This window comes from Salinarimonas rosea DSM 21201, from assembly GCF_000429045.1.
Lineage (GTDB): Bacteria > Pseudomonadota > Alphaproteobacteria > Rhizobiales > Beijerinckiaceae > Salinarimonas > Salinarimonas rosea.
Genome location: NZ_AUBC01000006.1, coordinates 221,308 through 277,663, shown reverse-complemented (window position 1 = coordinate 277,663; position 56,356 = coordinate 221,308). Strand labels below are relative to the sequence as shown.

General features: G+C 71.7%; 49 protein-coding genes, 1 tRNA gene and 1 pseudogene (2 of these 51 running past the window's edge). 22 read left to right on the top strand and 29 right to left on the bottom strand.

Annotated features, from left to right (window positions below; genetic code table 11):
* A protein-coding gene (xseA, locus tag G407_RS0106490) for an exodeoxyribonuclease VII large subunit (protein WP_029030156.1) crosses the window boundary here: on the top strand, positions 1-1,026 show its 3' portion. 609 nt of this gene lie to the left of the window's left edge; only the last 1,026 of its 1,635 coding nucleotides appear in the window; its start codon lies beyond the left edge, outside the window; it ends in the stop codon at positions 1,024-1,026.
* Positions 1,027-1,146: 120 nt separating this feature from the next.
* Here the strand turns inward: xseA and G407_RS0106485 are convergent.
* Together G407_RS0106485 and G407_RS26150 are read right to left on the bottom strand one after the other, a co-directional pair.
* Positions 1,147-1,233, bottom strand: a tRNA-Leu gene (locus G407_RS0106485).
* Positions 1,234-1,351: 118 nt separating this feature from the next.
* Entirely contained in the window at positions 1,352-1,690 is a 339-nt protein-coding gene (locus G407_RS26150; protein WP_425337485.1) for a FliM/FliN family flagellar motor switch protein, read from the bottom strand.
* A gap of 79 nt (positions 1,691-1,769) precedes the next feature.
* On the opposite strand from G407_RS26150, the gene lipB reads away from it, so the two are divergent.
* A complete protein-coding gene (gene lipB, locus G407_RS26145; RefSeq protein ID WP_052341041.1) occupies positions 1,770-2,501 on the top strand; it encodes a lipoyl(octanoyl) transferase LipB in 732 nt (243 codons plus the stop codon).
* Positions 2,502-2,510: 9 nt separating this feature from the next.
* Here the strand turns inward: lipB and G407_RS0106470 are convergent, their stop codons facing one another.
* The 3 genes from G407_RS0106470 to G407_RS32460 are packed head-to-tail and all read right to left on the bottom strand — an operon-like array spanning position 2,511 to position 5,993.
* Entirely contained in the window at positions 2,511-3,659 is a 1,149-nt protein-coding gene (locus G407_RS0106470) for a CaiB/BaiF CoA transferase family protein (protein ID WP_029030155.1), read from the bottom strand.
* On the bottom strand, positions 3,656-4,204 hold the full coding sequence (locus tag G407_RS0106465; protein ID WP_043539046.1) for a DUF1499 domain-containing protein: 549 nt from the start codon (positions 4,202-4,204) through the stop codon (positions 3,656-3,658). Before G407_RS0106465 ends, G407_RS0106470 begins: the two co-directional genes overlap by 4 nt.
* Before the next feature lie 28 nt (positions 4,205-4,232).
* Positions 4,233-5,993 carry a LysM peptidoglycan-binding domain-containing protein gene (locus G407_RS32460; RefSeq protein WP_052341024.1) on the bottom strand — a complete coding sequence of 587 codons (1,761 nt, stop codon included), beginning with the start codon at positions 5,991-5,993 and terminating at the stop codon, positions 4,233-4,235.
* A 142-nt stretch (positions 5,994-6,135) separates the two neighbouring features.
* On the opposite strand from G407_RS32460, the gene G407_RS26135 reads away from it, so the two are divergent.
* The gene (locus tag G407_RS26135; RefSeq protein ID WP_052341023.1) at positions 6,136-6,753 is read left to right on the top strand and encodes an LOG family protein; all 618 of its coding nucleotides are present in this window, start codon (positions 6,136-6,138) and stop codon (positions 6,751-6,753) included.
* Between the two features lie 95 nt (positions 6,754-6,848).
* Positions 6,849-7,046, top strand: coding sequence for a hypothetical protein (locus G407_RS30940; protein ID WP_084327351.1), 198 nt, complete (start codon positions 6,849-6,851; stop codon positions 7,044-7,046).
* A gap of 10 nt (positions 7,047-7,056) precedes the next feature.
* On the opposite strand, the gene G407_RS26130 is transcribed toward G407_RS30940, so the two are convergent.
* Positions 7,057-9,102 (bottom strand): protein meaA, encoded by a 2,046-nt coding sequence (locus G407_RS26130; protein ID WP_052341022.1) that lies wholly within the window; start codon positions 9,100-9,102, stop codon positions 7,057-7,059.
* 206 nt (positions 9,103-9,308) lie between these two features.
* Between G407_RS26130 and ccrA the strand changes: the two genes are divergently transcribed.
* Complete coding sequence (ccrA, locus tag G407_RS0106440; RefSeq protein WP_029030153.1) at positions 9,309-10,565, top strand: crotonyl-CoA carboxylase/reductase; 1,257 nt, start codon at positions 9,309-9,311, stop codon at positions 10,563-10,565.
* 62 nt (positions 10,566-10,627) lie between these two features.
* Here ccrA and G407_RS0106435 read toward each other — a convergent pair whose 3' ends face one another.
* Both G407_RS0106435 and fliG read right to left on the bottom strand, forming a co-directional pair.
* Positions 10,628-11,626 (bottom strand): hypothetical protein, encoded by a 999-nt coding sequence (locus G407_RS0106435; protein ID WP_029030152.1) that lies wholly within the window; start codon positions 11,624-11,626, stop codon positions 10,628-10,630.
* Between the two features lie 226 nt (positions 11,627-11,852).
* A complete protein-coding gene (fliG, locus tag G407_RS0106430) occupies positions 11,853-12,893 on the bottom strand; it encodes a flagellar motor switch protein FliG (RefSeq protein WP_029030151.1) in 1,041 nt (346 codons plus the stop codon).
* A 278-nt stretch (positions 12,894-13,171) separates the two neighbouring features.
* Here fliG and G407_RS0106425 point away from each other — a divergent pair, with 278 nt between their 5' ends.
* Entirely contained in the window at positions 13,172-14,521 is a 1,350-nt protein-coding gene (locus G407_RS0106425; protein WP_029030150.1) for a flagellar hook protein FlgE, read from the top strand.
* Here the strand turns inward: G407_RS0106425 and G407_RS26125 are convergent.
* The gene (locus tag G407_RS26125) at positions 14,505-15,689 is read right to left on the bottom strand and encodes a patatin-like phospholipase family protein (RefSeq protein WP_043539044.1); all 1,185 of its coding nucleotides are present in this window, start codon (positions 15,687-15,689) and stop codon (positions 14,505-14,507) included. The two genes, G407_RS0106425 and G407_RS26125, sit on opposite strands and share 17 nt — an antisense overlap.
* Positions 15,690-15,747: 58 nt before the next feature.
* Entirely contained in the window at positions 15,748-16,725 is a 978-nt protein-coding gene (locus G407_RS26120) for a glycerophosphodiester phosphodiesterase (RefSeq protein WP_043539043.1), read from the bottom strand.
* A gap of 200 nt (positions 16,726-16,925) precedes the next feature.
* Here G407_RS26120 and G407_RS0106410 point away from each other — a divergent pair, with 200 nt between their 5' ends.
* From G407_RS0106410 to G407_RS0106400, 3 genes are all read left to right on the top strand, one after another.
* Complete coding sequence (locus G407_RS0106410; protein ID WP_029030149.1) at positions 16,926-18,845, top strand: propionyl-CoA synthetase; 1,920 nt, start codon at positions 16,926-16,928, stop codon at positions 18,843-18,845.
* Between the two features lie 83 nt (positions 18,846-18,928).
* Positions 18,929-19,261, top strand: a complete 333-nt coding sequence (locus G407_RS26115) for a hypothetical protein (RefSeq protein WP_156917487.1) — start codon at positions 18,929-18,931, stop codon at positions 19,259-19,261.
* Positions 19,258-20,721 carry a methyl-accepting chemotaxis protein gene (locus tag G407_RS0106400; protein WP_169728764.1) on the top strand — a complete coding sequence of 488 codons (1,464 nt, stop codon included), beginning with the start codon at positions 19,258-19,260 and terminating at the stop codon, positions 20,719-20,721. The genes G407_RS26115 and G407_RS0106400 overlap by 4 nt, the downstream gene beginning before the upstream one ends.
* A 47-nt stretch (positions 20,722-20,768) precedes the next feature.
* On the opposite strand, the gene G407_RS0106395 is transcribed toward G407_RS0106400, so the two are convergent.
* The 3 genes from G407_RS0106395 to G407_RS0106385 form a co-directional block, all read right to left on the bottom strand.
* Positions 20,769-22,397 carry a CTP synthase gene (locus G407_RS0106395; RefSeq protein ID WP_029030147.1) on the bottom strand — a complete coding sequence of 543 codons (1,629 nt, stop codon included), beginning with the start codon at positions 22,395-22,397 and terminating at the stop codon, positions 20,769-20,771.
* A 116-nt stretch (positions 22,398-22,513) separates the two neighbouring features.
* Positions 22,514-22,903, bottom strand: a complete 390-nt coding sequence (gene secG, locus G407_RS0106390) for a preprotein translocase subunit SecG (protein ID WP_029030146.1) — start codon at positions 22,901-22,903, stop codon at positions 22,514-22,516.
* Positions 22,904-23,082: 179 nt separating this feature from the next.
* Positions 23,083-23,703, bottom strand: coding sequence for a peroxidase-related enzyme (locus tag G407_RS0106385; RefSeq protein WP_084327350.1), 621 nt, complete (start codon positions 23,701-23,703; stop codon positions 23,083-23,085).
* A gap of 127 nt (positions 23,704-23,830) precedes the next feature.
* Between G407_RS0106385 and G407_RS0106380 the strand changes: the two genes are divergently transcribed.
* A complete protein-coding gene (locus G407_RS0106380) occupies positions 23,831-28,681 on the top strand; it encodes an NAD-glutamate dehydrogenase (protein WP_052341019.1) in 4,851 nt (1,616 codons plus the stop codon).
* A gap of 56 nt (positions 28,682-28,737) precedes the next feature.
* On the top strand, positions 28,738-29,268 hold the full coding sequence (locus tag G407_RS0106375) for a hypothetical protein (RefSeq protein ID WP_029030143.1): 531 nt from the start codon (positions 28,738-28,740) through the stop codon (positions 29,266-29,268).
* Here the strand turns inward: G407_RS0106375 and G407_RS0106370 are convergent, their stop codons facing one another.
* On the bottom strand, positions 29,269-29,901 hold the full coding sequence (locus G407_RS0106370) for a MarC family protein (protein WP_029030142.1): 633 nt from the start codon (positions 29,899-29,901) through the stop codon (positions 29,269-29,271).
* Between the two features lie 140 nt (positions 29,902-30,041).
* Between G407_RS0106370 and G407_RS30255 the strand changes: the two genes are divergently transcribed.
* Positions 30,042-30,908, top strand: a complete 867-nt coding sequence (locus G407_RS30255; RefSeq protein WP_029030141.1) for a protein phosphatase 2C domain-containing protein — start codon at positions 30,042-30,044, stop codon at positions 30,906-30,908.
* Here the strand turns inward: G407_RS30255 and G407_RS26105 are convergent.
* The 3 genes from G407_RS26105 to G407_RS26100 all read right to left on the bottom strand — a co-directional run bounded on the left by G407_RS26105 (position 30,848) and on the right by G407_RS26100 (position 34,468).
* Positions 30,848-32,302 (bottom strand): sensor histidine kinase, encoded by a 1,455-nt coding sequence (locus G407_RS26105; RefSeq protein ID WP_084327349.1) that lies wholly within the window; start codon positions 32,300-32,302, stop codon positions 30,848-30,850. The two genes, G407_RS30255 and G407_RS26105, sit on opposite strands and share 61 nt — an antisense overlap.
* Complete coding sequence (locus tag G407_RS0106355; protein ID WP_029030140.1) at positions 32,299-32,985, bottom strand: response regulator transcription factor; 687 nt, start codon at positions 32,983-32,985, stop codon at positions 32,299-32,301. Before G407_RS0106355 ends, G407_RS26105 begins: the two co-directional genes overlap by 4 nt.
* A 286-nt stretch (positions 32,986-33,271) precedes the next feature.
* On the bottom strand, positions 33,272-34,468 hold the full coding sequence (locus tag G407_RS26100; protein ID WP_052341039.1) for a trypsin-like peptidase domain-containing protein: 1,197 nt from the start codon (positions 34,466-34,468) through the stop codon (positions 33,272-33,274).
* A gap of 208 nt (positions 34,469-34,676) precedes the next feature.
* Between G407_RS26100 and G407_RS0106345 the strand changes: the two genes are divergently transcribed.
* The 5 genes from G407_RS0106345 to G407_RS0106325 all read left to right on the top strand — a co-directional run bounded on the left by G407_RS0106345 (position 34,677) and on the right by G407_RS0106325 (position 39,574).
* Complete coding sequence (locus G407_RS0106345; RefSeq protein WP_029030139.1) at positions 34,677-35,144, top strand: glycine zipper 2TM domain-containing protein; 468 nt, start codon at positions 34,677-34,679, stop codon at positions 35,142-35,144.
* A gap of 142 nt (positions 35,145-35,286) precedes the next feature.
* On the top strand, positions 35,287-36,450 hold the full coding sequence (ccmI, locus tag G407_RS0106340) for a c-type cytochrome biogenesis protein CcmI (RefSeq protein ID WP_029030138.1): 1,164 nt from the start codon (positions 35,287-35,289) through the stop codon (positions 36,448-36,450).
* A 29-nt stretch (positions 36,451-36,479) separates the two neighbouring features.
* The gene (ccmE, locus tag G407_RS0106335; protein ID WP_029030137.1) at positions 36,480-36,971 is read left to right on the top strand and encodes a cytochrome c maturation protein CcmE; all 492 of its coding nucleotides are present in this window, start codon (positions 36,480-36,482) and stop codon (positions 36,969-36,971) included.
* A gap of 54 nt (positions 36,972-37,025) precedes the next feature.
* On the top strand, positions 37,026-39,047 hold the full coding sequence (locus G407_RS0106330) for a heme lyase CcmF/NrfE family subunit (protein WP_029030136.1): 2,022 nt from the start codon (positions 37,026-37,028) through the stop codon (positions 39,045-39,047).
* 5 nt (positions 39,048-39,052) lie between these two features.
* Positions 39,053-39,574: a cytochrome c-type biogenesis protein gene (locus G407_RS0106325; RefSeq protein WP_052341018.1), complete on the top strand. Its 522-nt coding sequence runs from the start codon at positions 39,053-39,055 to the stop codon at positions 39,572-39,574.
* Here G407_RS0106325 and G407_RS0106320 read toward each other — a convergent pair.
* The 5 genes from G407_RS0106320 to G407_RS0106300 form a co-directional block, all read right to left on the bottom strand.
* The gene (locus G407_RS0106320; RefSeq protein WP_169728763.1) at positions 39,571-41,769 is read right to left on the bottom strand and encodes a PAS domain S-box protein; all 2,199 of its coding nucleotides are present in this window, start codon (positions 41,767-41,769) and stop codon (positions 39,571-39,573) included. The genes G407_RS0106325 and G407_RS0106320 overlap by 4 nt on opposite strands.
* Before the next feature lie 73 nt (positions 41,770-41,842).
* A complete protein-coding gene (locus G407_RS0106315) occupies positions 41,843-43,219 on the bottom strand; it encodes an ATP-binding protein (protein ID WP_029030133.1) in 1,377 nt (458 codons plus the stop codon).
* Positions 43,220-43,233: 14 nt separating this feature from the next.
* Positions 43,234-43,896, bottom strand: coding sequence for a response regulator transcription factor (locus G407_RS0106310; protein ID WP_029030132.1), 663 nt, complete (start codon positions 43,894-43,896; stop codon positions 43,234-43,236).
* Between the two features lie 12 nt (positions 43,897-43,908).
* Positions 43,909-44,220, bottom strand: coding sequence for a PepSY domain-containing protein (locus G407_RS0106305; protein WP_029030131.1), 312 nt, complete (start codon positions 44,218-44,220; stop codon positions 43,909-43,911).
* A 51-nt stretch (positions 44,221-44,271) separates the two neighbouring features.
* Positions 44,272-45,201 (bottom strand): glycine--tRNA ligase subunit alpha, encoded by a 930-nt coding sequence (locus G407_RS0106300; RefSeq protein WP_029030130.1) that lies wholly within the window; start codon positions 45,199-45,201, stop codon positions 44,272-44,274.
* A 226-nt stretch (positions 45,202-45,427) separates the two neighbouring features.
* On the opposite strand from G407_RS0106300, the gene G407_RS31590 reads away from it, so the two are divergent.
* A complete protein-coding gene (locus G407_RS31590) occupies positions 45,428-46,420 on the top strand; it encodes an ACT domain-containing protein (RefSeq protein ID WP_156917486.1) in 993 nt (330 codons plus the stop codon).
* 9 nt (positions 46,421-46,429) lie between these two features.
* A complete protein-coding gene (locus G407_RS31585) occupies positions 46,430-47,089 on the top strand; it encodes a hypothetical protein (RefSeq protein ID WP_156917485.1) in 660 nt (219 codons plus the stop codon).
* Positions 47,090-47,122: 33 nt separating this feature from the next.
* Here the strand turns inward: G407_RS31585 and G407_RS31580 are convergent.
* Positions 47,123-47,233: pseudogene (locus tag G407_RS31580) on the bottom strand (glycine--tRNA ligase subunit alpha); the annotation flags it as partial.
* Between the two features lie 73 nt (positions 47,234-47,306).
* Entirely contained in the window at positions 47,307-48,815 is a 1,509-nt protein-coding gene (locus G407_RS0106290; RefSeq protein ID WP_245259026.1) for a ferredoxin reductase family protein, read from the bottom strand.
* 137 nt (positions 48,816-48,952) lie between these two features.
* On the opposite strand from G407_RS0106290, the gene G407_RS0106285 reads away from it, so the two are divergent.
* Positions 48,953-50,065 carry a polyheme membrane-associated cytochrome C gene (locus G407_RS0106285; RefSeq protein ID WP_084327347.1) on the top strand — a complete coding sequence of 371 codons (1,113 nt, stop codon included), beginning with the start codon at positions 48,953-48,955 and terminating at the stop codon, positions 50,063-50,065.
* Positions 50,066-50,072: 7 nt separating this feature from the next.
* Here G407_RS0106285 and G407_RS0106280 read toward each other — a convergent pair whose 3' ends face one another.
* Positions 50,073-51,290, bottom strand: coding sequence for a glycosyltransferase family 4 protein (locus tag G407_RS0106280; RefSeq protein WP_029030127.1), 1,218 nt, complete (start codon positions 51,288-51,290; stop codon positions 50,073-50,075).
* 172 nt (positions 51,291-51,462) lie between these two features.
* On the opposite strand from G407_RS0106280, the gene G407_RS0106275 reads away from it, so the two are divergent.
* Positions 51,463-52,233, top strand: coding sequence for an alpha/beta hydrolase (locus G407_RS0106275; RefSeq protein ID WP_029030126.1), 771 nt, complete (start codon positions 51,463-51,465; stop codon positions 52,231-52,233).
* Between the two features lie 225 nt (positions 52,234-52,458).
* Here G407_RS0106275 and G407_RS0106270 read toward each other — a convergent pair whose 3' ends face one another.
* From G407_RS0106270 to pgsA, 4 genes are read right to left on the bottom strand one after another with little or no spacing between them, the layout of a single operon-like run.
* A complete protein-coding gene (locus G407_RS0106270) occupies positions 52,459-52,947 on the bottom strand; it encodes a GNAT family N-acetyltransferase (protein WP_029030125.1) in 489 nt (162 codons plus the stop codon).
* Positions 52,948-52,976: 29 nt separating this feature from the next.
* The gene (locus G407_RS0106265) at positions 52,977-53,483 is read right to left on the bottom strand and encodes a molybdenum cofactor biosynthesis protein MoaE (protein ID WP_052341017.1); all 507 of its coding nucleotides are present in this window, start codon (positions 53,481-53,483) and stop codon (positions 52,977-52,979) included.
* Between the two features lie 4 nt (positions 53,484-53,487).
* The gene (moaD, locus tag G407_RS0106260; protein WP_029030123.1) at positions 53,488-53,739 is read right to left on the bottom strand and encodes a molybdopterin converting factor subunit 1; all 252 of its coding nucleotides are present in this window, start codon (positions 53,737-53,739) and stop codon (positions 53,488-53,490) included.
* A 36-nt stretch (positions 53,740-53,775) separates the two neighbouring features.
* The gene (gene pgsA / locus G407_RS0106255) at positions 53,776-54,351 is read right to left on the bottom strand and encodes a CDP-diacylglycerol--glycerol-3-phosphate 3-phosphatidyltransferase (protein WP_029030122.1); all 576 of its coding nucleotides are present in this window, start codon (positions 54,349-54,351) and stop codon (positions 53,776-53,778) included.
* A 136-nt stretch (positions 54,352-54,487) separates the two neighbouring features.
* Between pgsA and G407_RS0106250 the strand changes: the two genes are divergently transcribed.
* Positions 54,488-56,356 carry the 5' portion of a bifunctional [glutamine synthetase] adenylyltransferase/[glutamine synthetase]-adenylyl-L-tyrosine phosphorylase gene (locus G407_RS0106250; protein ID WP_029030121.1) on the top strand. It continues 1,089 nt past the right edge of the window, so 1,869 of the gene's 2,958 nt are visible here — the first part of the coding sequence; it begins with the start codon at positions 54,488-54,490; the stop codon falls past the right edge of the window.

The window sequence follows — 56,356 nt, the reverse complement described above, 5'->3', positions numbered from 1 at the left end:
ATCCCGCGGCCGGACGTGATCATCGTCGCGCGCGGCGGCGGCTCGATCGAGGACCTGTGGGGCTTCAACGACGAGGACCTGGTGCGCGCGGTGGCCGAGAGCGTGATCCCGGTCGTCTCGGCGGTGGGCCACGAGACCGACTGGACGCTCATCGATCTCGCCGCCGACGTGCGCGCGCCGACGCCGACGGGCGCCGCCGAGATGGTGGTGCCGGTACGCTCGGAGCTCCTCGCCGTCGTGCACGACCGCGCGCGCCGCCACGAGGACGCGTGGCTCCGCCGGCTCGAGCGCCTGCGCGCCGACCTGCGCTCCGCCGGCCGCGCCCTGCCGCGGCCGGAGGATCTCACGGCGACGCAGCGCCAGCGGCTCGATCTCGCCGCCGCACGCCTCGCCCCGGCGCTCGCCGCCAATGCTCAGGCGTACGAGCGTCGCCTCGCCGAGGCCGCCCGACGGCTGGAGCGCGGCTCGCCGCGGGTGCGGCTGACACGCGCACGCGGCCGGCTGGAGGCGATCGCCGAGCGGCCGGAGCGGGCGCTCGCGGGGGCGATCGCGCGGCGGCGCGACCGGCTGGACGGCCTCGCCGCGCGGCTCGTCGCGGGGCGGGGAAGATCCGTAGAGACACCGATTACCCACGGCCGCAAGCAGGTCGACGCGTGCGGAGGCCGGTTGCGCGGCCTCGCGCTCGCCGGCGTGCGCGAGCGGGCACGCACCCTCGCCGGCGTCTGGCAGCTCGCCGAGAGCCTGAGCTGGCGCTCGGTCCTCGCCCGCGGCTACGCGCTCGTGCGCGACGCCGACGGCAGGCCCGTGCGCAGCGCCCGCGCGGTAGAGGCCGGCGCGGCGCTGAGCCTCGAGCTCGCCGACGGCACGATCGCGGCGCGGGCGGAAGGCGGCGGGACGCGTCCACCGTCGGAGCCGTCGCCGGCCGAAGGGCCGCGCGAGCCCGCCCGTAGGCCGAAGCCCGCGCGCGCCGCGAAGGCGGCCGCCCCGTCCCCGGCGCGGTCGCAGGGAAGCCTGTTCGACCTGTGAGCCGCGATGGCTGCGGGTCTCTCGCAAGTGTCGGCCTGCAAAACACGAAGGCCGCCGGGTCGCCCCGACGGCCTTTCGTGTAGTCACCCAGTATAGGCTCCGACGCCCCGCACCATATTCTGGTGCGGCCGAGAGGATTTGAACCTCCACCCCGTTTCCGGGACTAGCACCTCAAGCTAGCGCGTCTACCAATTCCGCCACGGCCGCGGAGCCTCTTCGGGGGCGCCGCCCCCGGGGTGCGCAGCGTGTATCAGATCGAATCGGGGGGGACAAGCGGCATTTCCGGACGCCGGCGAAAAATCGCGAAAGCGCCCCCGAACCCCCGTCAGTCGCCCTCGACCGGCGCCGCGCCGACCTGCGCGGCCATGATCGCGGCCGCTTCCTCCAGCGCTTCCGACACCGAGAGCGCGTCGCCGATCGACACGCCCGGGTCGGAGGTCCGGGTGGGCTTGGGGATGATCTCGGTGATCTCGACCTGGATCCGCGTGCCGGTGACGACCACCTGTCCGCGGGCGATGGGGTGGTCGTTGGCGAGGATCTCGACCATGTCCGTGTCCGAGCTCTCGAGCTCGATCACGGCGCCGCGGCCCATGCGCAGCAGCATGTGCACCGGCATGCGGGTGCGCCCGAGAACGATGGTCAGATCGACGTGGAGGCCTTCCATGCTGGACACGCGCCGCGAACTCCTCGACATGAGACGAATGAACCCGAACGACCGCGACCGCACGAGAGGGACCGCGCCGATGCTTGCCGATCATGGTGAACGCTCGGTTAACGACCGCGCCGCGCCGGCCGGCGGCTTCCGTCCCGCGCCCGGCTCGCCCCCGGTCGAATGGGCGATCGCGGAGGGGCTCGTCGCCTACGAGGACGCGCTCGCGCAGATGGAGGCGCGCGCGGCGGCGATCGCCGCGGGGGAGGCGGCCGAGCGCGTCTGGCTCGTCGAGCACCCGCCGCTCTACACCGCCGGCACGTCCGCCCGGGAGGCCGACCTCGTCGCGCCGGGGCGCTTCCCCGTCCATGTCGCCGGGCGGGGCGGCCAGTACACCTATCACGGCCCGGGCCAGCGCGTGGCCTACGTGATGCTCGACCTGACGCGCCGCCGCCAGGACCTGCGCGCCTACGTGGCCGCGCTGGAGGAATGGCTGATCGCCACCCTGGCGGAGTTCAACGTGCGCGGCGAGCGTCGCGAGGACCGCGTCGGCGTCTGGGTGCGCCGGCCGGAGAAGGGGGCGGGCGTCGAGGACAAGATCGCCGCCATCGGCATCCGCGTGCGGCGCTGGGCGACGTTCCACGGCATCGCGCTCAACGTCGAGCCGGACCTCGCGCATTTCGACGGGATCGTGCCCTGCGGCGTGCGCGAGCACGGGGTGACGAGCCTCGTCGACCTCGGCCTGCCGGTGACGATGCCGGAGGTCGACGCAATCATGCGCGCGACCTTCGAGGAGATCTTCGGGCCGACCGTCGCGTCCGCCTGAGGAGCCGGATCAGGCCGGCGCCGCGAACTCGGCGCGCAGCGCGGCGCCGTGCGCGTCTCGGGCCGGGACCGGGCCGAGGCGTGGGGTCTCCCCGTCGAGGAGGGCGCCGGGCGCGAGCAGGGTCGCGGGGCCGGCGGGCGTGTCGACGGCGACCGTGCGCAGCTGCGGATGGCGGGCGAGGTCCTCGAGCGTGCTCACGCGGCCGTAGGCGATCCGCGCCGCCTCCAGCCTGGCGATCACGGTGTCGCGCTCGAGCGCCCCGAACACCGACGCGATGACGGCGTCCAGTGCGCCGCGGTTCTCGACCCGCGCCGGGTTGGTGGCGAAGCGCGGGTCGTGCGCGACCTCCGGGCGCTCCAGCACACGCGCGCAGAAGGCCTCCCACTCCGCCTCGTTCTGGATCGAGAAGAGCACCGCCTTGCCGTCGGCGCAGGCATAGTCGCCGTAGGGCGCGATGGAGGGATGGGCGAGCCCCATCCGCTGCGGCGTGCGCCCGCCGTAGGCGAACTGCAGGTAGGGCACGTTCATCCAGTCCGCGAGCGCGTGGAACAGCGAGACCGAGACGTGCCGGCCGCGCCCCGTCGCGCCGCGCCCGATCAGCGCCTGCAGGATGCCCTGGAAGGCGGTCATCCCGGCGGCGATGTCGCACACGGAGACGCCGACGCGGGCCATGCCGTCGGGCGTGCCGGTGATCGAGGACAGCCCGCTCTCCGCCTGGACGAGGAGGTCGTAGGCCTTCAGGTCGCGAAAGGGCCCCTCCTCGCCGTAGCCGGAGATCGAGCAGGTGACGAGCCGCGGGTGGTCCGCGCGCAGGCGCTCGGGATCGAGGCCGAGCCCCGCCGCCTTTCCGGGCGCGAGGTTCTGGATGAAGACGTCGGCCTTCTCGATCATGCGCCGCACCAGCGCCCGGTCGGCGTCCTCGTGCAGGTCGACGCAGATCGACTCCTTGCCGCGGTTGAGCCAGACGAAGTAGGCACTCTCGCCGTTCACGTCCGCGTCGTAGCGCCGGGCGAAGTCGCCCTCGGGCCGCTCGAGCTTGATCACGCGCGCGCCTGCGTCCGCGAGCCGGCCGGAGGCGTAGGGGGCGGCGACGGCCTGCTCGAGCGAGACGACGAGGAGCCCCGCGAGGTCGCCCCCGCCCTTCGCGACGTCGCTCACGACGCGGCGCCCGCCTCGGCGGCGACGCGCGCCGCGATGGCGTCGAGCCAGCGCTCGAGCCGCGCGCGGTTCGCGCCCATGTCGGAATAGCCGATCTGCGAGCGCGAGTAGAGCGCGAGCCGCGAGCGGCCCGGTCCCGCGCCGTAGATGCGCGCGCTCACCGTGTCGGGGAAGCGCATGGTGCGGCTGCGCACGAGGAAGCGGTCCGCCTCCTCGCGCAGCCCGGCATAGACCTGCTCGGTGCCCGGCTCGGCGGTCGCCACCTCGGCGACGATCTCGCGCAGGCGCGCGCCCGGCACGTCGTATACCGGCGTGACGAAATCGGGCTCGGCGGCGCAGACGTCCTCGGGGCAGGCGAGCGCGTCGTTGGGCGAGGCGCGCCGGGCGAGGGTCTCGAAGCTCACGGGGCCGAGGTCGGCGGGGCCGAAGGCCGCAGTGTAGACGTCGTCGATGCCCCCCGGCTCGGGGCCGCGCCAGAGGAGGAAGGCGAAGCCCGCGCCGGCGAGGACGGCCGCCGTCAGGGCGATGCGGGGTGCACGACGCATGGCGATGGCTCCGTTCGGGACCGGCGGCTCAGCCGCCGCGCGCGTCCGCCGAGCCGGGCTCGGGCTCCTGCGCGGGCAGGACGAAGATCTGGCCGGGGAAGATCAGGTCCGGGTTGCGGATCTGGTCCTGGTTGGCGTCGAAGATCACCGTGTAGCGGATGCCGTCGCCGTAGATGCGCCGCGAGATCCGCCAGAGGCTGTCGCCGCGCACGACGAGGGCGGTGTCGACCGCGGGGATCGTCAGCGTCGCCGTGCGCGCCTCGCCGGTGCCTTCGGCGGAGATGGCGGGCGCGGTCGTGGTGACGGCGGCGACCTCCCGCGCGGGGGCCACCGGCCGCGCCGGCTCCGTGGCGACGATCCGCGGCGCGGCCTCGGCCGGCTCGTCGGCCGCCACAACCGGCTCCACCGGCTCCGCCGGGCCGGGCTCCGCAGCCGGTTGCTCCGGTTCCGGCGCCGCTGCGACGGCGGGGGCGGACGGCAGCGCCGGCATCTCGAAGGTCACCTCGGCGCGCGAGAGCACGCGGCCGTCCCCGCCGCCGACCTCGTCGAGGCGCACGCGGTAGAGGCCCGGGCGCACGCCGGTGCCGATGGCGAAGGAGACGGCGCCCGCACCGTCCGCGGCGGCGCCGCCGACGAAGGTCTCGTTGAGGTAGAGCCGCACGTCCGCTGCCGGCCCGGCCTCGCCGGAGACGTAGAGACCGCCGCCGCTCTCCGCCTCCACGCTGGCGATGCGCACGCCCGCGCGCGCCGGCGGCAGCGGCGCGACTGCGTCGGCGCCCGCGACCTCGACCGCGGGCCCGGCCTCGTCGGCGGCGACGTCCTCCTCGGGGGCGGCGTCCTCCGTCGCGGCGATCGCCTCGGCGGCGGGTGCGGGTGGCTCGGGCTGCGAGAGCACACGCGTCGGCGCGCCCGGCTCGGCGAGCGCGACGACCGGCTCGCTGTCCAGCGTGTCGGCGACGACGACGGTGATGCTCTGGCGCCCGCGCCGCGCGGTCCCGTCCGCCTCCTGGACCTGCAGCGCGATCTCGTGCGTGCCCGGCGGCAGCGGCGGCGGGATGAAGGCGAAGGCGCCGGTGGCGTCGGCGACGATGATGTCGTGCCGCTCGCCGTTGCGCAGGAGCTCCACGGTCGCGCCCGCTCGGGTGCGCCCGGCGATGACCGCATCGCCCGTCGGCTCGACCCGCACGAGGTCGAAGACCGCGGCATCCGCCTCGGTGTCCCTCTCGTTGTCCCTCTCGGAGTCCCTCTCGGTGTCCTGCACGGCCTCGGCGGCCGTCGGGGCGGGCTCCGGCGTCACCCGCGCCGCCGGAGCGGCGGGCTCGACCGCGGCAACGATGGTCTCCCGCGTCGGGTCCCGTTCGAGGCTGTCGGCCACCTCCTCCTGCGCGGGGGGCTGCGTCTCGACGCTCTCCACGGACTCCGTGGGCTCGGACGCTGGGGGCTCGGACACGACGGGCTCGGCCGGCACCGGCTCGGCCGGGACGGGTTCGGCCAGGACCGGCTCCGGCTCGGCCGCATCGGCGACCGGCGGCTCCGCGACGGGCGCCTCGACGGTGACCTCGGGCGCGGGCGCGACCGTGGGCCGCACCGCGGCGGCGATCTCGGCGCGCTCCGGCGTCGTTTCCCCCACCGCGGTCGCGGCGCCGTTCCCGCCGCGCTCGTTCACCGGGCTCTCGTTCACCCGGTTCCCGTTCACGCGGTTCTCGTTCACGACGTAGGCGCCGATCCCCCCCGCGGCGAGCAGGAGCGTGACGATGATCGCGATGGTGCGACGCCGTTCGACTGGCACGGCCTGTGGTCCTCTCGTCTCGGGCGGCGCGCACTGGCGTCCCCGCCTCGGAACGGTTTACTTTCCCTGCGCGTCGTCGGAAACCAAAATCGTTGGGGCGGCAAGCGCGAATCGCAACATATTTCAGAGAGGTGGCGCGACAATGCGTCGTATCCGGTCGATCTGCGTCTATTGCGGCTCCGCCGAGGGCCGAGACCCCGCCTATCGCACGGCCGCCGAGGAGCTGGGCCGGGCCATGGCGGCGGCCGGGGTGCGGCTCGTCTACGGCGGCGGCGCGCTCGGGTTGATGGGGATCGTGGCGCGCGCCACGCTGGAGGCGGGCGGCGAGGTCACCGGCATCATCCCCGACTTCCTCACCCGCAAGGAGAAGCTCCTCGACGACGTGCAGGAGACGATCGTCGTGCCCGACATGCACACGCGCAAGCGCCTGATGTTCGAGCGCGCGGACGCCTTCGTGGCGCTGCCGGGCGGCATCGGCACGCTGGAGGAGCTCGTCGAGCAGCTGACCTGGGCGCAGCTCGGCCGCCACAGGAAGCCCATCCTGCTGCTCTCGCTGAAGGATTTCTGGAAGCCGCTCCTCGTTCTCGTCGCCCACATGCGCGAGCAGGGCTTCATCCGTCCGGGCCTCGAGCTGAGCCACCTCGTCGCGGAACGGGCGAGCGAGGTCCTCCCCATGCTCGAGGCCGCCGCCGCCCACGCCCCGCCGCCCGAGGACGGCGAGCGGGCGGCGACGGAGCGCTTCGTCGAGCGCAAGTTCTGAGACGTCGCGGGAGACGGCGCGCGCGGCCCGGCGAACCCGCTGGGCCGCGCGTTCGTTGGGCGGGGCGATCCCCCGAGAAGCCGCGGAGACCCGCCATGGCGCAGCCCCCACCGTCCGAAGACCCTCGTCCCGCGGGACCGGAGACGCGACCCGAGCACTCCGCGGAGCGTGTGCGTCAGGGCGAGATCGTCCTGCGCAGCCGCCGGCGCAAGGCGATCTTCTTCGGCGGGCTCGTCGCGCTCGTTCTGTTCGCGATGATCTGGACGCTCGTGGTCGGTGCCGTCGCCGGGTGAGCGCCCGGCCTCAGTAGCTCCCCCGCGCCGCCCGGCGATCGCGCTTCGACGCCTGCGGCGCCGGCGGCGTCTCGGGGGCCGGGGGCTTGTCGAGGGAGCGGGAGATCACGCCGACGATCTCGCCCATGATCGCATCGATCTCGTAGTCCTTCGGCGTGTAAACCTTCGAGACGCCCATGTTGGAGAGGACGAGCGCGTCCTCGTTCGAGATGATGCCCCCGACCACGACCGGGATGTGGTCGAGGCCCTCGAGCCGCAGCCGCGCCATCACCTCGCGCACCAGCGGCACGTGCGAGCCCGAGAGGATCGAGAGCCCGATGACGTGCGCCTTCGTCTGTGCCGCGCGGGCCACGATCTCGGCCGGCGTCTGGCGGATGCCGTCGTAGGCGACCTCCATGCCGACGTCGCGGGCGCGCAGCGCGATCTGCTCGGCGCCGTTGGAATGCCCGTCGAGGCCGGGCTTGCCGACGACGATGGTCGGCGCACGGCCGAGCGTCTCGGACAGCTCGGTCACCAGCAGCCGCACCTCGCGCTCGCGCGGGGTGACCTTCGTCTCCAGCGTGACGCCCGTCGGCGCGCGGTACTGGCCGAACACCGCGCGCAGACGCTCGCCCCATTCGCCGGTGGTGACGCCGGCCTTCGCGCAGGCGATGGACGGCTCCATGACGTTCGCGTCCGAGCGCGCGGCGGCCTCGAGCGCGTCGAGCGCGGCGCTCGCCGCCGCCTCGTCGCGGGTGGCGCGCCACTCCTTCAGGGCGGCGATGGCGCCGAGCTCGACGTCCTCGGACACCGTGAGGATGGCGCGGTCGCCCGTCACCAACGGCGAGGGCTCGCCCTCGCGGTAGCGGTTGACGCCGACGACGACGCGCTCGCCCTCCTCGATCTCGGAGACCCGCGCGGCGTTCGACTCGACCAGCGCCCGCTTCATGTAGCCGCTCTCGACGCAGGCCACCGCGCCGCCCATCGCGTCGATCGCGGCGAGCTCGGCGCGGGCCTGCTCCCGGATCGCTGCGACCTCGCGCTCGATCACGGCCGAGCCGTCGAAGATGTCCTCGTACTCGAGGAGATCGGTCTCGAGCGCCAGGATCTGCTGCATCCGGAGAGACCATTGCTGGTCCCACGGCCGCGGCAGGCCCATGGCCTCGTTCCAGGCCGGCAGCTGCACCGCGCGGGCGCGCGCCTTCTTGGAGAGGGTGACGGCGAGCATCTCGATGAGGATGCGGTGGACGTTGTTCTCCGGCTGCTGCTCGGTCAGCCCGAGGGAGTTCACCTGCACGCCGTAGCGGAAGCGGCGGCTCTTCTCGTCGGCGATGCCGTAGCGCTCGCGGCAGACCTCGTCCCACAGGTCGGCGAAGGCGCGCAGCTTGCAGATCTCGGTGACGAAGCGCATGCCGGCGTTCACGAAGAAGGAGATCCGCCCCACCATCTGGGCGAAGTCCGCCTCCGGCACGCCCACGGCCTTCACCCGGTCGAGGACCGCGCAGGCGGTGGCGAGCGCAAAGGCGACCTCCTGCACCGGCGTCGCCCCCGCCTCCTGCAGGTGGTAGGAGCAGACGTTCATCGGGTTCCACTTGGGCATCGCCTCGCGCCCGAAGAGGATCGTGTCGCGGGTGAGCCGCAACGAGGGCTCGGGCGGGAAGATGTAGGTGCCCCTCGAGAGGTATTCCTTGACGATGTCGTTCTGCGTCGTGCCGGTGAGCGCGTCGCGCGGTGCGCCCTGCTCGTCGGCCACGGCGACGTAGAGCGCGAGCAGCCAGGGCGCCGTCGCGTTGATCGTCATCGAGGTGTTCATGGTGGCGAGCGGGATCTGGTCGAGCAGCGTGCGCATGTCGCCGAGATGCGCGATCGAGACGCCGACCTTGCCGACCTCGCCGCGGGCGAGCTCGTGATCCGGGTCGTAGCCGGTCTGCGTCGGCAGGTCGAAGGCGATGGACAGGCCGGTCTGGCCCTTGGCGAGGTTGCCGCGATAGAGCCTGTTCGACTCCACCGCCGTGGAATGGCCCGCATAGGTGCGGAAGATCCACGGCTTGTCGCGGGTGCGTCCGGTCTCGCTCATCGCGCCTCTCCCGATCGTCGCCCCGGTTCGTGCGAGGCGGAGCATGGTGCACTGCATATAGAGCGCGGTCCAGCGCCGCGCCCTCATCCCTTTTGCCGAGAGGCGAACCGGGAACGGAGCCGGCGCCTCCCCCTTTGGTCGTGTTGCGATGCACCCCTCCCGCGCTACTCTCGCGCCACGGGATGCGAGACGACGAGGACGAGACCATGTCGAGCCAGCCGGTGAAGGACGCCTACGAGATCGGGGAGATCCCCCCGCTCGGCCACGTGCCGGCGACGATGCTCGCCTACACGATCCGCAAGGATCGCCACGGCCCGCCGATGGAGAGCCTGGTCGTCGAGCGCGTGCCCACCTGGGAGATCGGCGACGACGAGGTGCTGCTCTACATGATGGCCGGCGGCGTCAACTACAACGGCGTCTGGGCCGCGCTCGGCCAGCCGGTTTCGGTGCTCGACTTCCACAAGAACCCCTTCCACGTCGCCGGCTCGGACGCGGCGGGCGTGGTCTGGAAGGTCGGCGCCAAGGTCAAGCGCTGGAAGGTCGGCGACGAGGTCATCGTCCACTGCAACCAGGACGACGGCGACGACGAGGAGTGCAACGGCGGCGATCCCATGCTCTCCGCCTCGCAGCGGATCTGGGGCTTCGAGACGCCCGACGGCGGGCATGCACAGTTCGCGCGGGTGCAGTCGCGCCAGCTGATGGAGAAGCCGCGCCACCTCACCTGGGAGGAGAGCGCCTGCTACACGCTCACCCTCGCCACCGCCTACCGCATGCTCTTCGGCCACCAGCCGCACACCCTGAAGCCCTCCGACAACGTGCTGGTCTGGGGCGCCTCCGGCGGGCTCGGGGTCTTCGGCGTGCAGCTCTGCGCGGCGGCGGGCGCCAACGCCATCGGCATCATCTCCGACGAGACCAAGCGCGACTACGTGCTCTCGCTCGGCGCCAAGGGCGTCATCAACCGCAAGGACTTCTCCTGCTGGGGGCAGATGCCGCAGGTCGGGACCGACGAGTACAATGCCTGGGCCAAGGAGGCGCGGCGCTTCGGCAAGGCGATCTGGGAGCTCACCGGAAAGAAGGACGTCGACATCGTCTTCGAGCACCCGGGCGAGGCGACCTTCCCGGTCTCCTGCCTCGTGGCCAAGCGCGGCGGCATGGTGGTGTTCTGCGCCGGCACGACCGGGTTCAACCTGAGCTTCGACGCGCGCTACGTCTGGATGCGCCAGAAGCGCATCCAGGGCTCCCACTTCGCCCACCTGAAGCAGGCCTCGGCGGCGAACCAGTTCGTGCTCGACCGGCGCATCGACCCGTGCATGTCCGAGGTGTTCTCCTGGGACAAGATCCCGCTCGCCCACCACAAGATGTGGAAGAACGAGCACGCGCCCGGGAACATGGCGGTGCTGGTGAACGCGCCGCGCACGGGGCTGCGGACGTTCGAGGACGCGGTGGAGGCGGCTGGGGGGTAGTGCCTCCGGAGCATGAGCCTCCGGTCCGCCCAAAGGCGTATCGCAACGGCCGTTTCCGAAGTCTATGCGCCCGTTGCTGCGTCGAGCTGCCGGAAGAAGGGCGCCGGATCGTCCAACCTGAACGCGACCGCATCGACAGTCCGCCGCCCCCCGAAGACGGTGCGGACCTGGATGGGGCTGCCGAGCTCGAGGAACACGTTGGGCCAGGCGAGGACGGCCGCATTGAGCGTTCGCTTCGACTTCAGGCGCTCGGAGTCGAAATTGGCCGTCCTCCTCGCGATGGCATCGAGAGGTATCGTCTCGTCGACGAGGCTGCCGGCTCGCACCACGACCGCGTTCCGATGCACGAGAACAGGATAGATCCGGAACGACTTGAGCAAGGCGACGAGCCAGATCACGCCCCAGACGCTCAGTGCGAGCAGCACCAGCGCCGCCGTTTCGCTCCATAGGCCGACCAGCAGGTGAACCACGGCCAGCTCGATCAGCTGGAGAACGAGGAAAGCCGCCACCATCGGTGTGAGATGGCGGTGGTATGCAAAAGCCTGGGCTCCGGCAGGGATGTCCGCCGGCACATTCCAGCGAAACAGCGCAAGCGCGGCCATCGACAGTTCGGCGTGAACCAGATCGACCAGTCGCCTCGGCAGGATCTCGCCGACTGCCGCAGCAAGCGAGCCCGACTGCCGCAGACGGATCGCCGCCTCGGTCACGCTCCAGAACGCGTATAGGGCGAGGGTCAGCGCCATGGCCGCCGAGACCGCCGGCATGCCGAACAGGGCCTCCCGGACCGGCGCTGCGGCGGCGATCGGGACGATCAGGCAGGCCGCCGCAAAGGCTCCGAGGATGGCGCGCAGGCCCGGACGCCTGTCCGGCGCCTTGGCGATCGTCGCGAGAGCCAGCGCGTCCGCCGCGATCCAGAGGAACAACAGGGCCGCCGCCCGAGGGTATTCGCCGGCGAGCGCGGTCTTCGTCAGCACTCTCGCCGCCAGGATGGCGAGAACGGGAGCCCCCAGGAGCAGGGCAGCCCGGAGCCAGCTCGGTACAGGTCGCAGAAAGCCGTGCATCGCATATCCTCGTGCGCCGGGCATTCGGCGCATCAGACCGTGCGGGCGGTGCCTCGACAACCCGCCCGACGACGTTCCGGTTTCGAGAGAAGCCCGATGCGGCGCCGTGTGCAGCCTCGACGCCGGCGGCCATGCGGCGCGCGCTCGGTGCCGGCGTCACCCGAGAGAGCGACCCGCGGGTCGCGACGTCCGTGACCGGAATCGCCCCGCTCGGGATGCCGGGGCCTCAGTAGATCAGCTCTTCCTCGGCGCGGTTCTTGGAGATCATGATGTCGCCCTTGTCGGCGAGCTCCTTGGCCAGGTTGACCATCGCGAGCTGGGCCTCGTCGACGTCCTTGATGCGGATCGGCCCGAGCGACTCCATCTCCTCGTTGAGGTTCTTGGCGGCGCGGCTCGACATGTTGCCCATGAAGAAGGCTCGCACCGGCTCGGGCGAGCCCTTGAGCGCCTTGCACAGCACCGCCTTGTCGACCTGGCGGATCAGCGTCTGGGCCGAGGCCGGATCGAGCTTGGTGAGGTCCTCGAAGGTGAACATCAGCTGGCGGATGCGCTTGGCCGCGTCGCGGTTGAGGTCGTCGAGCGCCGAGAGGAAGCGGGTCTCCGTCTGGCGGTCGAAGGCGTTGAACACTTCCGCCATCGCCTCGTGCGCGTCGCGCTTGGCGGTCTGGGCGACGGCGCCGACGAACTCGAGGCGCAGCGTCTCCTCGATGTGGTGGAGCGCCTCCTTCTGAACCGTCTCGAGCTTGAGCATGCGGTTGACGACGTCGAGCGCGAAGTCGTCGGGCAGCATCGTGAGCACCCGCGCGGCGTGGTCGGGGCGCACGCGGGAGAGGATCACCGCGACCGTCTGCGGGTATTCCGAGCGCAGGTAGTTCGCCAGGATCTCGGCGTCGATCTGCGAGAGGCGCGTCCAGATGCGCTTGCCCGAGGTGTTGTAGATCTCGGCCATGATGATGGCCACCTGGTCGGGCGGGAAGACCTTCATCAGGAGCTGCTCGGTGCGCTCCACCGAGCCCGAGACGCTCGAGTTCGACAGCCGCTGGATGAAGTCGACGATCAGCCGCTCGACCGTCGAGGCATCGACGGTGCCGAGCTGCACCATCGCGTGGGAAACCGAGCGCACCTCCTCCTCGTCGAGCATCGCCCAGATCGGCTTGCCGTGCTGCTCGCCGAGAAGCAGCAGGAACAGCGCCGCGCGCTGGGGCCCGGGGAGGCTGTCGAACTCGTCGGTGGCGGCGAGCGCGGCGGTGACGGCGGAGGCGGCCATGGCGAGATGGTCCCGGAACTGTGTGTCTGGTGCGGGATTCGCCATCGCGCACCCGCGCGCCCAGCACACACGCGTGAGCGTTAACGGAGGGTTAAGCCCACGGCCGAACCCGGCAGATCCTGCCGGGCGGAGCGCGTCCCTTGCCGGGCGCCGGCCTCGACCGATCCGCGCGAACCCTTGTGCCGCAAGGATCGCACCCGTGGCACGCTGCTTGCGCCGCCGTCGGCGAGTGGCGCTGCGTTCCGGCGTCGACGGGAAGCGAAGAGGGTAGATCGGTCATGGGCAGCTTCGGATCCTTGCTGACCGCGGTGGCGGGCCTCAGGTCCCAGTCCTTCAGCATGCAGAACATCTCGGGCAACATCGCGAACTCCTCGACCCCCGGCTTCAAGCGGGTGGACACGAGCTTCGCGGACCTCGTCCCCGAGCAGCCGATCTCGCGGCAAGTCTCGGGCTCGGTGAACGCGTTCTCGCGCGCGACGAACACGCTCACGGGCTCGTACCTGCCGACGAACATCGACACCAACGTCGCGCTCAACGGGCAAGGCTTCTTCGTCGTCGGCCAGCCCCCGGTGACGACGACGACGGTCGTGCGCCAGAGCCCGGAGCTCTACACACGGCGCGGCGACTTCGAGCTCGACCGGCAGGGCTACATGGTCAACGGCGCCGGCTACGCGCTGCGCGGCACGATGCTCGATCGCACGACGGGCGCGCCGCTGCCCAACCAGCAGGGCGGCTTCATCCAGATCACGCAGGAGCTGCTCGGGCGGCTCGACCCGAACCCGACCTCGACGGTGACCTACCAGGCCTCGCTGCCGACGAACCCGGGCACGGTGACCGCCCAGGGCGGCGGCACCGCCGAGATGGTCCCGGCCGGCGGGCCGGCGGCGGTCACGGAGGCGCAGGAGACCGACTTCCTGAACTCCACCCTGCCCGGTGGCAGCGTCACCGTCTACAACGCGGTGGGCGCCATCGGCAGCATGAACCTGCGCTGGGGACGGCTGACCAACGATCCGGCGGCGGGCAGCACCTGGGCGCTCTACTACGAATCCCGCTCGGGCACCCCCACCGACACCTGGCGGCGCCTCGACACCGACGCCGTGTCCTTCAACACCGCCGGCGCGATGACCGGCCCGCCGGACGGGGCGCTCTCGTCGGGCACGGACGTCACCATCAACAACGTCGTGTTCCAGCCGGTCGACATCAACATCCAGGGCGGCATGACGGTGAACGACACCGGCGGCTCGGTGATCCCGAGCTTCATCGAGCAGAACGGCTTCGGTGTCGGCCGCTACGAGAGCGTGGCGATCTCCGAGGAGGGCGTGGTCTCGATCTCCTACAGCAACGGTCAGGTCCGCCCGGTGGCGGAGCTGTCGCTCGTCGGCTTCTTCGCGCCCAACGCCCTGCGCCGGGTCGACGGCGGCGCCTTCGAGGCCACTCGCGAATCCGGCGATCCCTCCGTCGCCTTCGCCCGCGGCACGGTGCTCGCCGGCGGCGTGGAGAGCTCGAACGTCGACATCTCCGAGGAGTTCGCCAAGATGATCGTCACCCAGCAGGCCTACACCGCCAACACGCGGGTGATCTCGGCCTCACAGGAGATGATCCGAGACGTGCTCAACGTCGTGCGGTAACGGCGCGCGCGGGGCTCGCGCCGTCGTCGAACGCGGTGCCCGCCAGCGCGCGGGCATAGCCGTGCGCGAATGCGTCGCGCATGTCCTCGCGATCGAAGGCGAGCGGGTCCGCGTCCGGCAGGTCCGCGCCGATCGACGCCACGGAGAAGGACAGCCCGCGCCGGCGCGCGAAGGCGCGGGTGTCCTCGAGGATGCGCTGCGTGTTCGCCTTCACCGCCGTCTCGAACGACCGCACGACGACGGGAAGCGTCGAATCCGCGACGACCTCGAAATCGGGGCCGACGCGGCCGTTGACGATGACCCTGACATCTCCGTCCCGCGTCGGCAGGTCCGCCCCGATCCGGCCGTCCAGCAGCGCCTCGGGGACGACCAGCACGTTGGCCGTCACCCCGCCGTCGACGTGCAGCTCCTCGAACGCCCGGCCGGCCGCCGCCACCTCGATCCGTACCGGCTCGTAGGCGCCCGGGAGCGCGGCCGACGCGCGCAGCACCCGCCGGAACAGGGCCGGCGCCTCGGGATGCCCCGATGCGGCGATCGCACCCAGGTCCCAGATCACGCCCCGCTGCGAATCGAGATTGGTGGTGACGACCAGGAGCCGACGCCCGGCGCGGTGCTCGCCCGCGATCCGTGCGAGCACCCGCGCATCGACGACCTCGGCGATCAGCCGCTCGAGCGGCCGCGGGTCGAGTGCGCCGCTCGCCAGGATCGAGAGCGGGTTGCGCAGCCGCACGACGCCGGCGGCGGAGCCGTCGGCGAACATGGCCTCGATCACCGGATCGTAGGCCTCGCCCAGGAAGACGAGCGGCGCGATCAGCGCACCGATCGAGACGCCGCTCACGATGTCGAAGACGGGACGATCGCCCCGTGCGCTCCAGCCGGTGACGACACCGGCACCGAAGGCACCCGTGGCGCCGCCCCCGGAGATCGCGAGCACCTGCATCCGTCCTCCCGCGTAGCCGCGGGTGGCGCGCGCGAGCGCACGGACCCGTGCCCGGACGGTCTCGGGTGGCGCGTCGAGATACAGGCGCGCGTCGGCGATCCCGGGGATCTCCGCCGCCTCGGCGAGCGCGGCGTCGTACGGCTCGCGCGGCGTGCTCGCGCAGGCGCTCGCGCCGAGCGCCAGCAGGACCACCGAGACCGTCCGCGCTCGCCGAAGCCATTCCGTCATGGTCGCCCGCCTCGCCCCGTTGGGCGGGCAACGCCGGGCCTGCGGCTGCGGTTCGACGTCAGCGCCTCGGTAGGCGGACCTGCGGCGCCACCGCGTCGCCGCGCTCGACGAGGAGCGCCCGCAGGCGGTTGGGGTAGTCGGTGACGATGCCGTCGACGCCCATCTCCACGAGCCGGCGCATGGCGGCGATCTCGTTGACCGTCCAGGGGATCACGGCGAGGCCGAGCCCCTTCGCCTCCGCCAGGCTCTCGGGGTCGACGTCCTCGTGGTGCGGCGACCAGACCCTGCAGCCGGCAGCCGCCGCGAGCCGCGGCGCGGAGCCCTCCGCGTCGTCCGCGTCACGGCCGCCGAGCCACGGCGAGGCGCCGGGCCGGCCCACCTCCAGCGTATCGAAACGCCCCTGCGCCGTCAGGCAGACCCGCGCGATCTCGGGCGCACTCTCGGCCATCGCGTCGAGGGTGCGCCAGTCGAAGCTCTGCACGCTCACCCGCTCCGCGAGGCCGTGCGCGCGCACGAGCTCGGCGAGGAGGGCGGCGAAGGCCTCCGGCGTGGGCGAGAGGTCGGCGCGGTCGGGGCGGATCTTGGTCTCGAGATTGTAGCGCACGTGCCCGGCGCCGAGCGCCTCGACGCGGGCGAACACCTCCTCCAGCGTCGGGATACGCGCGCCGTCGCGGGTGATCTGGTCGGCGAAGCGGCGGGCGTAGTCGGAGCCCGGGCGGATCCGGCCGACGTCGTAGGTCTTCACCGCCTCCAGCGTCAGGCCCCGCAGGGGCAGCGGCTCGCTCACCCAGCTCCCGTCCGGCCCCCGCGCGATGTCCGGCGAGAGCGCGAGGTCGTGATGGACGACGAGGACGTCGTCGGCGGTGACGACGAGATCGAGCTCGAGCGTGTCGACGCCGATGGCGAGCGCCTGGTCGACGGCCGCGAGCGTGTTCTCCGGCGCGAGCCCGCGCGCGCCGCGGTGGCCCTGAAGGTCGAAGGCGTGGGCAGGCGCGGCGGCGAGGAACGCCGCCGCGAGGATGAGAATGAGCCGCATCGTCCACCTCGCGCATCGGATCGGTCCATCCTAGGGCCTAAACCGGCGCGAATGAAGCGCACCGGGCGCGGATCCGCCCGCGCGGCACGCATCCGCGCTCTCCCCGATGGCCGAAAGTCTGGCTTGGCGCGATCCTGCGCGCCGTGCATGCGCGACGCATCGTACGGCCGAACGAGACGACGCTACGGGAGGACGAAGCCATGACGACGCCGGGCGCCAGCCGCTACCACGAGGTTTACGCCGCCTGGAAGGCCGACCCACGGGCCTTCTGGGGCGAGGCGGCGAAGGCGATCGACTGGTTCACCCCACCCGAGACGGTGCTCGACGAGAAGGCCGGGGTCTACGGCCGCTGGTTCGAGGGCGGCGTGTGCAACGTCTGCCACAACGCGCTCGACCGCCACGTCGCCGAGCGCGGCGACCAGAAGGCGATGATCTGGGACAGCGCCATGACCGGCGAGACGGCGGCGTGGACCTATGCCGAGATGCGCGACGAGGTCGCCGCTCTGGCGGGCGTGCTGCGCGAGATGGGTGTCGAGAAGGGCGACCGGGTCGTCGTCTACATGCCGATGATCCCGCAGGCGGTCTTCGCCATGCTCGCCTGCGCGCGCATCGGCGCGATCCATTCCGTCGTCTTCGGCGGCTTCGCGGCGAAGGAGCTGGCGACCCGCATCGAGGACGCGACCCCCAAGGCCATCCTCTCGGCCTCGTGCGGCCTCGAGCCGGGGCGGACCGTCGCCTACAAGCCGCTGCTCGACAAGGCGATCGACCTGTCGATCCACAAGCCCGACGCGTGCCTGGTCTTCCAGCGGCCGCAGGCGCAGGCGACGCTCGTCGAAGGGCGCGACCGCGACTGGGCGCAGGCCGTCGCGGGCGCGAAGGCGCAGGGGCGCCTGGCCGATTGCGTGCCGGTGGCGGCGACCGATCCGCTCTACGTGCTCTACACGTCCGGCACGACCGGCAAGCCCAAGGGCGTCGTGCGCGACACCGGCGGATACATGGTGGCGCTGGCCTGGTCGATGCACGCGCTCTACGGCGTGCGGCCCGGCGAGGTGTACTGGTGCGCCTCCGACGTCGGCTGGGTCGTCGGGCATTCCTACATCGTCTACGGCCCGCTGATCGCCGGGTGCACCACCATCCTCTACGAGGGCAAGCCGGTGGGCACGCCCGACGCCGGCGCCTTCTGGCGCGTGATCGCCGAGCACGGCGTCACCACGCTGTTCACGGCGCCCACCGCCCTGCGGGCGATCAAGAAGGAGGATCCGCGCGCCGAGCACCTCGCGCGGTACGACCTCTCGCGCTTCCGCGCGCTGTTCCTCGCCGGCGAGCGCGCCGATCCCGCCACCGTGCAATGGGCGGAGGAGACGCTGAAGGTCCCGGTCATCGATCACTGGTGGCAGACGGAAACCGGCTGGGCCATCGCCGGCAATCCCGTCGGGCTCGGCGCGCTGCCGGTCAAGCACGGCTCGCCGACCGTGCCGATGCCGGGCTACGACGTGCGCATCGTCGACGAGGCCGGGCAGGACGTCGGCCTCAATACGATGGGCTCCATCGTCATCCGCCTGCCGCTGCCGCCGGGCTGCCTGCCGACGCTCTGGCACGCGGACGACCGCTTCCGCGAGAGCTACCTCGAGGCCTTCCCCGGCACCTACAGCACGTCGGACGCCGGGTTCGTCGACGAGGACGGCTATCTCTTCATCATGGGCCGCACGGACGACATCATCAACGTCGCCGGCCATCGCCTCTCCACGGGCGGCATGGAGGAGGTGCTCGCCTCGCATCCGGCGGTGGCGGAGTGCGCGGTCGTCGGCGTCAAGGACGCGCTGAAGGGCGAGGTGCCCTGCGGGTTCGTGGTGCTCAAGGCCGGCGTCGAGGCGACGCCGCTCGAGGTCGAGAAGGAGCTCGTGGGGCTGGTGCGCGAGCGGATCGGCCCGGTCGCCGCGTTCAAGCTGGCGATCACCGTCGGGCGCCTGCCGAAGACGCGCTCGGGCAAGATCCTGCGCGGCACGATGAAGAAGATCGCCGACGGCGACGACTGGGCGATGCCCGCCACGATCGACGACCCGTCCATCCTCGACGAGATCTCCTCGGAGCTGTCGCGACGTGGGTTCGGGCGGATCTAGAGCGCGTTACTTTAACCTGCATTTAAACCGAGAGGCGCAGTCTTATTCCGGCATGCGACATGTTCGTCGCTCCGGAATCCGCAATGACCCGGCTGCTCCTCGCGCTCTTCGTGCTCGCTTCGCTCGCGCTCCCGCTCGCCGCGGGTGCGCCGGCGGACGTGCGCACGGGCGCGGCGGTCGTCTTCCCGCCCTGGACGAGCCAGGCCGACGCCTTCGCCCGGATCGGGCAGAGCGGCGGCGCGCTCGTCAGCGCGGGCTCGGTCCCCTTCGTCGCCGTGGCGACCGCGAGCGAGCCTGCCGCCTTCGCGCGTGCGGTGCGGACGGCCGGCGCCTGGCTCCTCCTCGATCCCGGCGCGCTCGGCGGCTGCCTCGTCCCGGATTCGGGTGCCTATACCACATCATCCTCGAGGACATGACAGAGATGGTCGACGTCTCCACCCTCCGCATCACCACGGCGAAGGCGCTCTCTGCACTGCTCGCCGCGCACGTCGCCGTCGCCGCCGCCATCGCGCTGGCGATCGGCGGCTCCCTCGTCGCGAACGTCGCCATCGCCGCGCTCCTCGCGGCGCCCGGCATCGCTCTGACGCTGACACGGCCCGACAGCCCCGAGACGCGCTTCGCCATCGCCATCGGGCTCATCGCCCAGGTCTCGCTCTTCGTCTGGGAGCTCGCGGGTCACCCGTGGCAGATCGACGTGCACATGTACTACTTCGCGACGCTCGCGATGCTGGCGGGCTTCTGCGACTGGCGCACGATCATCGTGGGCGCGGCGGTCACCGCCCTGCACCACCTGTCGTTCAACTTCCTGATCCCGCTCGCGGTCTTCCCCGAGGGCGCGAGCTTCCTGCGCGTCGTCCTGCACGCGGTGATCGTCGTGCTGGAGACCGCGGTGCTCACCTGGGTCGTGCTGACCCTCGAGACGATGATCGCCGCCTCCCGCGAGGGGCTCCTCGCGGCCGAGGCCGCCGCGGCCAAGGAGCGCGAGCTCGCCGAGGTGCGCGCCGCCGAGGGCCGCAAGGTCGCCGAGCGCGCCGCGACCGTGGACAGGCTCGCCGCCGAGTTCGAGAGCGGCATCCGCTCGGCGCTCGCGAGCCTCGACGGCGCCTTCAAGGCCATGCGCGAGCAGGCGGACGGCCTGACCGACATCGCGAGCCGCACCCGCGGCTCGGTGTCGGACGCGATGGGTCGGTCGGAGGCCACCGCGGCCAACATCCAGCACGTCGCCGCCTCGGGCGAGGAGCTCGCGGCGTCGATCGGCGAGATCGGCCGCTCGGCCCAGTCCTCCTCCGAGATCGCGGCGCGCGCCGTCGCCGGCGCCCGCGCGACCGACGCCCACGTCCAGGATCTCTCGGCCGCCGCCCGCTCGATCGGCGAGGTCGTCGACCTGATCCGGACCATCGCCGAGCAGACGAACCTGCTCGCGCTCAACGCCACGATCGAGGCGGCGCGCGCGGGCGAGGCCGGCAAGGGCTTCGCCGTCGTCGCCGCGGAGGTGAAGACGCTCGCCAACCAGACCGCCAAGGCCACCGAGGAGATCGCCGCCAAGGTCTCCGAGATGCAGGCGGCGACCGACGGGTCGGTGACCTCGATCCGCGACATCGCCTCGACCATCGACGAGATGAACCAGCTCGCCGCCGCCATCGCCTCCGCCGTCAGCCAGCAGAGCGCGGCGACATCGGAAATCTCCCGCAACGTGCAGGAGGCGGCGAACGGGGCGCGGGCGGTGAACGGGGCCGTCGACGTCGTCGGCGGGCTCGCCGACGAGACCGGCTCGGCCTCCGAGGCGATCATCGCCGCGTCGAAGGCGCTCGCCGGCGAGGCCGCGGAGATCCGCGCCCGGGTCGAGGGCTTCGTCTCCAAGGTGCGCGCGGCCTGAACGGCCGCGGGCGTCCCCTCTCCCGCCCGGGAGAGGGGCCCTGGGGCTCACACCAGGCGGGACTGGACCAGCGCCGCCTCGATGAAGCTGCGGAACAGCGGGTGGGGCTCGAAGGGGCGGGACTTCAGCTCGGGGTGGAACTGCACGCCGACGAACCACGGGTGGTCGGCGCGCTCCACGATCTCGGGCAGGAGCCCGTCCGGCGAGACGCCGCAGACCAGGAGCCCCGCCTCCTCCAGCCGATCGCGGTAGGCCATGTTGACCTCGTAGCGGTGGCGGTGGCGCTCGCTGATCTCGGTCGCGCCGTAGATGTCGGACACGCGGCAGCCGGCGGCGAGGGTCGCCGCGTAGGCGCCGAGCCGCATCGTGCCGCCGAGATCGCCCGCCGCGGCGCGGCGCTCGAGCTCGTTGCCGCGCATCCACTCGGTCATCAGGCCCACCACGGGCTCGTCGGTCTTGCCGAACTCGGTGGAGCCGGCGCCGTCGATCCCCGCGAGCGAGCGCGCGGTCTCGATACAGGCCATCTGCATGCCGAAGCAGATGCCGAAATAGGGGATGTTGCGCTCGCGCGCGAAGCGCACCGCCTGGATCTTGCCCTCCGAGCCGCGCTGGCCGAAGCCGCCGGGCACCAGGATGCCGTTGACGTTCTCGAGGTAGGGCGCCGGGTCGGACTGCTCGAAGATCTCGCTCTCGATCCACTCGAGGTTGACCCTCACCCGATTGGCGATGCCGCCGTGGTTGAGCGCCTCGATCAGGGACTTGTAGGCGTCCTTCAGGCCGGTGTACTTGCCGACGATGGCGATCGTCACCTCGCCCTCGGGGTTCTTCACCCGCTCGACGATGTCCTCCCAGGTGGAGAGATCGGGCTCGGGCGCGTCGGCGATGCCGAAGGCGGCGAGCACCTCGGTGTCGAGTCCCTCGGCGTGGTAGGAGAGCGGCACCTCGTAGATCGAGGGCACGTCGCGCGCCTCGATCACCGCCGTCTCGCGGACGTTGCAGAAGAGCGCGAGCTTGCGCCGCTCCTCGCGCGGGATCGGCCGGTCGCAGCGGCACAGCAGGATGTCGGGCTGGATGCCGATGGAGCGCAGCTCGGCGACCGAGTGCTGTGTGGGCTTCGTCTTGAGCTCGCCGGCGGACGGGATGAACGGCAGCAGCGTCAGGTGGATGTAGATCGCGTGCCCGCGCGGCAGCTCGTTGCCGAGCTGGCGGATCGCCTCGAAGAAGGGCAGGCCCTCGATGTCGCCGACCGTGCCGCCGATCTCGACGAGGACGAAGTCGTAGCCCTCGTTCCCGGTGAGAACGAAATCCTTGATCGCGTTGGTGACGTGGGGGATCACCTGGATCGTCGCGCCGAGGTAGTCCCCGCGCCGCTCCTTGGCGATGATGTCCTGGTAGATGCGGCCCGTGGTGATGTTGTCCTGCTTCGTCGCCGGCACGCCGGTGAAGCGCTCGTAGTGCCCGAGGTCGAGGTCCGTCTCGGCGCCGTCGTCGGTGACGAAGACCTCGCCGTGCTGGTAGGGGCTCATCGTCCCCGGGTCGACGTTGAGGTAGGGGTCGAGCTTGCGCAGGCGGACCTTGTAGCCGCGCGCCTGCAGCACCGCCCCGAGGGCCGCCGAGGCGAGGCCCTTGCCGAGCGATGACACCACGCCGCCGGTGATGAATACGTACCGCGTCATGGACCTTCACCTTCATGACGGCACCCTCGATTCGCAAGCGGCGAATCGAGTCCTGCCGTGATCATCCACATGCGAGCAGAGCCGCGGCCGAGATCAGCCCCGGTCACGGCGCCGCGTCAGCGCGACTGCGGGACCTCGGGCCCCGCCGGGGCGCCGCCCTGCATCCGGTCGAGCTCCTCGAGCACGCCGGGACCCGGCAGCGGCGCGCCGGGCGCGGACGGCTGTTCGGGCGCGGAGGAGAGCGGCAGGGTGTCGATCACCGAGGTCGGGGCGCGGTCGATGCCCGCGAGGATCGCGAGCGCGAGGCTGGTTGCGAAGAACAGCCCGGCGAGCACCGCGGTGGCGCGGGTCAGCACGCTCGCCTGGCCGCGGCCGGTCATGAAGCCCCCGCCGCCCGACGAGCCGCCGCCCATGCCGAGGCCACCGCCCTCGGAGCGCTGCAGCAGCACGACGCCGACGAGCGCCAGCACGATGATGAGGTGGACGATGATCAGAACGGTTTGCATTGAAACAGCCTCGAGCGGCCCCGCGCCCGGCGGGCCGCTCGTCACGTCTTGCGATGAGCGCCGCGTCTAGCACGGTCGCGGCGGCCGTTCCAGGGTGAAAAGCCGCAGCCCGCGCATCTCGCCCATGTGGGTGCCGGCAGAGCATGCCGCAAGGACGCCCGCGGGCGTCCGCGGCGCCCTCAGCGGGCCATCGCGTGGTACTCAGGGTTGGGGCGCATGTCGGTCGCCGAGGCGAGGCGGTTCGACATGGCGAAGAACGACGCCACCGCCGCCACGTCCCAGATGTCGACGTCGGCGAAGCCGGCGTCGCGCAGCGCCTGCCGGTCGGCCTCGCCGATGGCGGCGGAGGCGACGGCGACCTTCTCGGCGAAGGCGAGCATGGCGACGTGGCGCGGCGCGAGCCGGGCGGCGCGCCAGTTCACGCAGAGCGTGTCCCCGAGCACCGGATCGCCCGAGAGCTGCCGCACCGCCGCGCCGTGCGCGGTGACGCAATAGAAGCAGCGGTTCGCCGCCGAGACCACGACCGCGATCATCTCGCGCTCGAGCTTGGACAGGCCGGACGGCGCCAGCATCAGGCCGTTGTAGAAGGCGGCGAAAGCCGAGAGCTTGGCGTCGTCGTGGGCGTAGGCCGCGAGCACGTTCGGCACGAAGCCGATCTTCTCCGCGCACCTGGCGAGATAGGCGCGCATCCCCGGCGAGAGCTCTCCCTCGGGCAGGTCTAGCGCCGTGGGCTTCGCCTCCTCCGGCTCCCGGCGCGACGCGATCTGGGGCGGATTCGATCCCGAACTCGGCTCGCTCATGACACTCTCCTCCCGGTCGCGCGTTGGTGCGCGGCGAATTGTTGCAGCGGGAGGCGGGCTATGCCAAGCCTTGCCGCGAGCGTCGACGCCGTCCGCCGGGACGGCGAGCGACCCGAGGAGGGGCGTCATGGACCGGATCGAGGACGGGGACACGGGCGGCACGATCGCGGCGGCGATGGCCGCGCTCGAGGAGGAGCGCAGCCGCCAGGCGCCCCCGCGCGTGGTCGACGACCTCTTCGGCCGCACGCCCCGCGAGGACCTCGACCGCTACGCCCCCGCCGAGCTCGCGGAGCTCGCCAACGCCGCCTACGATCACCTGCGCAAGCCCCGCGCCTTCGCGCCCGGCGCCGACCGCCACGACCTCCTGGTCGTCGACCGCGAGCTCGCCGGCGACGGCACCGCCCCCGGGCGCGAGCTGACGCTCGTCGAGGTCGTCAACGACGACATGCCCTTCCTGCTCGACTCGACACTCGCCGAGATCGTCGACCAGGGCTACGAGCCGCGCCTCGTCGCGCACCCGATCCTCACCCTCCGCCGCGACGAGGCGGGGCGCCTCGTCGAGCTGATCGGCCCCGCCCGCGGGGCGCCCCCCGCGGGCGCGATGCGCGAGAGCCTCATCCACATCCACCTCGACCGGCTCGACGAGGAGGCCCGCGAGCGCCTGCGCGCGGGCCTGGAGCGCGTCTACGCGGACGTCGCCGTGGCGGTGGCGGACTGGGGCGCCATGCGCGAGCGGCTCGCCGGCGCGATTCGCCGCTACCGCGAGACGCCCCCTCCCCTGCCCGCCCAGGAGACCGAGGAGGCGCTCGCCTTCCTCGACTGGATCGCCGCGGACAATTTCACGCTGCTCGGCGTGCGCGAGTACAGCTTCCCGCACGGCGACGTCGCGGCGGCGCCGATCGAGGGCTCGGGGCTCGGCATCCTGCGCGATCCCGCCGTCAAGGTGCTGCGTCGCGGCCGCGAGCTCGTCGCCATGACGCCCGAGGTCCGCGCCTTCCTGGAGAAGCCGTCCGCGCTGATCACCACCAAGGCCAACGTGAAGTCCCGCGTCCATCGCCGGGCGCATCTCGACTATGTCGGCATCAAGCTGTTCTCGGACGTCGGCGAGGTCGCCGGCGAGCTGCGCGTGGTCGGCCTGTTCACGGCGAGCGCCTACACCGAATCGACAGACGACGTGCCGGTGTTGCGCCTGAAGCGGGACAAGGTCCTGGAGCGGGCCGAGTTCGACCCGCAGAGCCACGCCGGGCGCGCGCTCATCAACGTGCTGGAGAACTACCCGCGCGACGAGCTCTTCCAGATCGACGAGGAGACGCTCTACGACTTCGCGCTGGAGATCATGAACCTCGCCGATCGCCCGCGCGTGCGCGTGCTGGCCCGGCCCGACGAGTTCGACCGCTTCGTCTCCGTGCTCGTGTTCATCCCCAAGGATCGCTACGACACGCAGGTGCGCCGCAAGGTCGGCGAGTTCCTCGCCGGCGTCTACCAGGGCCGCGTCTCGGCCGCCTACCCGGCCTATCCGGAAGGGCCGCTCGCACGCACGCACTACATCATCGGCCGCGAGGAGGGCGAGACGCCCGACATCTCCCGCGCGCAGCTGGAGGACGGCGTCGGAGCGATCGTGCGCACCTGGGGCGACGCCCTGCGCGACGCGCTGCGCGAGGAAATCGGCGGCCCGCGGGCGCGCACGCTCGCCGCGCGCTACGCCGACGCCTTCAGCGCCGCCTATCGCGAGGCCTTCTCCGCCCACGAGGCGATCCGCGACATCCTCATCGTCGAGCGCATCTCGGCCGACCGGCCGCGCGCGGTGGATCTCTACCGCCGCGAGGGCGATCCCGAGACGCGGGTGAACCTGAAGGTCTTCTCCCGCGGCGCCGGCCTGCCGCTCTCCGAGCGCGTGCCGCTGCTCGAGAACCTCGGCTTCCACGTCGTCAACGAGCGGACCTACCGCGTCCTCCCCGCCGGCGCCGCCGACGGCGATCGCGTCTGGCTGCACGACATGACGCTGACCCGCGCCGCCGGCGGCGCGATCACGATCGAGCGCATCGAGAAGACCATCGAGGCGGCGCTGCTCGCCTTGTTCCGCGGCTTCGCCGAATCGGACGGCTTCAACAAGCTCGTGCTCGAGGCCGAGCTCGGCTGGCGGGACGTCGCCATGATCCGGGCGCTGGCGCGCTACCTGCGCCAGGTCCGCATCGCCTACGGGCAGGACTACCTCGCCACGACCCTCGCCCGCCATCCCGACCTGGCGGCGGCGATCGTCGACTATTTCTACGCCCGATTCGACCCGCGCGTGACCGACCGGCGCCCGCGGGAGGAGGCCGAGGCCGAGGTGCGCGGGCGCATCGAGGAGATGCTCGGCGCCGTGCAGAGCCTCGACGACGACCGCATCCTGCGCCGCTTCGTCAACCTCGTCGAGGCGACCCTGCGCACGAACTACTTCCAGATCGAGCCGAACGGCCAGGCCCGGCGCACCATCGCCTTCAAGATCGAGTGCGCGAAGGTCGAGGCCATGCCCCTGCCCCGCCCGCTCTACGAGGTGTTCGTCTACTCGCCGCGCGTCGAGGGACTGCATCTGCGCTTCGGCAAGGTGGCGCGCGGGGGCCTGCGCTGGTCGGACCGCCCGCAGGACTTCCGCACCGAGGTGCTCGGCCTCGTCAAGGCGCAGCAGGTCAAGAACGCCGTCATCGTGCCGGTCGGCGCCAAGGGCGGCTTCGTGCCCAAGCGCCTGCCGCCGGCGAGCGACCGCCAGGCCTGGTTCGAGGAGGGGCGGGAGAGCTACAAGGTCTTCATCGACACGCTGCTCGAGCTCACCGACAACATCGTCGGCGACGACGTCCGCCCGCCGCCGGACACCGTGCGTCACGACGGCGACGACCCGTATCTCGTCGTGGCCGCCGACAAGGGCACCGCGACCTTCTCCGACACGGCCAACGCCCTCTCGCTCGCCCGCGGCCACTGGCTCGGCGACGCCTTCGCCTCGGGCGGGTCGAACGGCTACGACCACAAGGGCATGGGCATCACGGCGCGCGGCGCCTGGGAGGCGGTGAAGCGCCACTTCCGGGAGATGGACGTCGACATCCAGTCGCAGCCGGTGACGGTCGCGGGCGTGGGTGACATGTCGGGCGACGTCTTCGGCAACGGCATGCTGCTCTCGCGCGCGATCAAGCTCGTCGCCGCCTTCGACCACCGCGACATCTTCATCGACCCCAACCCCGACCCCGAGGCCTCCTTCACCGAGCGCAAGCGCCTGTTCGACCTGGGCCGCTCCTCCTGGGCCGACTACGACGCGAGCCTGATCTCGCCGGGGGGCGGCGTGTTCTCGCGCAGCCTCAAGGCGATCCCGCTCACGGATGCGATGCGCGCCCTGCTCGACCTCGACCAGAAGACCGCGACCCCCTTCGAGGTGATGCGCGCGATCCTGCGCATGCGCGTCGACCTGCTCTGGTTCGGCGGCATCGGCACCTACATCCGCGCCGCGAGCGAGACCGACGAGGCCGTGGGCGACCGCGCCAACGACGCGATCCGGGTCACCGGCGGCGAGCTGCGCGCGCGGGTGATCGGCGAGGGCGCCAACCTCGGCGTCACCCAGCTCGGTCGCATCGAGGCGGCGCGCCGGGGCGTGCGCCTCAACACCGACGCGATCGACAACTCGGCGGGCGTGAACACGTCCGACGTCGAGGTCAACATCAAGATCGCCCTCGACACCCCCCTGCGCGACGGCCGCCTGACGCCGGACGCGCGCAACGCGCTGCTCGCCGAGATGACGGAGGAGGTCGCGGGCCTCGTCCTGCGCAACAACTATCTCCAGACGCTCTCGCTCTCGCTGGCCGAGCGACGCGGGGCCGGAGACGTCGGCTTCGTGCGCCGCCTGATGCAGGGCCTCGAGCACGAGGGCCGGCTCGACCGCGGCGTCGAGCAGCTGCCCGACGACGTGGCGCTCACGGCCCGCGCCGAGGCCGGCGAAGGCCTGACGCGGCCCGAGCTCGCCGTGCTCCTCGCCTACGCCAAGCTCCAGCTCTACGATCAGCTGCTCGCGAGCCCGGTGCCCGACGACCCCTATCTCGGCCGCGAGCTCGACCGCTACTTCCCCGCCGCGCTCCAGGAGCGCTTCGAGGATGCGATCCAGACGCATCGGCTGCGCCGGGAGATCATCGCGACCCAGCTCTCGAACGCCATCGTCAACCGCGGCGGGCCGACCGTCATCGCCCGTCTCGCGGACGCGACCGGCGCCGACGCCCCCACAATCGCCGCCGCCTACGCCGCGGCGCGCGACTCCTTCGGCCTCGTCGCGCTCAATGCCGGCGTCGACGCGCTCGACAACGCCGTCGGGGGCGCGCTGCAGCTCACGCTCTACGCCGAGCTCGAGGAGCTGGCGATGAACCGCATCGGCTGGTTCATCCGCAACGTCGACCTCGACCTCGAGCCGCTCGATGCGATCATCGGGCGCTTCCGCGAGGGTGTCGTGGCCGTCGAGGAGGCGCTGGCCGACTGCCTGCCCGACGCCGCGCAGGCGCTCTGGCGGGAACGCACCGGCGCGCTGACCGCCCAGGCGGTGCCGGAGACGCTCGCCCGCCGGCTCGCGGCGCTGCCGATCCTCGTCGCCGCGCCCGACATCGTGCTCATCGCCGGCGACGCGGGGCGCTCGATCCGCGACGTCGCGGCGACCTACTTCGCCCTCGACGAGACCTTCCGGCTCGGCACGCTCGCCGCGCAGGGCCGCGATGTGGCGATCTCGGACTACTACGACCGCCTCGCGCTCGAGCGCGCGCTCTCGGGCGTCGCCGACGCGCATCGCCGGCTCACGGCGGAGATCGCCCGCGAGCAGGGCTCCGGCCGCGACGCGGTCGAGGCCTGGTGCGCGAGCCGCCCGGACGTGACGCGCATCCGCACCGCCGTGGACGGCATCGTCTCGTCGGGGCTGACCTTGTCGAAGCTCACGGTGGCGGCGAGCCTGCTCGGGGACCTGACGCGCGGCTGAGGGGCGAGCCGCGCCGCGTTCACGCGGATTTAACGGGTGCGTGGGCAGCCTGTGTCATGCGCACGCATCGGCCCATCCCGAGCCCCATCGCGGCGGCGCTCCTGGCGCCGGGGCTCTTCGCGTGCGCCCTCCTCGTCGCCGTTCTCCTCACGGCCCGCCCCGCCGAGGCCCGGCTCGACGAGCTGCCGGACCTGGTCCAGTCCCGCGCGACGGCCATGGTGGAGGCCTGCCGGGCCGCGGGCGGCAGGCCGGGCGACCCGATGATGGCGATCGAGCGCATCGACCTCACCGGCAACGGCCGCCCGGACGCGATCCTCGACCAGAACCGGTTCGACTGCCATGGCCGCCAGTCGATGCACTGCGCGCCCGCCGGCTGCGAGACGTTCGTCTTCGTCGATCGCCGCTGGATCGGCTGGAAGCAGATCCTCAGCGTGGTGGGCTCCTACTGCATCGAGTACGGCCAGCGCCCGCCGCGCTTCGTCACGATCCAGCGCAACCATTCCTTCGACGGCGGCTCGGAGATCCTGAACGTGCGCTACCGCTTCACGCGGGGCGTGTACTTCCAGGACGGGCGGGGCCGCTGCTGATCAGCCCGAAACGAGGCTCGTGATCCCGTCCACCGCGAACTGCACCGCGAGCGCGGCGAGGATGACGCCGAGAAGCCGCGTGAGCACGATGTTGCCGGTGACGCCGAGCAGCTTCGACACGCGCTCCGCGACGAGGAAGGCCAGGAAGCAGGTGGCGACGCAGACCGCGATGACGCCGACGAGCGCCGCCTGCATCGCGGGCTCGCCCGCCGCGCGGCCCGCGAGCAGGATCACCGCGGTGATGGCGCCGGGACCCGCCATCAGCGGGATCGCGAGCGGGAAGGCTGCGACGTTGCGCACGTGGTCGAGGGTGATCGCCGTCTGCGCCGTCTCGCGCTTGCGCTCCGAGCGCCCGCCGAAGATCATCTCGAAGGCGATGTAGAAGAGCAGGATCCCGCCGGCGATCCGGAAGGCCGGCAGCCCGACGCCGAGCGCCTGCAGCAGCAATTCCCCACCGAAGCCGAAGAACAGCAGGATGGCGAAGGCGATCAGGCAGGCGCGCACCGAGACGCCGCGGCGCTGCTCCCTGGTCATGCCGTCCGTCACCGACAGGAAGATCGGCGCCAACCCCGGCGGGTCGAGCGTGACGAGCAGCGTGACGAACGCGGCCCAGAGGAAGTCGGCGTCGAGCATCGTCGGTCTCGGGGAGGGAGGCGTGCGGAAACGAGCGAGCCCGTCCCGCTTAGCTCAAACGGCCGGGGCCGTCGACCGCCGCCGTGCGCCATGCCACACTCCGCCGGCGTCCGCCTCGACGCGCCCCCGGAGCCTCCACGATGCCCTTCGTCGTCCGCGACAGCCTCTCGCTTCCCGGCTCACCCGAGCGCCCGAACGAGGACGCCTGCGGTGCGGCGGGGGATTTCGCCTGGGCGATCGACGGAGCGATCCTGCCCGGCACCGAGCCGATCATGGACGCGCCTTCCGACGCCGCCTGGCTCGTCGCCTTCGCGAACGAGCGCTTCGCCGCGCTCGCGCCGAGGGCCCGGGACGCGGCCCGTCTCGTGCTCTCGGTGGTCGAGGAGGCCCGCGCGCGCTTCCTCGCGCGCGTCGAGGAGACCGGCCGCGCGGAGCGGATGGAGCGGCACACCTGGCCCGCCGCCGCGCTGACCCTCGCCCACGCGCGCCCGGGCGCCGTCGAGACGCTGACGCTCGCCGACACCATCGCCTACGTCCGCGACGCCGGCGGCGGCGTCTATACGCTCGGCGAGGCGCCGGGCCTGCGCCGGGCCGAGAGCGCGCACGCGGAGCGGCTCCTGCGCGAGACGGGCCTCGACATCGAGACGATGCGCAAGAGCCCGGCCTACCGCGCCGACGCCGAGCGCCGCAAGCGCGCGCAGGTCGCGGCCGCACCGGCGATCTTCGGCCTGCATCCGGACGCGGTGGCGCTGGCGGAGCGCGGGTCGGTCCGGCTCGACGGCACGGCGCAGGTGCTGCTCGCGACCGACGGCTTCTCCGCGCTCGTCGAGCTCTACGGCGCGGTCGACGTCGCAGGGTTGATGCAGCGGGCGTGCACCGAGGGGCTCGCCGCGCTCGGCGAGCAGCTGCGCACGATCGAGACCGAGATCGACCCCGCGGGGCGGCTCTACCCGCGCTTCAAGCGCTCGGACGACGCCACCGCCATCCTCGTCGAGGCGTCGTTCTGAGACGCGCCGCCGGCCGGCAGGACGAGAACGGCGCGCAGGCCCGGGGCGGCGTCCTCGAGCCGCAGCACGCCTCCGTGCAACCGCGCGACCGCCGCCACGAGCGAGAGGCCGAGCCCGAAGCCCGGGCGTGTGCGCGCCGTCTCCAGCCGCACGAAGCGCTCCAGCACCCGCGCGCGCTCCGCTTCCGGGATGCCGGGACCGCGGTCGCGCACGGCGATCGTCACCGTGTCGCCGTCGCGCGCGGCGGTGAGCGTCACCGGGGCGCCCGGCGCCCCTTCGCCCGCGTACTTGAGCGCGTTGTCGAGGAGGTTCGCGAGCGCCTGGCCGAGCAGCTCGCGCGAGCCTTCGAGCGGGAGCGTATCGGCGATGTCGGTCTCGAGCGTCACGCCCGCATCCTCCGCCACGGCCTCGTAGAGCTCGCCGACGCCGCGCGCGATCTCGGCGGCGTCGATCGGCGCGCGCATCTCGCGCGCGTTGCCGGCCTCGAGCCGCGCGATCATCAGGAGCGCGTCGAAGACGCGGATGAGGTCGTCGCTCTCCTCGATCGTGCGCTCCAGCGCCGCGCGCAGGGCCTCGGGCCCCTCGGCGGTGCGCAGCGCCTCGTCGGCCCGGGCGCGCAGGCGCGCCAGCGGGGACTTGAGGTCGTGCGCGATGTTGTCGGAGACCTGGCGCATGCCCTCCATCAGCTCGCCGATGCGCTCCAGCATGGCGTTGAGGCTCTCCGCCAGCCGGTCGAGCTCGTCGCCCGATCCGGAGACGCCGAGGCGCCCGGAGAGGTCGCCGGCCATGATCGTCTTCGTCGTCGCCGTCATCGCCTCGATGCGGCCGAGCACGCGCTTCGAGACCAGCCAGCCGCCGACGAAGCCGAGCACCACGAGCACGAGGACCGACCAGCCGAACGCGCCCCAGATCGCCTCGACGATGCGATCGCGCTCGCCCATGTCGCGCCCGACCAGCAGGCGAAAGCCACCGGGCAGCACGAACACCCGCACCAGCGCCCGGTGCACGGCGACGCCGCTCTCGTCCTCCGCGGTGAGACGCGCATACTCGATCGTGCGCTCGCCGGGGCTGTCGAGCGTGCCCGGCGAGACCGAGACGACGTTGCCGGTGATGCGCTGGCCCTGCGGCGTGGTGAACAGGTAGACGGAGGCGCCGGGCGCCTGCGCGCGGCGCTCCACCGCGCCCGCGAGGCGACGCAGCCCGCCGCGGCGCCAGGTCTGCTCGAGATCGGCGATCTCCGCCTCGATCGTCTCGACCATGCCCCGGGTCGTGATCCGCTCGGCGCTCCAGGCGACGTAGCCGAGCGCGAGCACGATCGAGAGCGCGAAGACCACGAGGTAGAACAGCGACAGCCGGAAGGCCGTCGTGGAGAGGATTTTCGTCAGCCCGCTCACTCGCCGGCTCCGCGCAGGCGGTAGCCCGCGCCGCGCACGGTCTGGATCAACGCCGTCTCGAAGCCCTTGTCGATCTTGGCGCGCAGCCGCGAGACGTGGACGTCGATGACGTTGGTCTGCGGGTCGAAATGGTAGTCCCAGACGTGCTCGAGCAGCATCGTGCGGGTGACGACCCGGCCGGCGTTGCGCATCAGGTACTCGAGCAGCCGGAACTCCCGCGGCTGCAACTCGATCTCGGTGCCGGCGCGGGTGACGCGCCGCGACAGCCGGTCGAGCTCGAGGTCCGCCACGGCGTAGCGCGTCGGCTCGGCGGCGGCGGGCGCCGCGCCGCGGCGCGCCAGCACCTCGACGCGGGCGAGGAGCTCCGAGAAGGCGTAGGGCTTGGGCAGGTAGTCGTCGCCCCCCGCGCGCAGGCCCTTCACCCGGTCGTCCACCTGGCCGAGCGCGGAGAGGATGAGCACCGGGGTCGCCACGCCCTGCTCGCGCAGGGAGCGGATCAGCGACAGCCCGTCGAGCTTGGGCAGCATGCGGTCGACGACGAGGATGTCGTAGTCCCCGCCCTCGGCGAGCGCATAGCCGTCGAGGCCGGTCTCGGCGTGATCGACCGCGTGCCCCGCCTCGCGCAGGCCCTTGGCGAGGTAGGCGGCGGCCTCGCGGTCGTCTTCGACGATGAGGATCTTCATGGTGAGCCACAGATAAGCGTGCACGCCGCCGATGCCAGCGGGCGCCGGGGGGGGCCGATCGAAGAACGATCGAGCCCGCCCGCCGCCCTCCCCACCCTCCGTCCTTCGGCCGTCGTCCTCCCCTGCGGGGAGGAGGCGGTCGGCGGCCCTCGAAGGCGTTCGGGACATCCCCGACCCCGCTTCCTCCCCGGAGGGGAGGAGTCCGTGCGAAGCACGGGCGGTGGGGCCGTCCGACGCTTCCGGCGAGCCGTAGCGGCCCCGCCAACGGCCGCGCCGGCGCGCGCGGTCACGTCCCCAGGCGGCCGATGCGCACGTCGAGACCGGCCTCGCGGCCCTTGCGGAAGATCGTGATCTCGACCCGCGTGCCGGGCGCGATCGCGGCGATGCGGCGGGTCAGGTCGCGGTGGTCGTCGACCGCCTCCCCGTCGACCGCGAGGATCACGTCGCCCGAGCGCAGCCCCGCGTCCGCGGCGGGCGTGTTCGGCTGCGGCTGGGCGATGAGCGCACCGCGCACGCGCCCGAGCCCGATCGCCTCCGCGATCTCCGGCGTCACCGCCTGGACCTGCACGCCGAGGAAGCCGCGGGTCACCGCCCCCTCGGCGCGCAGCTGCGTGGTCACGCTCTGCGCGACATGCGCGGGGATGGCGAAGGCGATGCCGACATTGCCGCCGGACGGCGAGAAGATCGCGGTGTTCACCCCCACGACCTGGCCGCGCAGGTTGAAGGTCGGGCCGCCGGAATTGCCGCGGTTGATCGGCGCGTCGATCTGCATGAACTCGTCGTAGGGGCCGGCCCCGATGTCGCGTGCCTCCGCCGAGACGATGCCCGCCGTCACCGTGCCGCCGAGCCCGAACGGGTTGCCGATCGCCACGACCCAGTCTCCGATGCGCGAGCGCTCCGGCGCGAACTCCACGTAGGGAAAGGTCTCCCCGTCGGCGTCCACCTCGACGACGGCGAGATCGGTGCGCGGGTCGGTGCCGACGACGCGGGCGTCGAAGGTGCGCCCGTCGTCCATCAGGACCTCGACCTCCACCGCGTTCTCGACGACGTGGTTGTTGGTGACGAGATAGCCGTCGGCGGAGACGAAGAAGCCCGAGCCCTGGGAGGCGGCGAAGCGCTCCGGCGGAGGCCCGCCGCGGCGCTGGCGCGGGTCGCCCTCGCCGAAGCGGCGGAAGAACTCGTAGAGCGGGTCGCCCGGCGCGAGGTCGGGCACGCTGCCGAAGCCCTCCGGCCCGCGCGTCGCGATCGCCTGTGCGCGGACCCGCACGGAGACGACGGCGGGGCGCACCCGCTCGACCACGTCGGCGAAGGAGGGCATGACGAGGGGCCGCTCGAGGGTGAGCGGCTCGGCCAGCGCCGGGGGCGGGGGCAGCATGCCGCCGCCGACGGCGCCGGCGCCGACCACGGCGGCGAGGGCGGCGGCGGCGAGGAGGCCGGCGCGCGGGCGCGCACCGCGGGTTCTGGACGTCCGGATCTCGCGCATCGTGACAAGCATCCCTTCACAGGTCTCGATCTTCGACCCTGGAAGATGGAGCAGCCGAGCTTGCGCGGCCATCACGCGCACATGACATTTTCGTAAGGCTGCGCGCACGATGGGACGAGATTCCGCACGCATTCACCGCCCGTTCATCTTGTTGCCGCTTTATCGGGCTCTGCAGTTCGGGATCAACGAAGCCAACGAGTCGAGCCCCATGAAGACCTCCAGCATCGCGCTCGCGGGCGCTCTCGCCGCGACCCTCTCCCTCGGCGCCTGCGCCGGCGCCGGCCCGAACCAGCAGGTCGGCGGCTTCTCCGGCGCGCTGATCGGCGGCATCGTCGGCTCGCAGATCGGCGGCGGCCCAGGCGAGCGCATCGCGGCCGGCCTCGCCGGCGCCGCGATCGGCGGGCTGATCGGCGGCCAGATCGGCGCCAATCTCGACGCCGCCGACCAGCAGCGTCTCTACGCGGCGCAGCGGCAGGCCTTCGCGGCCCCTCCCGGCCGGCCGGTGCGCTGGCAGGGCGACGACGCCTACGGCGAGGTGATCGCCTTCGAGCCGGTGCAGCGCAGCGGCCGCTATTGCCGCGAGTACCAGAACACGGTCTACATCGGCGGGCGCCCGCAGCAGGCCTACGGCACCGCCTGCCGCCAGCCGGACGGCTCGTGGGAGATCGTCGGCTGACGACGACCGCCCCGACAGACGGCACACTGCCTGGAGAAGGGGCTCTCGCAGCCCCTTTTTCGTGCGTATTTGCCCGTGCGTGACACCGTGTCGCCGAACGCTAGCATCGTTCCGCCACGGTCGACGCTGTACATTCTGGCCCATGACGATCTGGATCCTCTTCGCGCTCATGACGGGCGCCGCCGTGCTGGCGGTGCTCGTGCCCCTGTCGCGCCGCAAGGCGGCCGAGACGGCGGACGCCGCCGAGAGCGAGCGGCTGTTCTACGAGGACCAGATCGCCGAGATCGAGCGCGACCACGGGCGTGGCCTGATCACGGCCGAGGAGATGCGCGCGGCGAAGGCCGAGGCGGCCCGTCGGCTGATCCGCGCGACGTCGCAGGCCTCCGCACCGCAGGAGACGGTGGACGAGCCGGCGCTGCGCCGGCGCCGCGCGGCCTCCGCCGTGGCGCTCTCGTCCGTGCCGCTCCTCGCGCTCGCGGTCTACGGCGCCTACGGCTCGCCGCACCTGCCGGCGCAGCCGCTCTCGGCGCGGCTCGAGCAGACGATCGACCCGCGCAACCTCGACATCGCCGAGGCGGTGGCGCGCATCGAGACGCACCTCGCGCAGGACCCGGACGACGGGCGCGGCTGGGACGTGCTCGGCCCGGTCTACATGCGCCAGGGGCGCTTCGAGGACGCCGCGCGGGCCTGGGCCAATGCGCTGCGGCTCCTCGGCCCCGACCCCGCGCGCCTGGCGAACCTTGGCGAGGCCCTCGTCAACGCCGAGGGCGGCGTGGTGAAGGCCCGCGCCCGCGAGGCCTTCGAGCAGGCGCTCGGCCTCGACGAGAACCATCCCAAGGCGCGATTCTACCTCGCGCAGGCGGCGGAACAGGAGGGCGACGTCGCCGGCGCCCGCGCGGCCTACGAGGAGATCGTGCGCCGCTCGCCGCCCAACGCACCCTGGCTCGACGTCGTCGGCGAGCGCCTCGTCGCCGTGGGCGGCGCGCCGATCCAGCCGCGCGCGCCCTTCGCCACCGCTCCGGGCTCGGAAGCCGGCGCCGCGCTCGCGGCGCTGCCCGAGGAGGATCGCCTTGCGGCGATCGGCGGCATGGTGGAAGGCCTCGCCGCGCGCTTGAAGGAGGACGGCGGAAGCGCGGAGGAGTGGGTGCGGCTCTTGCGCTCCTACGCCGTGCTGGGTGATCGGGATCGCGCACAGGTCGCGCTCGCCGAGGCGCGCGAGGCGCTCGCGGGCGATCCCGCCGCCGTCGCCACGCTCGATGCGGCGGCCGCGGAGATGGGGCTCGGCGGGGCCGCGCCGAGGCAGTGAGGGAATCGGGCACCGGATTGGGGACGAGGATGACGAGGAAGCAACGCCGCCTCACGCTGATCGGTGCCGCCGGCGCGACGCTGGCGATCGCGCTCGGGCTCGTGCTGTGGGCGATGAGCGACACGATCGTGTTCTTCCGCGCGCCGTCCCAGGTCGTGAGCGAGGGCGTCGCGCCCGGCGTGCGCTTCCGGCTCGGGGGCCTCGTCGAGGCCGGCTCGGTCGAGCGCCACGGCGACCAGGTGACGACCTTCGCGGTCGGGGACGGCGGCGGGACGGTCACGGTGCGCTACCGCGGCCTCCTTCCCGATCTCTTCCGAGAGGGCCAGGGCGTCGTCACCGAGGGGCGTCTCGACGCCACGGGGCTGTTCGTCGCGGACACGGTTCTCGCGCGCCACGACGAGAACTACATGCCGCGCGAGGTCGCGGACGCGCTCAAGGAGAACGGCCTGTGGCAGCACGACGGCCCCGCGGTCCGGCCGGCGGCCGCCCGCGACCTGCCGATCACCACTCCCACGCAGTGACGGCCGCGAGGCCGTCGCCCGACCCGATCGCGAGATGATGAGGAACGCGCCGCGATGCTGATCGAAGCCGGACATTTCGCGCTCGCCCTGGCGCTCGGTCTCTCCGTCGTCCAGTTCCTGGTGCCGATCTGGGGGGCGCGGACGAACGACGCGACGCTGATGAGCGTGGGACCGCCCGCGGCGATCGGCGTCTTTGCGCTGATACTGTTCTCGTTCGGCGTCCTGTCCTTCGCCTACGCGACGTCGGACTTCTCGCTCGCGAACGTCGTGGCGAACTCGCACTCGCAGAAGCCCTTCGTCTACAAGCTCACCGGCGTGTGGGGGAACCACGAGGGCTCGATGCTCCTGTGGATCCTCATCCTGGCGCTGTTCGGCGCGCTGGTCGCGGTCGCCCGCAACGCCGTGCCGCCGAAGCTGCGCGCCAACACGATCGCGATGCAGGGGCTCGTCACCATCGCCTTCCTGCTGTTCCTGCTCATCACCTCGAACCCGTTCGAGCGCATCTCGCCGGCGCCGTTCGAGGGGCAGGACCTCAACCCGTTCCTGCAGGACCCCGGCCTCGCGATCCACCCGCCGCTCCTCTACATCGGCTATGTCGGCTTCTCGATCACCTTCGCCTTCGCCATGGCGGCGCTGATCGAGGGCAAGATCGACGCCGTCTGGGCCCGCGCCGTGCGGCCCTGGACGCTCACCGCCTGGGGCTTCCTGACGCTCGGCATCGCCATGGGCTCGTACTGGGCCTACTACGAGCTCGGCTGGGGCGGCTGGTGGTTCTGGGACCCGGTCGAGAACGCCTCGCTGATGCCCTGGCTCGCCGGCACGGCGCTGATCCACTCCACGGTCGTCATGGAGAAGCGCGACGCCCTCAAGGTCTGGACCATCCTGCTCGCGATCCTGACCTTCTCGCTTTCGCTGCTCGGCACCTTCCTCGTGCGCTCGGGCGTGCTGACCTCGGTCCACGCCTTCGCCGTCGATCCCGACCGCGGGCTGTTCATCTTGGGCATCCTCGTCTTCTTCATCGGCGGGTCGCTGGCGCTGTTCGCCTGGCGCGCGCCGATGCTCAAGCAGGGCGGCATCTTCGCGCCGGTGTCGCGGGAGGGTGCGCTCGTCCTCAACAACCTGTTCATCTCGACCGCCTGCGCGACGGTGTTCATCGGCACGCTCTACCCGCTGGCGCTCGAGTCGCTCACGGGGGCGAAGATCTCGGTCGGCGCGCCCTTCTTCAACGCGACCTTCCTGCCCATCGCCGTGCCGCTGCTGCTGCTGCTGCCCTTCGGCCAGGTCATCGCCTGGAAGCGCGGCGACGTGGCGGGGATCACGAGCCGGCTCTACGTCGCCGCGGGTCTCGCCATCCTGGCGACGGTCGCGGTCTATGCGGTGACGCTCGGGGGACCGGCCCTGGCGCCGCTCGGGATCGGGCTCGGCGTGTTCCTCGTGCTCGGCGCCTTCAACGAGGTCGCGACGCGGGCCTGGCAGAGCGGATCGGGCGGCGTCGCGCTGGCGGCGAAGCGCGCGCTCGGCCTGCCGCGCTCGACCTGGGGCACGGTGCTCGCCCATGCGGGCATGGGCGTCACGGTCGTCGGCGTCGCGGCGACCGCATGGTCGGTGGAGCGGATCGTCTCGATGAACCCCGGCGACGTGCAGACGATCGCCGGATACGAGGCGCGGCTCGAGGGCGTCTTCCCGCGCACGCTGCACAATTACAACGAGGACGTGGCGCGCTTCACGCTGCTCGACGACGGCCGCGAGGTCGCGCAGCTCGAAACGATGAAGCGCATCTATCCCGCCCGCGGCATGTCGACCACGGAGGCCGGCCTCGAGACCTTCGGCTTCAGCCAGGTCTACATCTCCTTCGGCGAGATCCAGCCGGACGGCTCGCTCGGCGTGCGGCTCTACTACAAGCCGTGGATCCTGCTCATCTGGATCGGCTCGGTGATCATGGCGCTCGGCGCCGCGCTCGCCCTGACCGACCGGCGCTACCGCGTCGGCGCGCCCGTGCGCGCCAAGGGCGGGCCACGCGGGAGCGGATCGTCGACCCGGCGCCCCGCCGCCACCTCAGCCGTTCCCGCGGAGTGAGGCCGATGCGGACCCGCACGAACGTCCTCGCGCGCCTCGGCGGCACCGCCCGCGCCTGTGTCGTTGCCTCGGCGCTGGCCCTGGTGGCGCTCGCCGGCCCCGCCGCGGCGCTGGGACCCGACGAGATCCTCGACGACCCCGCCCTCGAGGAGCGGGCCCGCGAGGTGTCGAAGGGCCTGCGCTGCCTGGTCTGCCAGAACCAGTCGATCGACGACTCCGACGCACCGCTCGCGCGCGACCTGCGGACGCTCGTGCGCGAACGCATCGAGGCGGGCGACACGAACGACGAGGTCGTCTCCTTCGTGGTCGACCGCTACGGCGACTTCGTGCTGCTGCGCCCGCCGTTGAACGCCTACACGATCGTGCTGTGGGTCGCCCCGACGCTGGTCCTGATCGCCGGCGCGGCCGGCCTCGTGCTGACGCTGCGCCGCCGCCGGCGCATCGCCGCCGGCGCGCCGACGGCCGCCGGGCTTTCGGCGGAGGAGGAGGCGGCGCTCGCGAGGATCCTGGAGCGGGAGAGAACCTAGCCCCGCCCCGTGCCCTCCGTCTCCGCCGCGACGCCACGCGTCAGGCTCGCGAGCGGGAAGACGAACGAGATGCGCGTCCCGTCGTCGCCGGAGACCACCCGCGGCTCTCCGCCGAGCGCGGCCGACAGCCGCTCCAGCAGCCGCGTGCCGAGCCCCTCGCGCGCCGCGGCGGGATCGTACCCCACGCCGTCGTCGCGGACGGAGAGGTGCAGCTCGGCGCCCTCCACCAGGGCGCGGATCGTCACCCGCCCGCCGTCGCGGCCGACGAAGGCGTACTTCAGGGCGTTCGTCGCGATCTCGTTGACGACCATGCAGACCGTCACCGCCTGGGAGGTGACGACCTCGACGTCGTCCGCCTCCAGGGTCAGCGCGATCCGCGGACCGGCCCCGGAGCGCAGCGCGACGCACATCTCGTGGAGCGCCTCGCGCAACGAGACCGTCTCCAGCTGGTCGGGATCGACCCGCAGGACGTCGTGGACGGCCGCGATCGTCATGAGGCGCTGGCGCGCGTCCTCGAGATGCGGCCGCGCATCGTCCGGTACCGCCTTCGCCTGCAGCGAAAGCAGGTTTCCCAGCAGCTGGAAATTGTTCTTCACGCGATGGTCGAGTTCCCGCAGCAGCGTGCGCTGCTGGTCGAGCAGCCGGTCGCGCTCGGCGACCGCGTCCGCCAGCTCGACCTCGAGCCGCTTCCTGTCGGTGACGTCGCGCCACACGGCGACGAAGCCGTCGCCCAGCTTCGCGGCGCTGACGTCGAAGGCGCGGATCAGCTTCCGGCCGGCGTAGGCGTCGGAATAGAAGACCGACTCCTTGCGCAGCGGCTCGCCCGTCTGCACGAGCGCGACGTAGGCGTCGAACAGGCCGCACCTGCGGTGTCCGGGAAGGATCTCGCACAGGCCGTTCCCGATCTGCGCCTCGCGCGTCATGGCGTTCGCAACGCAGGCGGCGTCGTTGACGTAGTCGACCCGGAAGTCGACGATCCGCCCGCTCTCGTCGCGCAGCGCGGTGTAGACGCCGAAGCAGTCGAGCATGCTCTCGACTGACGTGCGGAAGCGCTCCTTCTGCGCGGCGAGCTCCGCCTCCCGACGGGCGGCGTCGGTGACGTCGGTCGCGGCGCAGGCGACGCCCACGACCGCGCCCGTGCCGGGATCGACCCGCGGCTCGACGAAGAGATCGTAGACGCCCGAGTGGCCGTCGTGCGTACGGACCTCCACGATCTCGCGCACGGCCTCGCGCGAGGTCATCGCGCGGCGCTTGAGCGCGACGACGCGCGCCGCCGACGGCGCATCCATGAAGTCCGCATCCGTGCGCCCGACGAGGTCCTCCTGGGAGATCTCGAGGTGGGGGTTGAAGATCCACAGGTAACGCAGGCCCTCGTCCTGCTCGAACACGGTCGTCGGCGCATCGGCGAGGGCGACCCGGAAGCGCTCCTCGCTGCGCGCGAGCCGGCCCCCGACGCGGCGACGCTCCGTGACGTCGTGGAAGACGAGCACGGCCTGCTCGTCGGATGCCGCGTCGTCGGTGCGGGCGACGGACACCTCGGTCCACACCTCCCCACCGCCGCCGGCGAGCGGCGCCTCGAAGAGCGCCTCGCTCCGTGCGCCGGACGCGATCGCCTGGAGCGCGGCGCGCGCATCCTTTCCCGTCGCGCCGAAGAGGTCGTCGACCCGGTCCGGGAGCGGGCGCCCGAGGAGCCGCTCGAGCGCGGGATTGCCGAAGACGAGGCGCCCGTCCGCCCGCATCTTGGCGACGGCGACCGGGACGTGCTCGAAGCAGGCCCGAAACGACGGCTCCGCGTCGTCGCGCACCGCCTGCTGTGGCCGCTCGACGACGATCCCGACGAGCCTGTCAGCGCGTCCGTCCGCGTCGACGAGCACCCTCCCCGATGCAAGCAGGCGACGAACGCCGGCGCCGGTGCGCACGCGAAACTCGGTCGTGTAGGGGCCGGGCTCGCGGTGCAGGCGCTCGTCGTTCGCGATCCAGCGGGCGCGATCGTCCGGATGGACGCGCGCGCGCGCCGCCTCCACCGTGATCTCGCGCGACGGATCGAGGCCGTGGAGATCGGCGAAACGGCGGGTGCCCGTGAGGCGGCCGGTCACGAGGTCCTGCTCGAAAGCGGCCACGCCGAGCGTCGCCTCCAGGCCCTCCCAGGACGTCCAGCCCATCGCCTCGCTCGCCGGTCGGCTGTCCCGCGCCACTGCCGCTCCTCGTGCGTTCGTGGGAGCCGTCATGGTACAGGAAACAACTCGGGTCGCAATGCAGCGCGGTGGTTCAACCTACGTCGCCAGGCAGATCCAGGGTCGCGGAAAGCCCGCCCATCGCGCTCTCTCCGAGGGTGAGCGAGCCGCGATAGAGCGCAGCGAGATCGGCGACGATCGAGAGGCCGAGCCCCGAGCCGGGGACGCTCTCGTCGAGCCGCTTGCCGCGCTCCACCATCTCCGCGCGCCGATCCGCCGGGACCCCCGGCCCGTCGTCCTCGACGATCAGCAGGAGGCGCGGGCGCTCCACATCGCCCGACGCCTCGGCGCGGAGCACGACGCGGCTCCTCGCCCACTTCGCCGCGTTGTCGAGGAGGTTGCCGAGCATCTCCTCGAGATCCTGCTTCTCGCCCCGGAAGCGCGCCTCCTCCGGCGCTTCCAGCGCGAGGTCGAGGCGCTTGCCGGCGTGGATCTTGGCGAAGGCGCGCATCAGCGAGGCGGCCACCGGCGCGACCGGTGTCACCGTGCCGAGCGTGCCGACCTGGGCCGCCGCGCGGGCGCGGTCGAGGTAGTAGCCGATCTGCCGGCGCATGGTCTCGGCCTCGGATTCGACCACATCGGCGAGCGGCCCCCCGCCGGTACGGGCCTCGTTGACGAGGACCGAGAGCGGCGTCTTCAGGGCGTGCGCGAGGTTGCCGACCTGCGTGCGGGCGCGCTCCAGGATGTCGCGGTTGGAGCCGATGAGCAGGTTGATCTCGCCGGCGAGCGGGGCGATGTCGTGCGGGTAGTCGCCCGACACGGTCTCCGCCTCGCCGCGGCGGATCGCGACCACGGCGGCGCGCAGGCGCGCGAGGGGGCGAAGCCCGAAGCGGATCTGGAGCAGCGTCGAGAGCCCGAGCAGCAGCCCCAGCGCCGCGAAGGTGGCGGCGAGCGCGAGCGCGAAGCGCCGCACGTCGGCGGCGATCTCGTCCGCGGGCGCCGCGACGAGCACGGTGAAGCGCGCCCCCTCCCCCGCCGCCAGCGTGCGCTCGACGGCGCGCAGCGACCGCCCGTCCGGCCCGGCGACGTAGCCCGTGCGCACCGTGCCGAGCTCCGCCTGCGGCCCGTCGAGCCAGGGCAGCGTGGCGCCAACCAGCGAGCGCGAGGTATCGATCTCGCGCAGGGAGGCGCCGGGCGCGCCCACCTGCCAATAGAAGCCGGAGAAGGGCAGCTCGAACAGCGGATCGCCGGCGACGAGCGCCTCGCGCCCGGTCGCCACCTGCGATCCGAGCGTCGTGGCGTGGACGAGCAGCCGGCCGTCGAAGCCGCGCTCGGTCGCGTCGCGGTAGAGCGCCACGAGCACGGCGCCGGCGCCGACCAGGATGACCCCGCTCCAGAACAGGGCCGAGACCGCGAGGCGGACCGCGATCGAGCGGTTGGCGAGCGGGCGTTCGGGAAGGCGCAGGCGCATCGCGATCTCGCGCCTCAGGCGCCCTCCTCGACCACGTAGCCCAGCCCGCGCATGGTCTTGATCACGTCGACGCCGAGCTTCTTGCGCAGGCGCCCGACGAAGACCTCGATCGTGTTCGAGTCCCGGTCGAAGTCCTGGTCGTAGAGATGCTCCGTCAGCTCCGCGCGCGAGACGATCCGGCCCTTGTGGTGGATCATGTAGGCGAGGAGCCGGTACTCGTGGCTCGTGAGCTTGACGGGCATGTCGTCGACGAGCACCCGGCCCGCGCGGGTGTCGAGCGTCACGCGCCCGCAGACGATCTCGGACGTCGCGTGCCCGGCGGCGCGGCGCACGAGGGCGCGCACGCGCGCCAGCAGCTCCTCCACGTGGAAGGGCTTCGTCACGTAGTCGTCCGCGCCGGCGTCGAAGGCCTGGACCTTCTCGCTCCAGCGGTCGCGGGCGGTGAGGATCAGCACCGGCATGACCTTGCCCTCCCGCCGCCAGGCGGAGAGGACGGAGACGCCGTCGGTCTTGGGCAAGCCGAGGTCGAGGATGACGCAGTCGTAGGGCTCGGTCTCGCCGAGGAACTGGCCCTCCTCGCCGTCGAAGGCCTTGTCGACGACGTAGCCGGCGTCGGTCAGCGCGGCGACGATCTGGCGGTTGAGGGAGGCATCGTCCTCCACGACGAGCACGCGCATGAGCCGACCTCCTCAGTTCACCGAGACGACGCCGCCGGAGCCGGCGTCCACGATCACCGTCACGAAGCGCCCGTCGCCGCCGAGCGCCGCGATGCGGTAGACGAGCCCGCCGCCGCCGGGGCAGAGATCGACCTGCGTGACCTGTGCGCCGGGCACCGCGCCCTCCGCCGCCCGCACCGCCGACACCGCCGGCACCACCCGCCCCGCCGCCACCGCCTCCCGGGTTTCCCCGGGCGACAGGCAGGCCTGCGCCGAGGCCGGCGCGGGGGCGGCGGCGAGGCCGAGGACGAGGGCGACGAGGGGAAGGGCGAGACGGGTGCGCATGACGGCATCATAGCTAGCCGGGCCGCGCTGAACAGGCCGTGAATGCGGCGTTCAGGCCGCCGCCGCCCCGCCGGCCTCCGTCCTGAGCCACGCCGCACCGCAGGCCTTGGCCAGCTCGCGGACCCGCAGGATGTAGCTCTGGCGCTCCGTCACCGAGATGACGCCGCGGGCGTCGAGCAGGTTGAAGGCGTGGGAGGCCTTGATGCACTGGTCGTAGGCCGGCAGCACCATCAGGTGCCGCTCGCCGGCCTCGCCGGCCTCGAGGTATTTCCGGCAGGCCGCCTCGGCGTCCTTGAACTGGCGAAACAGCATCTCGACGTCGGCGTGCTCGAAATTGTGCCGCGAGAATTCCTTCTCCGCCTGGAGGAAGACGTCGCCGTAGGTGACCTTCTCGGCGCCCTCGCGGCCGTTGAAGTTCAGATCGTAGACGTTCTCGACGCCCTGGACGTACATGGCGATGCGCTCGAGCCCGTAGGTGAGCTCACCCGAGACCGGCGCGCACTCGATGCCGCAGGCCTGCTGGAAGTAGGTGAACTGGCTCACCTCCATGCCGTCGCACCAGCACTCCCAGCCGAGCCCCCAGGCGCCCAGCGTCGGGCTCTCCCAGTCGTCCTCGACGAAGCGCACGTCGTGGAGCGTCGGGTCCAGCCCGATGGCGGCCAACGAGCCGAGGTAGAGGTCCTGGATCTCGGGCGGGCTCGGCTTCAGGATGACCTGGAATTGGTAGTAGTGCTGGAGCCGGTTCGGGTTCTCGCCGTAGCGCCCGTCCTTCGGCCGGCGCGAGGGCTGGACATAGGCCGCCCGCCAGGGCTTCGGCCCGAGCGACCGCAGCGTCGTCGCCGGATGGAACGTCCCCGCCCCCACCTCGAGATCGTAGGGCTGGAGGACGACGCAGCCCTGCTCGGCCCAGAAGCGCTGCAGCGTCAGGATCAGGCCCTGGAACGAGCGTCTCGGGTCCATGTGGGCGGCGGTGGCGGTCATGACGGCCTCTCGAGCGGCTTTCGCGCCGAGTGGGATGGAGAGGCCGGGCAGCGAAGTCAAGCCGGCGCCGAAACCGCCAGCGACAGGCAGCCTTATGGGAGCGCATGGGCACGCACTCTCAAGGAGGCATCGAGGATCATTCGCGGCACACTTGTCAAGCGTGAACAAATCTAGATAATGGCTCACTGGCAGTCTGCGATTTCCTTCTCGCGAAAGGGCACAGAAATTGATCGTCCAGGGGACATTGAAGCGCGAGCGCCTAGGAGGAGAAATAATCCTTCCCGCGACGTTGACGTCGATCCTTGGGCTTGAGCAGCAATCGTTTGTCTATGTCACGGCGACATCAATCAATAATAGCAACGACGTGACTATACTCCTATCGAATTTCGACCCAAATCACTGGGGCGACATCTGGCGCCTTGAGTTCGATGTTCATGACCGGATTGGTATCCTCTCAGAATTATTTGGTATCCTGGCAGATTATAGGATACAACTTTTATCTTGCGAAGCTTCGCCCAGCGATGTCGAGGGCTATCACACCATCTCAGCTTTTTTTAACTTCCACTATTATTTGGACTCATTGTCACAATCCTCTCGCGATCGAATCGATAAGAGAGCAGTCGCGAGCAGCGATTTCGAGGCGGAGATAATTGTGAGCTTTCTAGACGATATGTTTTTCCGCGATGATAACTTGCCTCGATTGCGCGTCCGCCGGGTAGAAGAGTACCGGCGGCTATTCAAGCAGATATTAGAGCAATCCCTACCGCTGCCTTCACGGGTTCGATTGATCAATGGAAATCTTTCCCTAGCAGGCCTTCAGTGTCTTGATCAAAATTTCTATACAAATATCAAGATGCGGGATTTTTTCATTTTGCCTGTTGTTGATACCAAAGACCGTATAATGCGGATTCATCTGCATGGAGAAGATCGGGATCTTTATGAAAGGATTTTTGTCATTAGGAACGACGCCAGTGCTATGCAAGAGATCTTTTCTATTATCCAGGACAATGGTTGGACATGTGACTTAATTCGAATAGATCGGGGATCGTTTGGAACTTCGATTAACGACGCTGATGCAGCCAGCGACAAGTACTTGTCGATGAGGATAGTAATCCGCAGTCCTGGCCGTCGGAGTCAGCAAATAGTGAACCTCGAGCAAGAGCTTTACGGCAGTCCAAAGCTTCTAGCGGCTGGACTAAAAATTTCAAAGCCCATCTAGGAGGCAGAGATGGAAGGAGAACGCAAGCGGCATTCATTGAATAGAAGGATGCGAGAAAAGGCGCAAGACCTGATTGATGCTGCCTATAAGGCTAAGCGGGTTGGTGACTTGAAGGAGAAGCAACGTTGCGATTTGAAGAGGCGGGTACTATACGATGCGATGGTGCGACGCAAAGAACCCGAGATCATTGGTATGCCAAGCGTCTTTATCTCATTTTCTCAGAGTGGTTTCAATTACTTCAAGCGCGCTGAGGCCCTTTGTAAGAATCGTGGATTTGAAGTAAAGACCGGATTCGACAATCAGAGGAACAGAACCGTCCTAAAGTCGGTAAAGGCCAGCATTAGGACGTCAACGCTGTTTCTTGGCATTATGACGCCATGCCGCGACAGCAACAAACCTGTCGACCTTCAGAGACAAGTACCATCCGTGTGGCTACCGGAAGAGAAGGGCATGGCCCTGATTCTCGAAAAGCCCTTCAGACTCCTGGTACATGAGGATGTGCACCCTGATTTTTGGAAACAAACAACGCCTGAACAATTACACACTATTTTCGCCGACGGCGAATTCGAGGACAAATTGCAGGAGGCAATCGGAGCGCTTGAACAACGTTATCAGGAACTTTTAGAGATCGAACTACAGAACATCGCAAAACGCTTTATAGATGAATAGCACCTATATTTCAATAGTGTTCCCCGCCTAGAAGTCGTAAGGCTGGACCACCACGCAGCCCCGCTCGGCCCAGAAGCGCTGCAGCGTCAGGATCAGGCCCTGGAACGAGCGTCGCGGGTCCGTGTGGGCGGCGGTGGCGGTCATGACGGCCTCTCGAGCGGCTTTCGCGCCGAGTGGGATGGAGAGGCCGGGCGGGGAAGTCGAGCGGGCGCGCGCCTCACGCCACGAGCGCGAACAGCCCCGCGAGCGCCACGAGCCCAGCGCCCACCGCGGCGATGACGAGCGCGTGCCGCCGGTCCTGGCGCGAGGCCGCCCCCGAGCCGTAGTCGAAGCGCTCGTAGACGACGTTGCGCATCGGCATGCCGATGTCGAGCAGCGTGTCGGACACGCCCGTCACCATCGGCCCGGGCCCGCACATGAAGGCGACGGTGCGCTGCGGGTCGAGGCCCCGCAGGAGTTCCTCGAGCCGCTCCCGGTCGAGCCGGCCGATGTGCCCGCCCCAGCCCGCGCCGCCGGCCTCGCTGACGAGCACGATCTCGAGGTCGAGCACGGACGCCGCGGCGCGGATCTCGTCGAGGCAGGCGAAGTTCTCCGGCCGCCCGGCGGCATAGGCGACGCGGATCGGGCGCGGGTCGCGCCGGGCCGCGAGGTCGCGCAGGAGCCCCATGATCGGCCCGATGCCGGCGCCGCCGGCGATCAGCACCACCGCGTCGCACGGGTGCGCGTCGAGCATGAAGACGCCGTAGGGCCCGTCGATGCCGATCGGCGTGCCGGGCGCGAGCGCGCCGACCCGGCTCGTGAAGTCGCCCGCCTCCTTGACGAGGAGGCTCAACCCCGGGCGCAGGGGGCTGTCGGCGATCGAGAACGGATGGTCGAGGAGGGGGAAGCGGCGGGCGCCCTCCGTCATCCAGACGAACTGGCCGGCGCGGTAGGTCCAGGGCGGGTTGCCGGGGCCCGGCTGGATGTCGAGCTCCCACATCCGGTCGGCGCGTCGCGTCACCGACGCGAGCCGCCAGGGGTGCCGGTGGAGCTTCGCCCAGCGCCAGCCGTAGAGCACGGCGACGACGGCGATCGCGCCGAGCGCCACCGCCCACCAGAACAGGTTGACCGGCCCCGCGACGCTGAAGCGTCCTGCGGTGATCGCGTGGTGCAGCCCGCCGCCGACGGCGACGAGGGCGAGCACGAGATGGCTGCCGCGCCAGGTCTCGTAGCGCCAGGGCAGCCGCTCGCGCAGCGCCCCGCCGACGACGAGGAGCGCGAGGGCGGCGAGCGCCACGACACCGCTGCGATAATGCGGTGCCGTCAGGTAGGCAACGAGCCGCTCGCGCCCCAGCGCGGGGTCGGCGAGCCAGGTCGGCAGCACGTAGAGCAACGGGTGCGCGAGGAGCGCGATGAGGATCCACCAGGCGATCAGCTTGTGGAAGGCCATGATCCGGTCGATGCCGAGGCGCCCCGACACCGTGTCGAACCGCCCCGAGGTGACGAGCTGGACCGTCATCGCCGCGAGCGCCACGAGGCCGAGCGCACCCGCGACCTTCTCCCAGCCCGCGAGCGGGGCCGAATCGCCGAGCGTCGCGAGCGCGAGCGCCGGCGCGGTGCCGCAGAAGGCGAGGTAGAGCGCGGCCAGCGCGGGGCCGGGCAGGCGCCACGCGTGGGCCGATCCGCCGGCGGGCGCTCCCTCGGCGGTCCTGTCGGCCATGCTCGTGGCGGCGTCTTGCGTGTTCATCGCGCTCTCGGCTGGTGGAAGATCGGGGACAGTCCACCTTGCTGGCTTGCCAAGGTCAAGGCGCCGTCGCACCCTGTCGCAGGATCGGTGCGGTGTTTTCGGCTCGGTCTTTTCGGCGGCGACGAGGGAGGGGTGCCATGCGGCCGGTCGGCTCGGGGAACGGATCGCTCGTCGTGCTCGCCGTCCTGGCGCTGCTGCTCGCCCCGTGGCAGGCGCAGGCACAGGAGAACGCGGGGGCGGGCGAGCTCGACGCGCTCGCGACCATCGTCGAGCGCTGGCTCGCCTCCCCGCACGGGGACTACCATTCGCAGTCCTTCACCTACTGGAACGCCGAGGGCGAGGTGCCGGTGGCCTGCGCCGCCTGCCACTCCCAGCCCGGCTTCGTGGACTTCCTGGGCGCCGACGGCAGCGCGCCCGGCGCGGTCGACGCCCCGGCCGCGATCAACGCGCCGATCGGCTGCGCCTCGTGCCACACCCAGGCCGCGCACGCGCTCGACGCCGTGACCTTCCCCTCCGGCGTCGTGGTCGACGCGCTCGAGGCGTCCGCCACCTGCACGGTCTGCCACCAGGGCCGCCAGTCCGGGGACGCTGTCGCCGCCGCCACCGCGGGGCTCGACGCGGACACGGTTTCCGCCGATCTGCGCTTCCTCAACATCCACTACGGCGTCGCGGCGGCGACCATGCACGGCTCGGACGTGCGCGGCGGCTTCCAGTATCCCGGCTTCTCCTACGCGCAGACCTTCGAGCACGTGCCGAGCGCCGCCACCTGCGTCGCCTGCCACCAGCCGCACACCACGCAGGTAGAGACCCAATCCTGCTTCGCCTGCCACCAGGGGGTGGACGACATCCGGGCGATCCGCATGCGTCACGCGGACTTCGACGGGAACGGCGATCGCTCGGGGGGCATCCTCTCGGAGATCCAGGGTCTCCACGCCATGCTCTACGAGGCGATCCGCACCTACGCCGCGGACGTGGCCGGCGCGCCGATCGTCTACGCGAACAGCTTCCCCTATTTCTTCGCCGATGCCGACGGCGACGGCACGATCGCGCCGGAGGAGGCGATCCCGCCCAACCGCTACGCCAGCTGGACGCCGCGGCTGCTGGCGGCGGCCTACAACTACCAGACAGTCAAGAAGGACCCCGGCGGCTGGGTGCACAACCCGGCCTACCAGATCCAGCTCCTGCACGACAGCCTCGTCAGCCTGTCCGACAGCGTGCCGGTGGACACCGCCGGCCTGCGGCGGCCGTGACGCGCCCTCAGCCGCTGCGGCGCGCCAGCAGCGTCGCGTAGACGTCGAGCGTGTCCGCCACCATGCGGTCGAGCGAGAAGTGCCGCTCGACATGGAGCCGCGCGCGCAGCGCCATCGCCTCGCGCGCGCTGGCGCCCAGCGTGAGCGCCTCGGCGATCGCGTCCGCGAGCGCCTCCGCGTCCCCGGCTGCCACGCGCCAGCCGGTGCGCTGGGCCGGCTCGACCTGCGGCGGGGCGAGGACGGTCTCGGGCACTGCCCCGAGATCGGAGACCACGACCGGCGTGCCCATCGCCTGCGCCTCCACTGCGGAGCGGCCGAAGGCCTCGGGCTCCGTCGAGGGCACCGTCACCACGGAGGCGCCGAGGAAGGCGGCCGGCATGTCCGTGCAATGGCCCACCCGCCGCACCAGGTCCGCGACGCCGCGGGCGGCGACGAGCCCGTCGAGCTCGCGCACGTAGCCCTCGCGTCCCTGCGGATCGCCGGCGAGCACGAACACGACGTCCGACAGCCCCCAGCTCTTCAGCCGCGCCGCCGCCTCGATCAGCACCGCCTGTCCCTTCCAGCCGGTCAGACGGGCCGCGAGGAGGACGACCCGCTGGTGCGGCGCGACCCCCCATTCCGCCCGCAGCGCCTCGATTCGCTCGGGCGCGACGGCGGAGGGGGCGTAGGCGGAGAGGTCGGTGCCGCGGTGGATCACCCGCAGCCGCGGCTCGGCCTCCAGGTAGAGGCCCGCGATCAGCCCCGCGGTGTAGTGCGAGTTGGCGATGACGATGTCGCCGCGCGCCATGATGCGGTTGTAGCGGTGCTTGAGGCCGGTGCGGCTCTGGTAGGAGCCGTGATAGGTCGTCACGAAGGGGAGCGACAGCGCCCGCGCCGCGCCGAGCGCCGACCACGCCGGCGCCCGCGAGCGGGCGTGGATGAGCGAGACGCCCTCGTCGAGGGACAGGCGCGCGAGCCGGCGCACGTTGCGCAGCATCGAGAGCGGGTTCTTGGTCGCCGCCGGGAACGGCACCCAGATGCCGCCCTTGGCCTGGAGCTCGCCGACGAGCCGCCCGCCCTCGGTCGCGACGAGGGCGCGCGCGCCGACCGCCGCGAGGCCGGCCGCGACGTCGACCGCCGTGCGCTCCGCGCCGCCGGCCTCGAGCTCGGGAATGATCTGAAGGATCGTGCGCCCGGCGAGCTGATGGGCGGCCGGGTCGAGGGCGTGGTCGCGAGCCGCGCTCATGCGGCGCCTCGCGCGCCGTGCGCCCCGCGTGCTAAGGCACGGGTCGGAGGCTGGCACGGCCGTGGCGAACGCGGGGACATGGGGCGGGCCTCGAGGATGGCGCGGCGCGGCTGCGGCCTGCGCGCGGTCAGACGCAGTAACGCATCGAACAGCGTTGAGGTTTGGTAAAATCATGGCGGAAATGATCGAGATCGGCACCGGCTCGGCCGCCCGGCGCATCGCGGTGGAGGCGCGCGCGGCGACGATCCGCCCGCAGGACCCGCCGGTCGTCTGGCTCGGCGGCTTCCGCTCGGACATGCGCGGCGGCAAGGCCGAGCGGCTGGACGCGTTCTGCGCGCGCACCGGCCGCGCCTGCGTGCGCTTCGACTACACGGGCCACGGCGAATCGGGCGGGCGCTTCGAGGACGGCACGATCTCCGCCTGGCTCGAGGACGCGCTGGCCGTGATCGACCGATTCACGGAGCGCCCGCCGGTGCTGGTGGGCTCCTCCATGGGCGGCTGGATCGCGCTCCTCGTCGCCCGCGCGCTCGCCGGGACGCCGAAGGCGCCCGCCGGCATGGTGCTGATCGCGCCGGCGGCGGACTTCACCGAGCGCCTGATGTGGGCGCACTTCCCGCAAGGGGTGCGCGACACGATCCTGCGCGAGGGCGTCTTCCACGCCCCCTCCGAGTACGGCGAGCCGACGCCGATCACCCGGGCGCTGATCGAGGACGGGCGCCGGCATCTCCTGATGGACGGCCCGATCGTGACCGGCTGCCCCGTGCACATCCTCCAGGGCATGAAGGACCCCGACGTCCCCTGGCGCCACGCCGTCGAGACGATGGAGGCGATGGCCTCCGATTCGGTGACGATGACGCTGATCAAGGACGGCGACCACCGCCTGTCGCGGGAGGAGGACCTGGATCGGCTGGAAGCCGCGGTGGCGCGGATGCTGGAGGGGTGATCCTGCCGCTCCGGGTCGGTCTGCGGATGTCGCCGAGATCGATGTCGAGATCGATGTCGAGATCGATGCCACGCTCGACCGGCTCCTCCCCGCAGGGGAGGACGACGGCCGAAGGCCGGAGGGTGGGGCGGGCGGCGATACGGCCCGCTCGCACGGTCGACCGGCCCCACCGCCCGCGCCGAGGCGCGGACTCCTCCCCTCCGGGGAGGAAGCGGGGTCGCGCCGTCACAGCCGGCGATACATGACCAGCGCATCCACGTCCCCGAGCGTCGGATGCGCGAAGGCGCCCGGCAGGCGGCCGACGGTCTCGAAGCCGAGGCTCTCCCACAGCCGCACGGCGCGCCCGTTCGTCGAGACGACGAAGTTGAACTGCATCGCGCGAAACCCGCGGCGGCGGGCCTCCTCGAGCGAGTGCGCCGCCATCGCCCGCGCCACGCCCCGGCCGGCCGCCTCCGGCGCGGTGACGTAGCCGCAATTGGCGACGTGCGCCCCGCCCCCGCGCTGGTTGGCGCGCAGGTAGTAGGTCCCCAGGACCTCGCCCGCCTCACCCTCGGCGACGAAGGTCGCGTGCCCCGGCGCCAGCCAGTAGGCGAGCGCGTCCGCGCGGCTCATGTCGCGGTCGAGCGTGTAGGTCTCGCCGGCGCGGATCATCGGCTCGAGGACGCGCCAGAGCGCGTCGGCATCGGCGTCCGGGTCGGCGGGGCGGATGTGCAGGGACGTCCCGGATCGATGCGCGTCGGTCTTCACCGCACCCACCGATCCGCCGCCCGCTCGTCCTCCGCCTTCGACGACACCCAGCCGCCGGTCTCCGCCTCGCCCAGCGGGTGCTCGCGCTTCCAGAAGGGGGCCTTGGTCTTCAGCCAGTCCATCATGAAGTCGGCGGCTTCGAAGGCGGCGCGGCGGTGGGGGGAGACGGCGACGACGAGGACGATTTCCTCGCCGGGGCGGATGACGCCGTAGCGGTGGATGGCGACGAGGCCCTGCAGCGGGAAACGTCGCGCCGCCTCGCCGGCGACGCGGGCGATCTCGGCCTGGGCCATGCCGGGATAGTGCTCGAGCTCGAGCGCGGCGAGGCGCCCGCCCTCGTCGCGGCACAGGCCGGTGAAGGTCACGACCGCGCCGACGTCGGTGCGCCCGCGCACCAGCGCCGAGGCCTCGGCCGCGGCGTCGAAGGGCTCGGCCTGGATGCGCACGATCGGCACGATCGCGGGCACCGTCTCGGCGATGGTCTCGGCGATGCGCTCGTCCATGGCCTCAGCCTCCGGTCATCGGCGGGAAGAAGGCGATCTCGCCCGCCCCGGTGATGACGGCGTCGCGGTGGACGTGGAGCTGGTCCATGGCGGCGCGGATCACGGTCTCGTTCTCGAAGGCGTAGGCGTATTCCTCGCCGCGGCCCTTGAGCCAGGCGACGAGGTCGGCGATCGTCGTCACCTCCGCGGGCGGCTCGACGACCTCCTCGGTCTTGCCGACGCGCTCGCGCACCCAGGCGAAATAGAGGATCTTCACCGCCATCGACCCGCTCCCGAGCTCTCGATCTTCGTCTCAGTCCTCAACCAGATAGCGCATTCCCGCGCGCATGTAGTCCCAGCCCGTCCAGAGCGTGAGCAGCGCCGCGGCCCAGAGCAGGACGAGGCCGGTCAGCGTCGTCCACGGGAACACCGCGTCCCCCGCGGGACCCGCGACGAGGAAGCCGAGCGCCACGAGCTGGACGGTCGTCTTGTACTTCGCCACCTTGGAGACCGGCACGGAGACCTTGAGCTCGGCCAGGAACTCGCGCAGCCCCGAGACCAGGATCTCGCGCAGGAGGATGACGATCGCCGCCCAGATGTTCCAGCCCGCGATCGTCTCGTGGGCGACGAGCATCATGAGCACCGCCGCGACGAGGAGCTTGTCGGCGATCGGGTCGAGCATGCGCCCGAGCGCGGATTGCTGGTTCCAGGCGCGGGCGAGATAGCCGTCGAAGTAATCGGTGATCGCGGCGGCGACGAAGATGCCGAGCGCCCACCAGCGCGCCCAGCTCTCGTTCGGCCAGAACAGGAGCCCCACCACCGCCGGCACGGCGAGGCACCGCCCGTAGGTGAGGAGGTTCGGCAGGGAGAGCGCTGTCGATCGTTTCATGCCAGATGCCGGTCGCCTGCGGGCAGAGAGCACGCCACGCGGGGAGACGTCAATCCACCGCCGCGCGCCCGAGACGTGCATGACACGCGGGCGCGACACGCTATTGTCGGCGCCCCGGAGGACGCACACGACCGCCATGACCGACACCACCGCCCTCGTCGCCCGCCTTTCCGACGCCTGCCCGACCTGCTCGGCGAAGATCGCGAAGACGCGCCTCGCCGAGCTCGTCGAGGCCGCGCGCGCCGACGCGGCGACGGCGCCGCTCGTCCCGCATCTCGAGAGCGGGCCGCTGCGCAATCTCGTCGGCCTGATCTTCGAGCACTCCCCGTTCCTCACGCGCCTCGCCTCGCGGCCGGAGCGCCTCGCCCGGCTCGCCCTCGCATCGCCCGAGGAGAGCCACGCGCGCATCGTCGCCGAGCAGCGCGGCCGCTTCCGCGCCGTCGCCGCCGGCGAGGCGCGGCGGGAGGACGTCGCGAAGGCGCTCCGGCGGGCGCGCGCCGAGCACGCGCTCCTCGTGGCGCTGGCCGACATCGGCGGCGTCTGGGACGTCGACCGCGTCGTGGCCGCGCTCTCGGACTTCGCCGACGCCTCCGTCGCGGGCGCCGCGGACACGCTCCTCGTCGAGGCGGCGGCCGCCGGCAAGCTGACCCTGCCCGAGCCCGACGATCCCGGCCGCGGCACGGGCGCCGTGATCCTCGCGCTGGGCAAGCACGGCGGGGGCGAGCTGAACTACTCGAGCGACATCGACCTCGTCGTCTTCTTCGATCCCGCCTGCCCGGCGATGAAGGACCCGATGGAGGCGCCGCCCTTCTACGCGCGCTTCGCCCAGAACCTCGCCAAGATGCTGCAGGAGCGCACCGGCGAGGGCTACGTCCACCGGGTCGACTACCGCCTGCGCCCGGACCCCGGCTCGACGCCGGTCGCGGTGGCGCTGCCGTCGGCCTATTCCTACTACGAGAGCGTCGGCCAGAACTGGGAGCGCGCGGCGCTGATCAAGGCGCGGCCGGTCGCCGGCGACGTCGCGCTCGGCGCGCGCTTCCTGGAGGAGCTCTCGCCCTTCATCTGGCGCAAGTACTTCGACTTCGCGGCGATCGCGGACGTGCACGCCATGAAGCGCCAGATCCACGCCGTGCGCGGGCACGCGGAGATCGCGGTGGCGGGGCACGACATCAAGCTCGGGCGCGGCGGCATCCGCGAGATCGAGTTCTTCGTCCAGACACAGCAGCTCGTCTTCGGCGGGCGCCGGCCCTCGCTGCGCGGGCGGCGGACGCTGGAGATGCTCGCCGAGCTCGAGGCCGAGGGCTGGATCACGCCGCAGGCCCGCGACGAGCTCGCCGCCGCCTACCGCTTCCTGCGCGGCATCGAGCATCGCCTGCAGATGGTCGCCGACGAGCAGACCCAGCGCCTGCCGGCCGACGACGCGACGCTGAAGGGCTTCGCCCGCTTCTGCGGCTACAAGAGCGCCAAGGCCTTCGGCACGGCGCTCACGGACGTCGCGCGCACGGTGCAGAAGCACTACGCGCTGCTGTTCGAGGAGGGGCCCGAGCTCGCCTCCGAGGCCGGAAGCCTCGTCTTCACCGGCGCCGAGGTCGATCCGGAGACGCTCGGCACCCTGCGCAAGATGGGCTTCCGCGACCCGGAGAAGGCGGCGGAGACGGTGCGCGGCTGGCATTTCGGGCGACGCGCCGCCATCACCAGCGCCCGCGCCCGCGAGGTGCTCACCGAGCTGACGCCGGCGCTGCTCGCGGCGCTCGGCGGCACGGCGGATCCCGACGGCGCGCTCGAGCGGCTCGACGCCGTGTTCGGCCGCATGAAGGCCGCCGTCGAGCTGATGACGATCCTGCTCAACCACGATCGCCTGCTGACGCTCTTCGCGGACCTGCTCGGCACCGCGCCGCGCCTCGCCGACACGGTGGCGCGCAGCCCCCACGTGCTCGACGCGATCATCGATCCCGCCTTCGGCGATCCGATCGTCGACGAGGGCGAGATGCTCGTCCAGATGCGC

What these genes read in the sequence shown, in the direction of transcription:
- G407_RS26150 (WP_425337485.1), bottom strand. Translation starts at nt 1,690, where the DNA reads ATGGAAGGCCTCCACGTCGATCTGACCATCGTTCTCGGGCGCACCCGC.
- lipB (WP_052341041.1), top strand. Translation starts at nt 1,770, where the DNA reads ATGCTTGCCGATCATGGTGAACGCTCGGTTAACGACCGCGCCGCGCCG.
- G407_RS0106465 (WP_043539046.1), bottom strand. Translation starts at nt 4,204, where the DNA reads ATGCGTCGTGCACCCCGCATCGCCCTGACGGCGGCCGTCCTCGCCGGC.
- G407_RS26135 (WP_052341023.1), top strand. Translation starts at nt 6,136, where the DNA reads ATGCGTCGTATCCGGTCGATCTGCGTCTATTGCGGCTCCGCCGAGGGC.
- G407_RS30940 (WP_084327351.1), top strand. Translation starts at nt 6,849, where the DNA reads ATGGCGCAGCCCCCACCGTCCGAAGACCCTCGTCCCGCGGGACCGGAG.
- G407_RS26130 (WP_052341022.1), bottom strand. Translation starts at nt 9,102, where the DNA reads ATGAGCGAGACCGGACGCACCCGCGACAAGCCGTGGATCTTCCGCACC.
- ccrA (WP_029030153.1), top strand. Translation starts at nt 9,309, where the DNA reads ATGTCGAGCCAGCCGGTGAAGGACGCCTACGAGATCGGGGAGATCCCC.
- G407_RS0106435 (WP_029030152.1), bottom strand. Translation starts at nt 11,626, where the DNA reads ATGCACGGCTTTCTGCGACCTGTACCGAGCTGGCTCCGGGCTGCCCTG.
- fliG (WP_029030151.1), bottom strand. Translation starts at nt 12,893, where the DNA reads ATGGCCGCCTCCGCCGTCACCGCCGCGCTCGCCGCCACCGACGAGTTC.
- G407_RS0106425 (WP_029030150.1), top strand. Translation starts at nt 13,172, where the DNA reads ATGGGCAGCTTCGGATCCTTGCTGACCGCGGTGGCGGGCCTCAGGTCC.
- G407_RS26125 (WP_043539044.1), bottom strand. Translation starts at nt 15,689, where the DNA reads ATGACGGAATGGCTTCGGCGAGCGCGGACGGTCTCGGTGGTCCTGCTG.
- G407_RS26120 (WP_043539043.1), bottom strand. Translation starts at nt 16,725, where the DNA reads ATGCGGCTCATTCTCATCCTCGCGGCGGCGTTCCTCGCCGCCGCGCCT.
- G407_RS0106410 (WP_029030149.1), top strand. Translation starts at nt 16,926, where the DNA reads ATGACGACGCCGGGCGCCAGCCGCTACCACGAGGTTTACGCCGCCTGG.
- G407_RS26115 (WP_156917487.1), top strand. Translation starts at nt 18,929, where the DNA reads ATGACCCGGCTGCTCCTCGCGCTCTTCGTGCTCGCTTCGCTCGCGCTC.
- G407_RS0106400 (WP_169728764.1), top strand. Translation starts at nt 19,258, where the DNA reads ATGACAGAGATGGTCGACGTCTCCACCCTCCGCATCACCACGGCGAAG.
- G407_RS0106395 (WP_029030147.1), bottom strand. Translation starts at nt 22,397, where the DNA reads ATGACGCGGTACGTATTCATCACCGGCGGCGTGGTGTCATCGCTCGGC.
- secG (WP_029030146.1), bottom strand. Translation starts at nt 22,903, where the DNA reads ATGCAAACCGTTCTGATCATCGTCCACCTCATCATCGTGCTGGCGCTC.
- G407_RS0106385 (WP_084327350.1), bottom strand. Translation starts at nt 23,703, where the DNA reads ATGAGCGAGCCGAGTTCGGGATCGAATCCGCCCCAGATCGCGTCGCGC.
- G407_RS0106380 (WP_052341019.1), top strand. Translation starts at nt 23,831, where the DNA reads ATGGACCGGATCGAGGACGGGGACACGGGCGGCACGATCGCGGCGGCG.
- G407_RS0106375 (WP_029030143.1), top strand. Translation starts at nt 28,738, where the DNA reads ATGCGCACGCATCGGCCCATCCCGAGCCCCATCGCGGCGGCGCTCCTG.
- G407_RS0106370 (WP_029030142.1), bottom strand. Translation starts at nt 29,901, where the DNA reads ATGCTCGACGCCGACTTCCTCTGGGCCGCGTTCGTCACGCTGCTCGTC.
- G407_RS30255 (WP_029030141.1), top strand. Translation starts at nt 30,042, where the DNA reads ATGCCCTTCGTCGTCCGCGACAGCCTCTCGCTTCCCGGCTCACCCGAG.
- G407_RS0106355 (WP_029030140.1), bottom strand. Translation starts at nt 32,985, where the DNA reads ATGAAGATCCTCATCGTCGAAGACGACCGCGAGGCCGCCGCCTACCTC.
- G407_RS26100 (WP_052341039.1), bottom strand. Translation starts at nt 34,468, where the DNA reads ATGCGCGAGATCCGGACGTCCAGAACCCGCGGTGCGCGCCCGCGCGCC.
- G407_RS0106345 (WP_029030139.1), top strand. Translation starts at nt 34,677, where the DNA reads ATGAAGACCTCCAGCATCGCGCTCGCGGGCGCTCTCGCCGCGACCCTC.
- ccmI (WP_029030138.1), top strand. Translation starts at nt 35,287, where the DNA reads ATGACGATCTGGATCCTCTTCGCGCTCATGACGGGCGCCGCCGTGCTG.
- ccmE (WP_029030137.1), top strand. Translation starts at nt 36,480, where the DNA reads ATGACGAGGAAGCAACGCCGCCTCACGCTGATCGGTGCCGCCGGCGCG.
- G407_RS0106330 (WP_029030136.1), top strand. Translation starts at nt 37,026, where the DNA reads ATGCTGATCGAAGCCGGACATTTCGCGCTCGCCCTGGCGCTCGGTCTC.
- G407_RS0106325 (WP_052341018.1), top strand. Translation starts at nt 39,053, where the DNA reads ATGCGGACCCGCACGAACGTCCTCGCGCGCCTCGGCGGCACCGCCCGC.
- G407_RS0106315 (WP_029030133.1), bottom strand. Translation starts at nt 43,219, where the DNA reads ATGCGCCTGCGCCTTCCCGAACGCCCGCTCGCCAACCGCTCGATCGCG.
- G407_RS0106310 (WP_029030132.1), bottom strand. Translation starts at nt 43,896, where the DNA reads ATGCGCGTGCTCGTCGTGGAGGACGATGCCTCCCTCAACCGCCAGATC.
- G407_RS0106305 (WP_029030131.1), bottom strand. Translation starts at nt 44,220, where the DNA reads ATGCGCACCCGTCTCGCCCTTCCCCTCGTCGCCCTCGTCCTCGGCCTC.
- G407_RS0106300 (WP_029030130.1), bottom strand. Translation starts at nt 45,201, where the DNA reads ATGACCGCCACCGCCGCCCACATGGACCCGAGACGCTCGTTCCAGGGC.
- G407_RS31585 (WP_156917485.1), top strand. Translation starts at nt 46,430, where the DNA reads ATGGAAGGAGAACGCAAGCGGCATTCATTGAATAGAAGGATGCGAGAA.
- G407_RS0106290 (WP_245259026.1), bottom strand. Translation starts at nt 48,815, where the DNA reads ATGAACACGCAAGACGCCGCCACGAGCATGGCCGACAGGACCGCCGAG.
- G407_RS0106285 (WP_084327347.1), top strand. Translation starts at nt 48,953, where the DNA reads ATGCGGCCGGTCGGCTCGGGGAACGGATCGCTCGTCGTGCTCGCCGTC.
- G407_RS0106280 (WP_029030127.1), bottom strand. Translation starts at nt 51,290, where the DNA reads ATGAGCGCGGCTCGCGACCACGCCCTCGACCCGGCCGCCCATCAGCTC.
- G407_RS0106275 (WP_029030126.1), top strand. Translation starts at nt 51,463, where the DNA reads ATGGCGGAAATGATCGAGATCGGCACCGGCTCGGCCGCCCGGCGCATC.
- G407_RS0106265 (WP_052341017.1), bottom strand. Translation starts at nt 53,483, where the DNA reads ATGGACGAGCGCATCGCCGAGACCATCGCCGAGACGGTGCCCGCGATC.
- pgsA (WP_029030122.1), bottom strand. Translation starts at nt 54,351, where the DNA reads ATGAAACGATCGACAGCGCTCTCCCTGCCGAACCTCCTCACCTACGGG.